The 51,153-nt window shown below is 56.7% G+C and carries 47 protein-coding genes, 2 tRNA genes and 1 other RNA gene (1 of these 50 cut by a window edge); 24 read left to right on the top strand and 26 right to left on the bottom strand.

The genetic code is table 11. The annotated features are described in order from the left end of the window. The first annotated feature begins 85 nt into the window (after nucleotides 1–85). The 5 genes from RTN40_RS18020 to RTN40_RS18000 all read left to right on the top strand — a co-directional run bounded on the left by RTN40_RS18020 (nucleotide 86) and on the right by RTN40_RS18000 (nucleotide 1,979). Nucleotides 86–161 (top strand) — tRNA-Val (locus RTN40_RS18020). Nucleotides 162–165: 4 nt separating this feature from the next. Continuing rightward, nucleotides 166–241 (top strand) — tRNA-Lys (locus RTN40_RS18015). Between the two features lie 36 nt (nucleotides 242–277). After that, a non-coding RNA gene (locus RTN40_RS18010) (RtT sRNA) lies at nucleotides 278–397 on the top strand. Nucleotides 398–531: 134 nt separating this feature from the next. Next, complete coding sequence (locus RTN40_RS18005; protein ID WP_312229664.1) at nucleotides 532–876, top strand: FlxA-like family protein; 345 nt, start codon at nucleotides 532–534, stop codon at nucleotides 874–876. A 110-nt stretch (nucleotides 877–986) separates the two neighbouring features. Beyond that, on the top strand, nucleotides 987–1,979 hold the full coding sequence (locus RTN40_RS18000) for a bile acid:sodium symporter family protein (protein ID WP_312229663.1): 993 nt from the start codon (nucleotides 987–989) through the stop codon (nucleotides 1,977–1,979). Here the strand turns inward: RTN40_RS18000 and RTN40_RS17995 are convergent. The 3 genes from RTN40_RS17995 to zipA all read right to left on the bottom strand — a co-directional run bounded on the left by RTN40_RS17995 (nucleotide 1,976) and on the right by zipA (nucleotide 5,309). Continuing rightward, a complete protein-coding gene (locus RTN40_RS17995; protein ID WP_042389434.1) occupies nucleotides 1,976–2,191 on the bottom strand; it encodes a DUF3820 family protein in 216 nt (71 codons plus the stop codon). The two genes, RTN40_RS18000 and RTN40_RS17995, sit on opposite strands and share 4 nt — an antisense overlap. A 1-nt stretch (nucleotide 2,192) precedes the next feature. Next, entirely contained in the window at nucleotides 2,193–4,211 is a 2,019-nt protein-coding gene (ligA, locus tag RTN40_RS17990; RefSeq protein ID WP_312229662.1) for an NAD-dependent DNA ligase LigA, read from the bottom strand. A 69-nt stretch (nucleotides 4,212–4,280) separates the two neighbouring features. Then, nucleotides 4,281–5,309: a cell division protein ZipA gene (zipA, locus tag RTN40_RS17985; RefSeq protein ID WP_312229661.1), complete on the bottom strand. Its 1,029-nt coding sequence runs from the start codon at nucleotides 5,307–5,309 to the stop codon at nucleotides 4,281–4,283. A gap of 230 nt (nucleotides 5,310–5,539) precedes the next feature. On the opposite strand from zipA, the gene cysZ reads away from it, so the two are divergent. The 5 genes from cysZ (at nucleotide 5,540) to crr (ending at nucleotide 10,371) form a co-directional block, all read left to right on the top strand. Continuing rightward, complete coding sequence (gene cysZ, locus RTN40_RS17980) at nucleotides 5,540–6,301, top strand: sulfate transporter CysZ (protein WP_312229660.1); 762 nt, start codon at nucleotides 5,540–5,542, stop codon at nucleotides 6,299–6,301. A 139-nt stretch (nucleotides 6,302–6,440) separates the two neighbouring features. Then, entirely contained in the window at nucleotides 6,441–7,412 is a 972-nt protein-coding gene (cysK, locus tag RTN40_RS17975) for a cysteine synthase A (protein WP_042389425.1), read from the top strand. A gap of 379 nt (nucleotides 7,413–7,791) precedes the next feature. Next, complete coding sequence (ptsH, locus tag RTN40_RS17970) at nucleotides 7,792–8,049, top strand: phosphocarrier protein Hpr (protein ID WP_002913505.1); 258 nt, start codon at nucleotides 7,792–7,794, stop codon at nucleotides 8,047–8,049. Nucleotides 8,050–8,093: 44 nt separating this feature from the next. Continuing rightward, the gene (gene ptsI / locus RTN40_RS17965; RefSeq protein WP_312229659.1) at nucleotides 8,094–9,821 is read left to right on the top strand and encodes a phosphoenolpyruvate-protein phosphotransferase PtsI; all 1,728 of its coding nucleotides are present in this window, start codon (nucleotides 8,094–8,096) and stop codon (nucleotides 9,819–9,821) included. 40 nt (nucleotides 9,822–9,861) lie between these two features. Next, nucleotides 9,862–10,371 (top strand): PTS glucose transporter subunit IIA, encoded by a 510-nt coding sequence (gene crr, locus RTN40_RS17960; RefSeq protein ID WP_042389417.1) that lies wholly within the window; start codon nucleotides 9,862–9,864, stop codon nucleotides 10,369–10,371. A 63-nt stretch (nucleotides 10,372–10,434) separates the two neighbouring features. Here the strand turns inward: crr and pdxK are convergent, their stop codons facing one another. The 11 genes from pdxK to RTN40_RS17905 all read right to left on the bottom strand — a co-directional run bounded on the left by pdxK (nucleotide 10,435) and on the right by RTN40_RS17905 (nucleotide 20,138). Then, nucleotides 10,435–11,271 (bottom strand): pyridoxine/pyridoxal/pyridoxamine kinase, encoded by an 837-nt coding sequence (gene pdxK / locus RTN40_RS17955; protein ID WP_312229658.1) that lies wholly within the window; start codon nucleotides 11,269–11,271, stop codon nucleotides 10,435–10,437. Between the two features lie 5 nt (nucleotides 11,272–11,276). Further along, entirely contained in the window at nucleotides 11,277–12,188 is a 912-nt protein-coding gene (gene cysM / locus RTN40_RS17950; protein WP_312229657.1) for a cysteine synthase CysM, read from the bottom strand. A 115-nt stretch (nucleotides 12,189–12,303) separates the two neighbouring features. Then, the gene (gene cysA, locus RTN40_RS17945; protein ID WP_312229656.1) at nucleotides 12,304–13,398 is read right to left on the bottom strand and encodes a sulfate/thiosulfate ABC transporter ATP-binding protein CysA; all 1,095 of its coding nucleotides are present in this window, start codon (nucleotides 13,396–13,398) and stop codon (nucleotides 12,304–12,306) included. Then, complete coding sequence (cysW, locus tag RTN40_RS17940) at nucleotides 13,388–14,260, bottom strand: sulfate/thiosulfate ABC transporter permease CysW (protein WP_312229655.1); 873 nt, start codon at nucleotides 14,258–14,260, stop codon at nucleotides 13,388–13,390. The genes cysA and cysW overlap by 11 nt, the downstream gene beginning before the upstream one ends. After that, nucleotides 14,260–15,093, bottom strand: coding sequence for a sulfate/thiosulfate ABC transporter permease CysT (gene cysT / locus RTN40_RS17935; RefSeq protein WP_312212636.1), 834 nt, complete (start codon nucleotides 15,091–15,093; stop codon nucleotides 14,260–14,262). The genes cysW and cysT overlap by 1 nt, the downstream gene beginning before the upstream one ends. After that, the gene (locus RTN40_RS17930; protein WP_312229654.1) at nucleotides 15,093–16,109 is read right to left on the bottom strand and encodes a sulfate ABC transporter substrate-binding protein; all 1,017 of its coding nucleotides are present in this window, start codon (nucleotides 16,107–16,109) and stop codon (nucleotides 15,093–15,095) included. Before RTN40_RS17930 ends, cysT begins: the two co-directional genes overlap by 1 nt. Nucleotides 16,110–16,274: 165 nt before the next feature. Then, complete coding sequence (locus RTN40_RS17925; protein WP_312229653.1) at nucleotides 16,275–16,511, bottom strand: hypothetical protein; 237 nt, start codon at nucleotides 16,509–16,511, stop codon at nucleotides 16,275–16,277. Nucleotides 16,512–16,556: 45 nt separating this feature from the next. Continuing rightward, the gene (locus RTN40_RS17920) at nucleotides 16,557–17,912 is read right to left on the bottom strand and encodes an OprD family outer membrane porin (protein ID WP_312229652.1); all 1,356 of its coding nucleotides are present in this window, start codon (nucleotides 17,910–17,912) and stop codon (nucleotides 16,557–16,559) included. 197 nt (nucleotides 17,913–18,109) lie between these two features. Next, nucleotides 18,110–19,009, bottom strand: a complete 900-nt coding sequence (locus RTN40_RS17915; RefSeq protein WP_312229651.1) for a Dyp-type peroxidase — start codon at nucleotides 19,007–19,009, stop codon at nucleotides 18,110–18,112. 91 nt (nucleotides 19,010–19,100) lie between these two features. Then, on the bottom strand, nucleotides 19,101–19,679 hold the full coding sequence (locus RTN40_RS17910) for an RpoE-regulated lipoprotein (protein WP_312229650.1): 579 nt from the start codon (nucleotides 19,677–19,679) through the stop codon (nucleotides 19,101–19,103). A gap of 33 nt (nucleotides 19,680–19,712) precedes the next feature. Further along, nucleotides 19,713–20,138 (bottom strand): GNAT family acetyltransferase, encoded by a 426-nt coding sequence (locus RTN40_RS17905; RefSeq protein ID WP_312229649.1) that lies wholly within the window; start codon nucleotides 20,136–20,138, stop codon nucleotides 19,713–19,715. 209 nt (nucleotides 20,139–20,347) lie between these two features. On the opposite strand from RTN40_RS17905, the gene amiA reads away from it, so the two are divergent. Then, nucleotides 20,348–21,220, top strand: a complete 873-nt coding sequence (amiA, locus tag RTN40_RS17900; protein WP_312229648.1) for an N-acetylmuramoyl-L-alanine amidase AmiA — start codon at nucleotides 20,348–20,350, stop codon at nucleotides 21,218–21,220. After that, nucleotides 21,220–22,122 (top strand): oxygen-dependent coproporphyrinogen oxidase, encoded by a 903-nt coding sequence (gene hemF, locus RTN40_RS17895; protein WP_312229647.1) that lies wholly within the window; start codon nucleotides 21,220–21,222, stop codon nucleotides 22,120–22,122. The genes amiA and hemF overlap by 1 nt, the downstream gene beginning before the upstream one ends. 5 nt (nucleotides 22,123–22,127) lie before the next feature. On the opposite strand, the gene maeB is transcribed toward hemF, so the two are convergent. Then, complete coding sequence (gene maeB, locus RTN40_RS17890) at nucleotides 22,128–24,407, bottom strand: NADP-dependent oxaloacetate-decarboxylating malate dehydrogenase (RefSeq protein WP_312229646.1); 2,280 nt, start codon at nucleotides 24,405–24,407, stop codon at nucleotides 22,128–22,130. Nucleotides 24,408–24,688: 281 nt separating this feature from the next. Here maeB and tal point away from each other — a divergent pair, with 281 nt between their 5' ends. Together tal and tkt are read left to right on the top strand one after the other, a co-directional pair. Then, nucleotides 24,689–25,639 (top strand): transaldolase, encoded by a 951-nt coding sequence (gene tal, locus RTN40_RS17885; RefSeq protein ID WP_312229645.1) that lies wholly within the window; start codon nucleotides 24,689–24,691, stop codon nucleotides 25,637–25,639. A gap of 20 nt (nucleotides 25,640–25,659) precedes the next feature. After that, a complete protein-coding gene (gene tkt / locus RTN40_RS17880) occupies nucleotides 25,660–27,654 on the top strand; it encodes a transketolase (protein ID WP_312229644.1) in 1,995 nt (664 codons plus the stop codon). Here tkt and RTN40_RS17875 read toward each other — a convergent pair. The 3 genes from RTN40_RS17875 to aegA form a co-directional block, all read right to left on the bottom strand. After that, nucleotides 27,644–28,681: a DUF1176 domain-containing protein gene (locus RTN40_RS17875; RefSeq protein ID WP_312229643.1), complete on the bottom strand. Its 1,038-nt coding sequence runs from the start codon at nucleotides 28,679–28,681 to the stop codon at nucleotides 27,644–27,646. The genes tkt and RTN40_RS17875 overlap by 11 nt on opposite strands. A gap of 129 nt (nucleotides 28,682–28,810) precedes the next feature. Next, nucleotides 28,811–29,386, bottom strand: a complete 576-nt coding sequence (nudK, locus tag RTN40_RS17870) for a GDP-mannose pyrophosphatase NudK (RefSeq protein ID WP_312229642.1) — start codon at nucleotides 29,384–29,386, stop codon at nucleotides 28,811–28,813. A gap of 33 nt (nucleotides 29,387–29,419) precedes the next feature. Next, nucleotides 29,420–31,402: a formate-dependent uric acid utilization protein AegA gene (gene aegA, locus RTN40_RS17865; protein ID WP_312229641.1), complete on the bottom strand. Its 1,983-nt coding sequence runs from the start codon at nucleotides 31,400–31,402 to the stop codon at nucleotides 29,420–29,422. Between the two features lie 261 nt (nucleotides 31,403–31,663). Between aegA and acrD the strand changes: the two genes are divergently transcribed. Then, on the top strand, nucleotides 31,664–34,780 hold the full coding sequence (acrD, locus tag RTN40_RS17860) for a multidrug efflux RND transporter permease AcrD (protein WP_312229640.1): 3,117 nt from the start codon (nucleotides 31,664–31,666) through the stop codon (nucleotides 34,778–34,780). A gap of 98 nt (nucleotides 34,781–34,878) precedes the next feature. On the opposite strand, the gene ypfM is transcribed toward acrD, so the two are convergent. Continuing rightward, a complete protein-coding gene (gene ypfM / locus RTN40_RS17855) occupies nucleotides 34,879–34,938 on the bottom strand; it encodes a protein YpfM (protein ID WP_100181659.1) in 60 nt (19 codons plus the stop codon). A 615-nt stretch (nucleotides 34,939–35,553) separates the two neighbouring features. Between ypfM and RTN40_RS17850 the strand changes: the two genes are divergently transcribed. The 7 genes from RTN40_RS17850 (at nucleotide 35,554) to RTN40_RS17820 (ending at nucleotide 43,265) form a co-directional block, all read left to right on the top strand. Further along, nucleotides 35,554–38,031: a type VI secretion system tip protein VgrG gene (locus RTN40_RS17850; RefSeq protein ID WP_312229639.1), complete on the top strand. Its 2,478-nt coding sequence runs from the start codon at nucleotides 35,554–35,556 to the stop codon at nucleotides 38,029–38,031. 2 nt (nucleotides 38,032–38,033) lie between these two features. After that, nucleotides 38,034–39,497 carry a hypothetical protein gene (locus tag RTN40_RS17845; RefSeq protein ID WP_312229638.1) on the top strand — a complete coding sequence of 488 codons (1,464 nt, stop codon included), beginning with the start codon at nucleotides 38,034–38,036 and terminating at the stop codon, nucleotides 39,495–39,497. Further along, nucleotides 39,497–40,558, top strand: coding sequence for a type VI secretion protein ImpA (locus RTN40_RS17840; RefSeq protein ID WP_312229637.1), 1,062 nt, complete (start codon nucleotides 39,497–39,499; stop codon nucleotides 40,556–40,558). The genes RTN40_RS17845 and RTN40_RS17840 overlap by 1 nt, the downstream gene beginning before the upstream one ends. Continuing rightward, complete coding sequence (locus RTN40_RS17835; protein ID WP_312229636.1) at nucleotides 40,558–41,403, top strand: type VI secretion protein ImpA; 846 nt, start codon at nucleotides 40,558–40,560, stop codon at nucleotides 41,401–41,403. Before RTN40_RS17840 ends, RTN40_RS17835 begins: the two co-directional genes overlap by 1 nt. 138 nt (nucleotides 41,404–41,541) lie before the next feature. Continuing rightward, complete coding sequence (locus RTN40_RS17830) at nucleotides 41,542–41,919, top strand: ArsC family reductase (protein WP_409418541.1); 378 nt, start codon at nucleotides 41,542–41,544, stop codon at nucleotides 41,917–41,919. A gap of 3 nt (nucleotides 41,920–41,922) precedes the next feature. Continuing rightward, complete coding sequence (gene dapE / locus RTN40_RS17825; RefSeq protein WP_312229635.1) at nucleotides 41,923–43,050, top strand: succinyl-diaminopimelate desuccinylase; 1,128 nt, start codon at nucleotides 41,923–41,925, stop codon at nucleotides 43,048–43,050. 26 nt (nucleotides 43,051–43,076) lie between these two features. After that, nucleotides 43,077–43,265, top strand: coding sequence for a YpfN family protein (locus RTN40_RS17820; protein WP_042389360.1), 189 nt, complete (start codon nucleotides 43,077–43,079; stop codon nucleotides 43,263–43,265). A gap of 48 nt (nucleotides 43,266–43,313) precedes the next feature. Here RTN40_RS17820 and ypfH read toward each other — a convergent pair whose 3' ends face one another. The 6 genes from ypfH to dapA form a co-directional block, all read right to left on the bottom strand. Continuing rightward, nucleotides 43,314–44,012: an esterase gene (gene ypfH / locus RTN40_RS17815; RefSeq protein WP_312229634.1), complete on the bottom strand. Its 699-nt coding sequence runs from the start codon at nucleotides 44,010–44,012 to the stop codon at nucleotides 43,314–43,316. 77 nt (nucleotides 44,013–44,089) lie between these two features. After that, nucleotides 44,090–46,111: a GNAT family N-acetyltransferase gene (locus tag RTN40_RS17810; protein ID WP_312229633.1), complete on the bottom strand. Its 2,022-nt coding sequence runs from the start codon at nucleotides 46,109–46,111 to the stop codon at nucleotides 44,090–44,092. A 24-nt stretch (nucleotides 46,112–46,135) separates the two neighbouring features. After that, a complete protein-coding gene (locus tag RTN40_RS17805) occupies nucleotides 46,136–46,996 on the bottom strand; it encodes a neutral zinc metallopeptidase (protein ID WP_312229632.1) in 861 nt (286 codons plus the stop codon). 128 nt (nucleotides 46,997–47,124) lie between these two features. Beyond that, entirely contained in the window at nucleotides 47,125–47,838 is a 714-nt protein-coding gene (gene purC / locus RTN40_RS17800) for a phosphoribosylaminoimidazolesuccinocarboxamide synthase (protein WP_312229631.1), read from the bottom strand. Between the two features lie 117 nt (nucleotides 47,839–47,955). Next, nucleotides 47,956–48,987 (bottom strand): outer membrane protein assembly factor BamC, encoded by a 1,032-nt coding sequence (gene bamC, locus RTN40_RS17795; RefSeq protein WP_312229630.1) that lies wholly within the window; start codon nucleotides 48,985–48,987, stop codon nucleotides 47,956–47,958. A gap of 16 nt (nucleotides 48,988–49,003) precedes the next feature. Further along, on the bottom strand, nucleotides 49,004–49,882 hold the full coding sequence (gene dapA / locus RTN40_RS17790) for a 4-hydroxy-tetrahydrodipicolinate synthase (protein ID WP_312229629.1): 879 nt from the start codon (nucleotides 49,880–49,882) through the stop codon (nucleotides 49,004–49,006). A 157-nt stretch (nucleotides 49,883–50,039) separates the two neighbouring features. On the opposite strand from dapA, the gene RTN40_RS17785 reads away from it, so the two are divergent. Both RTN40_RS17785 and bcp read left to right on the top strand, forming a co-directional pair. After that, entirely contained in the window at nucleotides 50,040–50,612 is a 573-nt protein-coding gene (locus RTN40_RS17785; RefSeq protein WP_312229628.1) for a glycine cleavage system transcriptional repressor, read from the top strand. Next, the gene (gene bcp / locus RTN40_RS17780) at nucleotides 50,612–51,082 is read left to right on the top strand and encodes a thioredoxin-dependent thiol peroxidase (RefSeq protein WP_312229627.1); all 471 of its coding nucleotides are present in this window, start codon (nucleotides 50,612–50,614) and stop codon (nucleotides 51,080–51,082) included. Before RTN40_RS17785 ends, bcp begins: the two co-directional genes overlap by 1 nt. A 42-nt stretch (nucleotides 51,083–51,124) precedes the next feature. Here bcp and RTN40_RS17775 read toward each other — a convergent pair whose 3' ends face one another. Next, nucleotides 51,125–51,153, bottom strand: partial view of an AI-2E family transporter gene (locus RTN40_RS17775; protein WP_312229626.1) — the 3' portion only. It continues 1,033 nt past the right edge of the window; 29 of the gene's 1,062 nt are visible here — the last part of the coding sequence; its start codon lies off the right edge, out of view; the stop codon is at nucleotides 51,125–51,127.

Here is a 51,153-nt window from a genome sequence, read left to right as displayed (position 1 = left end):
GAGCATCTCCTTTACACGGAGGGGGTCGGCGGTTCGAGCCCGTCATCGCCCACCAATCTCATCTTATCAATAGCAGTTCCGAAATGGGCGATTAGCTCAGTTGGTAGAGCATCTCCTTTACACGGAGGGGGTCGGCGGTTCGAGCCCGTCATCGCCCACCATTTCGGGTCGTTAGCTCAGTTGGTAGAGCAGTTGACTTTTAATCAATTGGTCGCAGGTTCGAATCCTGCACGACCCACCAATGTAAAAAAGCGCCCTAAAGGCGCTTTTTTGCTATCTGCTGTACTTAACGATTTGAACCTGCAGCAGGTTCGGGTCGAACGTAGTGAGACAACGGAGCCGTTAACGGCGACGGCCCGAAGGGCGAGCGAAGCGAGTCATCCTGCACGACCCACCAATGTAAAAAAGCGCCCTAAAGGCGCTTTTTTGCTTTCTGCGCTACCTCGCCTATGGTTCATCCTGCCTATAAATACTCTCAAGCTCGCTAAAAAAATGCCGATATAACAGGTTTATGGCAAGAGAGGTTTTATAATGACAACAATTTCAACATCGACACCGTCAGTTCAGTCCAGCAGCTCCGGTAGTTCCTCCGGCAGTGCCAACAGCAATATTGCATCCCAGATCCAAAGCCTCACCCAGCAGGTCACTAAACTTACCAAGCAGCTGAAAGAGGTGGCAAGCGGCACCGGCACAGCGGAAGAAAAGCAGAAACAGCAGGAGCAGATCCAGAACCAGATCAAGCTGCTGCAGGCGCAGATCGCTCAGCTCCAGCGCCGCCAGGCAGAAGAGGCGCAGAAAAATCAGGAGCAGAAACAGACTAAAGCAGAGGGCGTAAACTCCCCTTCCGCCGAGCATAAGATTGATATCTACATCTAACCGCTCAGAGAGGCGTTATGCCTCTCTAATTTCTCAACAAACGCGATAAATCACTTTTCATTAACATCCATAAAAACGCAAAATGGTGGCACTGTCTTTCAGGAGTCATTATGAAATTTTTACGCGTCCTCGATCCCTTCACCCTCACGCTCATTGCCGTGGTTTTACTGGCATCTTTTCTTCCGGCCCGCGGCGGCTTCGTGCCATTTTTTGAAGGACTCACCACCGCAGCTATCGCCCTGCTGTTCTTCATGCACGGGGCCAAGCTCTCCCGGGAAGCTATTATCGCCGGGGGCAGCCACTGGCGGTTGCATCTATGGGTAATGTGCAGCACCTTTATCCTCTTCCCGGTGCTGGGCGTGCTGTTTGCCTGGTGGGCGCCGGTCAACGTCAGCCCTGAGCTTTATACCGGTTTTCTCTACCTTTGCATCCTGCCTGCTACCGTGCAGTCCGCAATTGCCTTTACCTCGCTGGCGGGAGGTAACGTAGCCGCGGCGGTCTGCTCCGCCTCCGCCTCTAGCCTGCTGGGCATTTTCCTCTCACCGCTGCTGGTTGGACTGGTAATGAATATGCACGGTGCACAGGGCAGCCTGGAGCAGGTCGGCAAGATCATGCTGCAGCTACTGCTGCCGTTTGTACTGGGCCACCTCTCCCGTCCATGGACCGCCGCGTTTGTTGCGCGGAATAAAAAGTGGATCGCCAAAACCGACCAGACCTCTATCCTGCTGGTCGTCTACTCTGCCTTCAGCGAAGCGGTGGTGAATGGCATCTGGCATAAAGTGGGAATGGGATCGCTGCTGTTTATTGTGATTGTCAGTCTGGTACTGCTGGCGATCGTGATGGGGGTAAACATCCTGGTGGCGCGTAGCTGCGGCTTTAATAAAGCCGATGAAATTACCATCGTTTTCTGCGGTTCGAAAAAGAGTCTGGCCAACGGCATCCCGATGGCCAATATTCTCTTCCCTACTTCGGTGATTGGGATGATGGTGCTGCCCCTGATGATCTTCCACCAGATCCAGCTGATGGTCTGTGCCGTACTGGCGCGCCGTTATAAGCGTCAGGCCGATGCTCAGCAGGCGCGTCAGGCCGCTGATAACAGCTAAGGCCGCCGCAGGGGCTGCACCAGATGAGTCAGCCCCTCGGTCTTAATCAGCAACGTAAAGGCCATCAGTTGCCCCAGATGCCCGGGAGGAAATGTCTCCTTGCGGGCAAACCAGAGCAGGTACTCCTCCGGAAGATCGATCAGCCTGCGGCCTTTATATTTACCAAAGGGCATCTCGGTATTGGCAATCTCCACCAGCTGGGCTTTATCCATCTCAGGCTCCCATCAGGCGCAGCATCTCGTCTTCGTCAATTACTGCAATCCCCAGCTCCTGCGCTTTTGCCAGCTTAGAGCCAGCCGCTTCGCCAGCGATCACCAGATCGGTCTTTTTCGATACGCTGCCCGCTACTTTTGCCCCCAGCTCCACCAGCCGCGCCTTCGCGTCATCCCGGGACATCTGGCTCAGGCTGCCAGTCAGTACCACCGTTTTACCGGCGAACGGGCTGTCGATCTCCTCAGCATTAACTACCAGCGGTTTTGGCCAGTGGATGCCAACGCCTGCGACCAGATCGCGGATCACCTCACGGTTGCTCTCTTCCGCCAGGAAGTTAAATACGTGGGTAGCGACGACGATGCCGACGTCCGGCACCTTCTGCAGCTCCTCAATAGATGCTGCCTCCAGCGCCTCGAGGGTACCAAAGTGTGCCGCAAGGCCTGCCGCCGTGGCTTCGCCTACCTCACGAATGCCCAGTGCGTAGAGGAAGCGGGCAAAAGTGGTCTCTTTCGCCTTCTCCAGCGCGTTCACTACGTTCTGCGCCGACTTTGGTCCCATCCGATCCAGCCCCGTCAGCTTGCCCGCCGTCAGGCGGAACAGGTCGGCTGGGGTGTGCACATACTCTTTCTCTACCAGCTGATCGATAATTTTATCGCCCATGCCGTCCACATCCATCGCCCGGCGGGAGACAAAATGCTTCAATGACTCTTTACGCTGCGCCCCGCAGATTAGCCCGCCGGTGCAGCGCGCTACCGCTTCGCCCTCAACGCGCTCAACGTCGGAGCCGCAGACCGGACAGTGCGTCGGGAACTCAACGTCACGGGCATCCGCTGGACGCTCGGACTCGACCACGTTAACCACCTGCGGGATCACATCTCCCGCCCGGCGGATCACGACCCGATCGCCAATTTTCAGTCCCAGACGCGCGATCTCATCCGCATTGTGCAGAGTGGCGTTACTGACCAGCACGCCCGCTACCTGCACTGGCTCAAGGCGCGCCACGGGGGTAATTGCCCCAGTGCGTCCAACCTGGAACTCCACGTCACGCACAAAGGTCAACTGCTCCTGGGCTGGAAACTTAAACGCCACCGCCCAGCGTGGAGCGCGGGCAACGAATCCCAGCTGCTCCTGCAGGTCGAGAGAATCGACTTTGATCACCACGCCGTCGATATCGAACCCAAGCGTTGGACGATCTGCCTCCACCTGATGGTAGAAATCCAGTACGGCTTCCGGCGTGTCGCAGATGCGAATGCGATCGCTCACCGGCAGGCCCCAGGCCTTGAACTGCTGCAGACGGCCCAGATGGCTGCGGGGCAGATCGCCCCCCTGCAGGATACCTACGCCGTAACAGAAGAAGGTCAGCGGCCGCTTAGCGGTAACGCGCGGATCGAGCTGGCGCAGAGAGCCTGCCGCCGCGTTGCGGGGGTTAGCAAACACTTTGCCACCGGTGCGTCGGGCGTCATCGTTAATCTTCTCAAAGCCCGCCTGAGGCAGAAAGACTTCGCCGCGTACCTCCAGCCGGGTCGGAATGTTATCTCCGTGCAGCTTAAGGGGGATCGCCCGGATAGTGCGCACGTTAGTGGTGATGTCCTCCCCGGTGGTGCCATCCCCGCGGGTAGCGGCCTGGATCAGCACGCCGTTCTCATAAATAATAGTGACCGCCAGCCCGTCGAGCTTAAGCTCACAGCAGTAGCTCAGGGCATCGGTGCTCTTCAGGCGATCCTGTACACGTTTGTTAAACGCCAGAAAGCTCTCCTCATCGAAGACGTTATCCAGCGACAGCATCGGCACTTCGTGGCGCACCTGGGTAAAGGCCGTCAACGGTGCGGCCCCTACCCGCTGGGTAGGGGAGTCCGGCGTAATAAGATCCGGATGCTCGGCCTCAAGGGCGCGCAGCTCGCGCAGCAGACGGTCATATTCAGCATCCGGGATTTCAGGCGCATCCATCACGTGATAGAGATATTCATGATGGCGAAGCGTGGTTCGCAGTTCAGTCAGCTGTTGTTCGATTGATTCCATATCGCACCATCAATAGAAAAAACCCCCGACAGGCGGGGGCTTATTAGAGAGATAAAACTACCGCAGGATTTAAGCGTTCGCCTCTTTTACTTCACGAATGCGGTCCTGGTACTCACGCAGCTTCTGCGGCGTCATCATCCGGCGCTGATCGTCCAGCACGACGCCACCGACTTCATCGGCAATGTACTGTGCGGACTGGAGCATCAGCTTGAAGTTCTGCAACTCATCGCCATAGGACGGCACCTGCATAAACATGGTGACGCCAGGGGTAGTAAAGTTGCCGGTCATCTCCGGATCGAAGGTGCCCGGATTAACCATGTTCGCCAGGCTAAACAGGGCCGGACCGCTGCCGTCAGGACTAAGGTGGCGGTGGAAAATATTCATATCACCAAAGGCGAAACCGGCCTGTTGAATACTGGCCAGCAGGGCTTCACCGCTCAGTTCGCTGCCCGGATGTGCGGCAACGTTCATAATAATGACTGTCTCTTTGCGCTGCGGCTTCTCGACTGCTGCAGGTGCTTCCTGCGGTGCAGGCTGCGGAGCGGGTTCCGGTGCTGGCTGCTGAGCGACAGGCTGCTGAGGCTGAGCCACTGGCTGCTGAGAAAGAGGCTGATGCTGTGCGTGCTGCTGCACAGGTTGCTGCTGTACCGGTTGAGGCTGAGCAGGCTGCTGGACAGGCTGCGCTGGCGCACCTCTTACCGGCTGAGGCTCAACGCGCGGTGCAGCAGGCTGCTGAGGCGGTACCTGACGCAGCGGCTCATCAGGCTGCTGTACGGGAGCATGCTGGCGAGGCTGGGCAGACGCGTAAGGCGGCTGATACTGGTGCTGCGGCGTTCGCGGAGCTTCGTGCTCCTGACCCGCACTTGGGGCGTGGCCCGTTTTATGAACACGCACTTCACCCACGCCTTCATCGACGTTATCTTCGGTGTCGTCGTCATACGACTCATCATCGTCACGACGCGACTTCATGCGTTTCATTGGGCGATCGCGGAACATCGTCGAACGCTCTTTCCGGCTGGTCCAAAAACCGTGAACCAGTAAAGCGATTATGGCGATCGCGCCAACAATGATTAATATCAGACGCAAATCCTGCATCATTATATTCTCTGTTGTTCTAACACCTTGCCACCACGGCAAACATTTACTCACTAAGAGTATTTGCCGTTCAGCGCAAGTGCAAGTGCACACGCAGCTTTCACCGCATAAAGATGTGTAAAATCGTACTTTTTGCTGTTTTTTCGAACATTTCCGAGCTGTGCGGTCTGCGCGATACGGATATTATAGCCGCGTACCCCATTCGGTGGTCATTAAAGGAGTATAGCCCGACTATGGTTTCAACATCAGTTACCCCGCCCCGCAGCGGCGTTTATTACTTTTCCCAGGGCTGGAAGCTCATCACCCTGCCCGGCATACGACGCTTTGTGATTATGCCGCTTCTGGTCAACATCATCTTGATTGGCTGTGCTTTTGCCTGGCTGTTTACCCGGCTCGATAGCTGGATCCCGGCGCTGATGCGCCACGTACCGGACTGGCTGCAGTGGCTGAGCTACCTGCTATGGCCCATCGCCGTGCTCTCCGTGATACTGGTCTTTGGTTACTTCTTCTCAACCATTGCCAACTGGATTGCCGCCCCCTTTAACGGCCTGCTGGCCGAGCAGCTTGAAGCCAGGTTGACCGGGGCAACGCCGCCGGACACCGGCATTACCGGTATCGTTAAGGATCTGCCGCGCATTATGAAGCGCGAGTGGCAAAAGCTGGCGTGGTATCTGCCACGTGCTGCCGTTCTGCTGCTGCTCTACTTTATTCCCGGTATCGGGCAGACCGTGGCTCCGGTACTGTGGTTCCTGTTTAGCGCGTGGATGCTGGCGATCCAGTACTGCGACTACCCCTTCGATAACCATAAGGTGCCTTTTAAAGCCATGCGCGGCGCGCTGCGGGCGAGAAAGGTCACCAATATGCAGTTTGGCGCGCTGACCAGCCTGTTTACCCTGATACCGGTTCTTAATCTGGTGATCATGCCCGTTGCCGTCTGCGGCGCGACCGCTATGTGGGTAGATTGCTACCGATCAAAGCATGCCCTCTGGAATTGAGGGCAATATTCCGTTCTTATTCCATAGTTGTTGCTATTATTTCTCATCAGCATATAGATATGCGAAATCCTTACTTCCGCATATTCCTTAACCGCGTATGCTGATGTCGTTCCCAAATTCATACAGTTAAGGACGGGCTATGAGTAAGATTTTTGAAGACAACTCGTTGACTATCGGCCACACGCCGCTGGTCCGACTGAACCGCATCGGTAATGGACGCATCCTCGCTAAGGTCGAGTCCCGTAACCCAAGCTTCAGCGTGAAATGCCGTATTGGTGCCAATATGATTTGGGATGCCGAAAAACGGGGCGTGCTGAAAGCGGGCGTTGAGCTGGTAGAACCCACCAGCGGCAACACCGGGATTGCGCTGGCCTATGTCGCTGCCGCGCGCGGCTACAAGCTGACGCTGACCATGCCGGAAACCATGAGCATTGAGCGTCGTAAGCTGCTGAAAGCGCTGGGCGCGAACCTGGTGCTGACCGAAGGCGCGAAAGGCATGAAAGGCGCAATCCAGAAAGCTGAAGAGATTGTGGCCAGCGATCCCGCTAAGTACCTGCTGCTCCAGCAGTTCAGCAACCCTGCTAACCCGGAAATCCATGAGAAGACCACCGGCCCGGAAATCTGGGAAGATACCGACGGCCAGGTAGATGTCTTCATCTCCGGTGTGGGTACCGGCGGTACGCTGACCGGCGTGTCACGCTATATCAAAAATACCAAGGGTAAAACCGATCTGATCACCGTGGCGGTAGAGCCGACGGACTCCCCGGTTATCGCCCAGGCGCTGGCAGGCGAAGAGCTGAAGCCAGGCCCGCACAAGATCCAGGGTATCGGTGCTGGCTTTATTCCCGGCAACCTCGATCTGAAGCTGATCGACAAAGTCGTCGCCATCACCAACGATGAAGCAATTAGCGTTGCGCGCCGTCTGATGGAAGAGGAAGGCATTCTGGCAGGTATCTCCTCTGGTGCTGCCGTTGCCGCTGCGCTGAAGCTGCAGGAAGATGAGGCCTTTACCAACAAGAACATTGTCGTTATTCTGCCTTCATCAGGTGAGCGCTATTTAAGTACCGCCCTGTTTGCCGATCTCTTCACTGAGAAAGAGTTGCAGCAGTAGTCGCGGACTGTAAAAATCGCATAAAAAAGCACCTTTCGGGGTGCTTTTTTGTGGCCCACGTCAAACTTTCAACTCACCTGGCATTGATTCGCCCTGTTGGGTCTGGTATTTAACCAGCACATTTATTTTGAAGCGCGAAATTAATCGAATTGTGACTTTAAACTTGCTGAATCGATTTTAGGATTTGGTTGAAGTCTCGCTTTCGCGGCATAATGTTATAGACGAGTACTTGCGACGGTCAGAAGTGCCAGCAGCGGATTGCGCAGGCGAACTTTTGTCCCGTGTCCCGTTATGCCGGCGCTAACAATACAGGCTAAAGTTGTGCCGCCAGGCTAGACTTTAGATCCACAACACTAAACCTATAAGTTGGGGAAATACAATGTTCCAGCAAGAAGTTACCATTACCGCTCCGAACGGTCTGCATACCCGCCCTGCTGCTCAGTTTGTGAAAGAAGCGAAAGGCTTCACTTCAGAGATCACTGTGACCTCCAACGGCAAAAGCGCTAGCGCAAAAAGCCTGTTCAAACTCCAGACTCTGGGCCTGACCCAGGGTACCGTTGTAACGCTGTCCGCTGAAGGCGAAGACGAGCAGAAAGCCGTAGAGCATCTGGTAAAACTGATGGCTGAACTCGAGTAAGTTCCGGGTTCTTTTAAAAAATCAGTCACAAGTAAGGTAGGGTTATGATTTCAGGCATTTTAGCATCCCCGGGTATCGCTTTCGGCAAAGCACTGCTGCTGAAAGAAGACGAGATCGTCATCGACCGGAAAAAAATTTCTGCCGATAAGGTTGATCAGGAAGTTGAGCGTTTTTTGAGCGGTCGTGCTAAGGCATCTGCGCAGCTCGAAACGATCAAAACCAAAGCTGGTGAAACTTTTGGTGAAGAAAAAGAAGCCATCTTCGAAGGCCACATCATGTTGCTGGAAGATGAGGAGCTGGAGCAGGAAATCATAGCCCTGATTAAAGATAAGCACGTGACTGCCGATGCGGCAGCGCACGAAGTTATCGAAGGTCAGGCAACTGCCCTGGAAGAGCTGGACGACGAATACCTGAAAGAGCGTGCCGCCGACGTACGCGATATCGGTAAACGCCTGCTGCGCAACATCCTCGGCCTGGCTATCATCGACCTGAGTTCCATTCAGGAAGAAGTGATTCTGGTTGCGGCGGATCTTACCCCGTCGGAAACCGCCCAGCTAAACCTGAACAAGGTGCTGGGTTTTATCACCGATGCAGGTGGACGTACCTCCCACACCTCTATCATGGCGCGCTCCCTTGAGCTGCCTGCCATTGTGGGTACCGGTAGCGTTACCGCCCAGGTGAAAAATGACGACTATCTGATCCTCGACGCGGTGAATAACAAAGTTTACGTTAACCCGACCAACGAAGAGATCGAAACCCTGCGCAGCGTGCAGGAGCAGGTGGCTTCTGAGAAAGCCGAACTGGCGAAGCTGAAAGACCTGCCGGCGATCACCCTTGACGGCCATCAGGTCGAAGTGTGCGCCAACATCGGTACCGTACGTGACGTAGACGGTGCCGAGCGTAACGGTGCAGAAGGCGTAGGCCTCTACCGTACCGAGTTTCTGTTCATGGACCGTGACGCTCTGCCAACCGAAGAAGAGCAGTTTGCCGCCTATAAAGCGGTGGCAGAAGCCTGTGGCTCACAGGCCGTTATCGTCCGTACCATGGACATCGGCGGCGATAAAGAGCTGCCGTACATGAACTTCCCGAAAGAAGAGAACCCGTTCCTCGGCTGGCGCGCCGTGCGTATCGCCATGGATCGCAAAGAGATCCTGCGCGATCAGGTTCGCGCTATCCTGCGAGCTTCCGCGTTCGGCAAGCTGCGTATCATGTTCCCGATGATCATCTCTGTTGAAGAGGTTCGCGTGCTGAAGAAAGCGATCGAAACCTTCAAGCAGGAGCTGCGCGACGAAGGTAAAGCCTTTGACGAGACCATTGAAGTGGGCGTAATGGTAGAGACCCCTGCCGCGGCGACCATTGCTCGTCACCTGGCGAAAGAAGTGGATTTCTTCAGTATCGGGACTAACGATTTAACCCAGTACACCCTGGCAGTTGACCGCGGTAATGATATGATCTCCCATCTGTATCAGCCGATGTCGCCGTCTGTATTGACCTTAATTAAGCAAGTTATTGATGCTTCTCATGCTGAAGGCAAATGGACCGGCATGTGTGGAGAGCTTGCAGGCGACGAACGTGCTACACTTCTCTTGCTGGGGATGGGTCTGGATGAATTCAGTATGAGTGCCATTTCTATCCCGCGCATTAAGAAGATTATTCGTAACACGAACTTCGAAGATGCGAAGGTTTTAGCAGAGCAGGCTCTTGCTCAACCGACAACGGACGAGTTAATGACGCTGGTTAACAAGTTCATTGAAGAAAAAACAATCTGCTAATCCACGAGATGCGGCCCAAATTACTGCTTAGGAGAAGATCATGGGTTTGTTCGATAAACTGAAATCTCTGGTTTCTGACGATAAGAAAGATACCGGAACCATTGAGATTATTGCTCCGCTGTCTGGCGAAATCGTCAACATCGAAGATGTGCCGGATGTGGTGTTTGCTGAAAAAATTGTTGGTGATGGCATTGCTATCAAACCAACCGGCAACAAAATGGTTGCGCCTGTCGATGGCACCATTGGCAAGATTTTTGAAACCAACCATGCCTTCTCTATCGAATCTGATAGCGGCATTGAGCTGTTCGTTCACTTCGGTATCGACACCGTTGAACTGAAAGGCGAAGGTTTCAAACGCATCGCCGAAGAGGGCCAGCGCGTGAAGGTTGGCGATCCGGTGATTGAGTTCGATCTGCCGCTGCTGGAAGAGAAAGCCAAGTCTACCCTGACGCCGGTTGTGATCTCCAACATGGACGAGATCAAAGAGCTGAACAAGCTGTCCGGTAGCGTAACCGTGGGCGAGACCCCGGTGATCCGCATCAAGAAGTAATTCTGGCCGGAATGCAAAATGGCACCCATGCGGGTGCCATTTTTGTTTCTTATCCTGATTAAATCAGGCGGGTAAGATCAGCTCGTCGTAGCCCGCCTGCTGGGTGTATCTCATCACCTCGGTTACCCGGTCGCCTGCTCGGCCAATCGCTTCTGCCACGCTTGCCCCCTGCACTATCGCGCTCACCAGTTCGGAACAGAAGAGATCGCCGGTGCCTTTAAGATCGGTCGTCACTCGCGGGTGCGCGCTGACCGTTACCGCATCTTCAGTCACCAGCACGACGTGAATAGCGTCCGGCTCGCCGGCAACGGGAGCGCTGGTAATAGCGACCCACTTCAGCGTCTCCGACAGCAGCCCTTTCGCCGCCATAATGGCGCTCTCAGGGTCACGGCAGGACTTGCCGCTCAGTATCTCAAGCTCATAGACGTTGGGGGTGATACCCTGCGCCAGCGGCAGCAGGTGTTGCCGATAGGCTTCGGGTATATCGGGATGCACGTAGGTACCGCTGTCGATATCGCCGATCACCGGATCCACCAGAATCAGCAGTCCCGGATGCGTCTCTTTTACCGCACGAAGCCACTGCGCCAACAGCGCAATCTGGCTGGCGCTGCCCATGTAACCGGTGGTCACCGCCTTTAGCTCGCGCAGGATCTCCCGCTCATCCAGTGCCTTCAGATAGCCGCTGAACCACTCATCGGGGATCACGCCGCCGTAGAAGGTGTCATAGTGCGGCGTATTGCTGAACAGCACCGTAGGAACCGCCGTCACGGTTAGCGGGTACCGACGGATATTGGGCACCGCGATGCTATTGCCCACGCTGCCGTACACCACCTGAGACTGCACCGCCACGATATCCGTCTGCTGCGCCCGGGTTTTATCCCGAAATAAGATCATCTCCATAATGTTTAAATCCCCGCCCCCTGGGCGTAGCTCTCCTCACCAAACACGCCGGTCGAAAGGTAGCGATCGCCACGGTCGCAGATAATCGCTACCACAATCGCCCCCGGATTTTCATTGGCAACGCGGATTGCCCCGGCAACCGCGCCGCCGGAGCTAACGCCGCAAAAGATCCCTTCCCGCACCGCCAGCGCACGCATGGTGTTTTCGGCTTCACGCTGGTGAATATCCACAACCCGATCCACCAGCGAGGCGTTGAAAATGCCAGGCATGTACTCGGCTGGCCAGCGGCGGATGCCGGGAATGCTACTCCCCTCCTCCGGCTGCAGGCCAACGATGGTGACAGGCTTCTCCTGCTCGCGCAGAAAGCGCGATACCCCGGTAATGGTGCCGGTGGTCCCCATACTTGATACAAAATGGCTGATGCGCCCCCCGGTCTGCTGCCAGATCTCCGGGCCGGTGGTGGTGTAGTGGGCGTACGGGTTGTCGGGGTTATTGAACTGGTCGAGGAGCTTACCCTCACCGCGCTGGGCCATCGCCGCAGCCAGATCCCGCGCGCCTTCCATGCCCTGCTCGCGGCTCACCAGAATCAACTCCGCGCCGTAGGCGTACATCGCTGCACGCCGCTCCTGGCTCATATTGTCCGGCATCAGCAGCTTCATGCGGTAGCCTTTGAGTGCGGCGATCATCGCCAGGGCGATGCCGGTGTTGCCGCTGGTGGCCTCAATCAGCACGTCGCCGGGCTGTATCTCGCCCCGCTTCTCCGCCTGCACGATCATCGAGAGCGCGGCCCGGTCCTTTACCGAGCCGGCAGGATTATTCCCCTCCAGCTTGACCCAGATTTCACTGCCGTTGTCGGGGGTCATGCGCTGAAGTTTAACCAGAGGAGTATTGCCGATGGTCTGTTCAAGTGTGTTCACAATCGCTATCCAATAAAAAGCCCGGTGGCGCTATCGCTTACCGGGCCTACGGAGATCGCCTTGTAGGCCGGGTAAGCGATAGCGCCACCGGGCGATAAACATACGCGTTAAACTATCAGGCAGAGTGCGCCAGAGCAAGATCCCCGCGTTCAGCAAGACGCTCCGTGCCGTTGTAGAGACGGGCATTCTGCAGGCCGATAAACAGCCGATCGCCGCGCTGCGGGGCGTCTTCTCCACGCAGCACAACCGACAGCGGTTCGTCATACCAGCCCTGGGGCTGCACCACCAGCTGGGTATAGTGCCCTTTCGGGCTGGCCTCAACGACCACTACCGGCAGCGGCGCATCCAGGCTGGTACGGCGGCTGATATCCACTTCCCACGGACGCAGGAAGAGATCGACCTCGCCCTGGTGCGCCGGGGTGTAGCCCAGCGGCCAGCGGTGCGCGCCGACGTGGAACTGACTGCCCCGCACCACGCCGTGCAGGCGGTTCACCTCACCCATAAACTCCAGTACGAAGCGGGTGGCTGGCTCACGCCACACCTGCTCAGGGACGTCAACCTGCTCAATATTCCCCTGGCTCATTACTACCACGCGATCGGCCACCTCCATCGCCTCCTCCTGGTCGTGAGTCACGAAGACGCTGGTAAACTTCAGCTCTTCGTGCAGCTCACGCAGCCAGCGACGCAGCTCTTTACGTACCTGGGCATCCAGTGCGCCAAACGGTTCATCCAGCAGCAGGATCTGCGGATCCGGGGCCAGGGCGCGTGCCAGGGCAACGCGCTGCTTCTGCCCGCCAGAGAGCTGGGCCGGGTAGCGATCCGCCAGATGCGCCAGCTGTACCATCTCCAGCAGCCGGGTAACCTTGGCTTTGATCGCCGCCGCGTTTGGCCTCTCGCGTCGTGGAAGCACGGTCAGGCCAAAGGCGATGTTGTCGAACACCGTCATATGGCGGAACAGCGCATAGTGCTGAAACACAAAGCCGACCTTACGGTCGCGGGCATGTAGACGGCCCACATCGGTGCCGTGAAAACGAATATGCCCGCTGGTCTGGTGCTCAAGCCCGGCAATAATACGCAGCAGCGTGGTTTTGCCCGAGCCGGACGGTCCCAGCAGCGCAACCATCTGTCCGGAAGGGATATCTAGCGAGATATCATTCAGCACCTGGGTGCGACCAAAGGACTTCTTAATATTGGCAATCTCAATGCTCATGATTTCCCTCCTGTTGCGCGCGTTTCTCTTGATTATGTAAACGCCACTGCAACCCACTCTTTAAAAATAGGGTCAAAATAGCCATCAACGTCAGCAGGGCGGCGGCGGTAAACGAGCCAACCGTGTTGTAGTCCTGCTCAAGTAACTCAATCTGTAAAGGTAGCGATAGCGTCTCGCCGCGAATCGAACCCGAGACCACCGACACCGCACCAAACTCACCGATGGCGCGGGCGTTGGTCAGCACTACGCCGTAAAGCAGCGCCCAGCGGATGTTAGGCAGCGTCACGCGGCGGAACATCTGCCAGCCGGATGCGCCCAGCAGAATTGCCGCTTCGTCCTCGTGGCTACCCTGGCTGAGCATTACCGGCACCAGCTCACGCACCACAAACGGACAGGTGACAAAAACAGTTACCAGCACCATGCCGGGCCAGGCAAACATCACCTGTAAATTGTGCTCGTCAAGCCAGCCGCCGAGCGGGCCGTTGGAGCCGTAGAACAGCAGGTAGACGAGACCCGCGACGACCGGCGATACCGCAAACGGAATATCGAGCAGCGTTAGCAGCAGCTGACGGCCCGGGAAGTTAAAGCGGGTCACCAGCCACGCGAGCAGCGTCCCAAACACCAGGTTAACCGGGACGGTGATCAGCGCAATCAGCACCGTTAGCCAGATTGCGTGGAGCATATCCGGATCGGCCAGATTTTCCAGCACCGGCATCAGCCCCTTACTGAAGGCCTGCACGAAAATGTAGACCATCGGCACCACCAAAATGAATGCCGAAATCAGCATCCCGGTGCCGATCAGGAACCATTTACCCCAGTTAATAGGGGAGCGATCGTGTTTCAGTTGAGTAACTTCTGCCATTAGTGACCTACCACCCGTCGACCAAAGCGACTTTGCAGAGTATTAATTGAGAACAGCAGCAGCAGAGAGGCTGCGAGGATCACCGAGGCAATAGCGCTCGCTGCCGGGTAGTCAAACTCCTGCAGGCGCACAAAGATCATTAGTGAAGTCACTTCGGTTTTCCAGGCGATGTTGCCGGCAATAAAGATCACCGCACCAAACTCGCCAAGGCTGCGGGTAAACGACAGTGCCACACCTGCCAGCAGCGCCGGGGATAGCTCCGGCATGACCACTTTACGGAAGCTTTGCAGACGCGTTGCCCCCAGCGTCTGGGCTGCTTCTTCATATTCTGGTCCCAACTCCTCCAGCACCGGCTGGACCGTTCGCACCACAAAAGGGATGCTGGTAAAGGCCATCGCTACGGCGATACCGAGCCAGGTATAGGTCACTTTGATATCAAACTGCGCCAGCCACTGGCCGTAGAAGCCGTTGACTGAGAAGAGCGAGGCGAGGGTCAGGCCCGCTACCGCCGTTGGCAGGGCAAACGGCAGATCCATCAGCGCATCCAGCAGGGTGCGGCCAGGGAAACGGTAACGCGTGAGGATCCACGCCATCAGCAAGCCGAAAACGCCGTTAAAAATCGAGGCGACAAAGGCCGACAGCAGCGTGACCTTGTAGGCGGCAACAACCTGCGGGTTGGTCACCACCTCCCAGTACTGATCCCAGCTCATCTGTGAGAGCTGCATAACCAGCGCGCTGAGAGGCAGGAGCAGGATCAGACAGACGAACAGCAGGCTGGTCCCGAGGCTCAGGGTAAAGCCGGGCAGCACACGTTTTGAAGCAACTGCAAACATTAGCTACGCCCCGCCGCCAGCAGCTTGTCCAGCTCACCGCCGCTATTGAAGTGTGTTTTCATCACCTCTGGCCAGGAGCCAAAGCGATCTTCCACTTTAAACAACTCGGTCTGTGGGAACTTCTCTTTCAGCTTGTCCATCACTTGCGGATTATTCACGCGGTAGTAGTAGTCGGTGATGATAGTTTGCGCCTGCGGACTGTAGAGATAGTTCAGGTAATCTTTTGCAGCCTTCTCTGTACCGTTGGCCTTCACGTTTTTATCTACCCACGCCACCGGGAACTCCGCCAGGATATTCACTTTCGGCACCACGACTTCGAAGCCCTGGGCTTCATACTGCTTACGAATGGTATTTACTTCGGATTCGAAGGTGATCAGCACGTCGCCAAGGCCACGCTCAACAAAGGTGGTGGTTGCGCCACGACCGCCGGTATCAAATACCTCAACGTTTTTCAGGAACTGGGTCATAAACTGTTCGGTCTTCGCCTTATCGCCCCCGTCGGCTTTATCTGCCGCACCCCAGGCCGCCAGATAGGTGTAGCGCGCATTGCCGGAGGTTTTCGGGTTCGGGAAGATCAGCTTCACGTCAGAACGCACCAGGTCATTCCAGTCGTGGATATTTTTCGGGTTGCCCTTACGCACCAGGAACGCCATTGTGGAGTAGAACGGAGAGCTATTGTTCGGCAGACGGCTCTGCCAGTCCGCCGGGATCAGCTTGCCTTTGTCATGCAGGATCTGCACGTCTGTAATCTGGTTATAGGTCACCACGTCCGCCTTCAGCCCCTGCAGAATGGCCAGCGCCTGCTTGGAGGAGCCAGCGTGGGACTGCTTGATGGTCAGCTTGTCGCCGCCGTTCTCTTTCGCCCACTGCTGCTCGAAAGGCGGATTAAGGGCGGCAAACAGCTCGCGAGAGACGTCATAGGAGCTGTTGAGCAGCTCGGTCGCCTGCGCCTGCGCTACCAGCAACACTGAAGCGGCAAGCGTCAGATATCCTTTTTTCAGTAAGTTAACGGTCATTGCGCACCCTTATATCTGTGATGACTATCAAAAACACAGTTTATTTATAAGCAGTACGAAAGGAGTAACGGTTTTATATACCGTTTGGTGATTTGCAAGCAGAAAAGAGCATAAGCAGCGCCTGGGCTAGCCCGGCTGTTACACAGGCGCTGCTTACCGCGCGTATCATCTGGCGCGATAGAGATAGCGGTTACTTACGCCGCTCTGTTTGATCTCCCGGTAGACCATTCGCAGCCTGACCAGAATGGTTAAGATAAAGCCTACCTGCTTCCTGTTGAGATCGGAGAACTCGCAAACATCATTTATTGAAAAGAGAACTCGCGGGTTCTCATGAAACAGGAAATAGACTTTTTTAATCAGTTCCAGATGCACCGTTTTTGAAAAATAGCTTTTGATATCCATATGCAATATATTGAGCATCAATAAAGTTATAGATAATAATTATATTTAAAGTTTGAACCGGTACGTTGTTGCCATTTCACCGGAGAGCGAATTTGCACGTTGCGAGTGGCCATTATAAAGTTTTGGCGTGGTATAGTCGGACTCCTGCTCATGGTGCCAGCCATAACCACCGCTTAAATAGACTGTCCAGTTTTTTGCCGGATTCCAGTTGCTATAAAGCCCTAACTGCCCCTGGCGTAATTTCTCTCCTGCATATTCAAATTCACTGTAGTTTGTCCGCACGCCGACGGAGAGATCGGGCGTAAACTTATACTCGGTGGCTAACGCCAGCATCGTTTCACCGTCGCGTACGTAATCGATATCCGCATAGGCTGGTGAGTTAAAACGCCCGCGGGCATTACCAATAACGTTACGGGTAAATTGACCCACGCCGCCTGTTTTTTTGGCCTCGCTATAGGTTAAACCGCCCAATATTTTCCAGGGCGTTTGTGGGATACGCCACTCTATCGTGGTCGAGTAGTGCCAGGCTCGCTTATCGAAATCCTGTTTCCCTCTGGCCGTACTGGAGGTCGTTCTTTTCGCATCGCTGCCATACTCCTGCTCATAAATTTGCGTTCCCAGGGTAATATTGGGAAAAGCATCCCACCAGCCTTCGAAGCCCTGCCTGATAAGCAGATCGTCGGCAACGCCGTAGAAGTAGTAGGCTTTCAGGGGCTTAGTGTTATAGTTGATGCCGCCGGTGATAACGTGATCGATTTCGCGGCTGACACCGTTGCCATCGTAGATATACATCCTGTCGATGTTCGGGCTATCACGCCTCATCACCTTACCGTCGAGAAACAGCGCATCAACGCTCACGTTATCAATGGCGGTGTTGGCAAACCAGCCTGAGTGGGTGTTGAGGGACATACGCTGTGAGTTAGAGAAAATGCCCGTATTCTTAATGGTAAACCAGCCGCCTTTCACATTTACTTTGGCGCGAAGCAGATCCATTTTCAGCTTTGCATAGCGCTGACCAATTTTGGTATAGCCTTTCGCTTCACCATTATCGTTATAGAGAATAGCACGGGACGCAAAGTCATCACTGGCCCCTAATTTTGCGCCGCTATAATAGGAAGCATCAAAACCAATGAGATCCGCGAAATACCCCGAGGTGTAGTCAACGGTTAGCCCCTGCGCCCACGCCTGCTGTACCGAGGTAGCGTAACGTCCCTGCTCATTATCATAACGGTTCTCGGTTTTTAAATACTTCCACATGTTCCTGGCGGAAATATCAAACGAGGCGTCAGCAAAGAAGGGATCGTCGGCAATGGTTTTTTCCCAGTCGCTCGCATTGACGTCAGTTACAAAAAAGCAGCATGGTGAGCATGCTATTAATAATAGCTTTTTGATTGTCATCATAAATCCTTTTAAACTTATTCTTGTAATAAATAATTTTCCAGAGATCATCAGGAAATAAGCACTAATAATGCGGGCAGGGAAAATAATATAATTTGAAAAGTTAAAAAGGGAGAGCAGTCACATTTGAATGGTCGGGCGTCAGTTATCCGCCTGGAGGATCCTCTGCCCTGCTAAGAGGGGCAGAGGATAAGAGATTGTTACAGGTTCAGCAGGCGGTCTAACGACGGGGCAAAGTAATAGCCACCGGTGACCGGACGGGTGAAGCGCAGCATGGCGTCACGCTTGCCATCGGTATCGCCAAACATGCTTAACAACTGCTGTTCAATATTATACAGGCGGGCGCAGTAGGCGCAGAAGTAGAGCCCGTGCTTGCCGCTGGCAGTACCGTAAGGCAGGCTCTGGCGCACGATTTTCAGCCCCTTGCCGTTCTCTTTCAGATCGACGCGGCTCAGGTGCGACGTAATCGGACGAGCATCGCCATCGATCTCTTCGTTCGCCTCTTTGGTGCGGCCAATCATCATCTCCTGGTCCGGCACGCTCATGCGGTTGAGCTGCTTCAGGTTATGCTCCCAGCGCTGAACGAAGACGTAGCTGCCGCCCGCGTCGATACCCTCCTGGATCACCGCCACCTCGGTGCGCTTTTCGCTGCCCGCCGGGTTTTCCGTGCCATCAACAAAGCCGCTCAGGTCGCGATCTTCCACCCAGCGGAAGCCGTGGGTCTCCTCTTTCACCTCCAGCACATCGCCAAACGCCGCCAGCGCCGCCTGGGCGACGGAAAAGTTGACGTCGTGACGCAGAGAGAGAATGTGGATCATCACATCGTACTGGGTGGCCGGAGCCAGCCCTTTGCCGTAAGGGACAAACGCTTTTAGCTCTTCGGCTCCTTCGCCACCGCTCAGCGCGGGCCAGACGCGGTGACCAAAAGCTACCACCGCCCCGAGGTTTGCTTCGGCAAAGGCGAGCTGAAAGTTAGCCAGCTTATCGGCAAAAATCTTACTGCCTTCGCGCAGGGCATTAACGTCACCCTTTACGTTCGCTTCGATCCAAATCGCCGCCCGGCAGTGTTCTGGCAAAATGCCGCTTTGAACCTGAGACATCGCTACTCCTCTAAAAAATATGCCGCGCAACCGCGGCATCAATGGCGCTATTGTACCCGTTTTTTCAGAGGACCAGGATTGTTCCGATCAATTAACGACGCCAAATAATTTTACTCAGGGTCCATTTTTTCAGCTCGTCATCCGGCGGCATTAAGCCTTCCGGGCCGTTCCAGCTGCCGGTAAAGACATAGCTAACGTGCTGGCTGCCCTGAGCCTTACACTCCACGCCGCCGCTGTCGTCGCCGGTGGCTTTGGTGCAGTTGCCGTAGGCCTTGTCATACAGTTCACTGAAGGGCATGCCGACCTTCGCGCCGGTATCGCTCTCAATACTGTCATCGAGCACGTCAATACGGCTGATTTTGCCATTTTCGCCGTTAATAATTAATGCGCCCTTATCGCCGTCCAGCGCCTCATAGAAGCGGACCACGTTACCGCCCTGGTCGGAGCGCATCCCGCTGCGCAGGCGGTAATCACCGTCCAGCGCGTCGGCTATAGACTCCTCGTCCAGCGCGGTATCCGCCGTCAGCGCCCCGACGCCTTCATCGGTGACTTCCGATGAGGAGCCGAACCAGCTCCAGGGGTTAGCCGCCGACCAGTTTACCGATCCGAGGGTTGAGCAGCCGGTCAGGGCCAGCGGCAGGACGCAGAGAAGCATACGCAGCGATTTCATGGCTTAAATCCTTTCGTTTTGGTTCACTAAAACTTAATACTCTTCGTCTTCAATCAGTCGTTTGCCCAGATTAATGACGTCGGCGTGCTCATAGCCGAGGCGCTCGTACATTCCCAGCACAAGATCGTTCTCTTCCCGCACCTGAATGTTGATCTTTGGGCAGCCACGGGCGATCAGCCTCTTCTCCAGGCGGTTAAGCAGCGCGTTGGCAATTCCCCGTCCCCGGAACTCCGGGTGCACCCCAAGGTAGTAGGCCGATCCGCGATGGCCATCGTAGCCCCCCATCACCGTGCCGACTACTTCGCCGCCGACCTCGGCCACCAGAAACAGGCTAACGTCATGATTCAGTTTGCGTTCGATGTCCATCTCCGGATCGTTCCAGGGACGCAGCAGGTCGCAACGCTCCCACAGAGTGATCACCTCTTCGAAGTCGGCCTGGCGAAAAACGCGTATCTCCATGGTATTTACCTGTCTTCTGGATCAAAAGGTTGATTATGGCGTGAAGTGCCAGTGAAGCCAATATGCGGCGAAATGGCAACGAAAAAATGGCATAATAATGGACTGTCACGTATTGAAATGAAAAATAAAGCAATTCAAAGCGAGACGTGTCGTAAGCTTGTAAGCGATACGCTATAACACCAGGGACGCAGGAATACATTTCGGGTCGTATGAGCACATTTAAACCATTAAAAGTACTTACATCGCGTCGTCAGGTTCTGAAAGCAGGTCTGGCGGCATTGACACTGACAGGCACGTCGCAGGCTATCGCCAAAGATGACGCATCGCTGAAGACCAGCAACGGGCATACCAAGCCGAAGGCCAAAAAGGCGGGATCCAGGCGCGTGGTAATGCTCGATCCTGGCCACGGCGGGATCGACACCGGCGCGATAGGCCATAACGGCTCGAAAGAGAAGCATGTGGTGCTGGCGATTGCCAAAAACGTCCGCGCCATCCTGCGCAGCAAGGGCATTGACGCGCGATTGACGCGAACCGGAGATACCTTTATTCCGCTCTACGACCGCGTCGAGATTGCCCACCAGCACGGGGCGGATCTCTTTATGTCAATCCATGCCGACGGCTTTACCAATCCGGATGCGGCAGGCGCGTCGGTCTTCGCCCTCTCTAACCGGGGAGCCAGTAGCGCGATGGCAAAATACCTCTCCGATCGCGAGAACGCCGCCGACGACCTGGCAGGCAAAAAAGCACGCGATAAGGATCACTATCTACAACAGGTGCTTTTTGACCTGGTGCAGACCGACACCATCAAGAACAGCCTGACCCTTGGCTCGCATATTCTTAAGCAGATCAAGCCGGTGCACCGCCTGCACAGCAAGCACACCGAGCAGGCTGCGTTTGTGGTGCTGAAGTCTCCCTCCGTGCCGTCGGTGCTGGTAGAGACCTCATTCATTACTAATCCCGCTGAAGAGCAGCTATTGGGGACTAAAGCATTTCGCCAGAAGATTGCCTCGGCCATTGCCTCCGGCGTGCTGAGCTACTTTAGCTGGTTCGATAATCACAAAGCGCACTCGAAGAAACGATAATGAGTAAACCTGACGCACACCTGGTGAAAGCCTTTTTCCTTCAGCTGCAGGATAGCATCTGCCAGCAGCTCTCTGCCATCGACGGCACCGCCTTCTTTGAAGATAACTGGCAGCGCGAGGCCGGCGGCGGCGGGCGCACCCGCGTTCTGCGCGACGGTGGCATCTTCGAGCAGGCGGGTGTCAACTTCTCTCACGTGCACGGCGATGCCCTGCCCGCCTCGGCGACCGCGCACCGCCCGGAGCTGGCCGGACGCAGCTTTGAAGCGATGGGCGTTTCGCTGGTGGTGCACCCGCATAACCCCTACGTGCCCACCAGCCATGCCAACGTGCGCTTTTTCATTGCCGAGAAGCCGGGTGCGGATCCGGTCTGGTGGTTTGGCGGCGGCTTCGACCTGACACCCTACTATGGCTTTAGCGAAGATGCCGTGCACTGGCACCGCACCGCACGCGATCTCTGTCAGCCGTTCGGCGAAGATGTCTATCCCCGCTATAAAAAGTGGTGTGACGACTACTTCTATCTGAAGCACCGCCAGGAGCAGCGCGGTATCGGCGGCATCTTCTTTGACGATCTCAACGCGCCGGATTTTGATCGCTGCTTCGCCTTTACCCAGGCGGTGGGCAAAGGCTTTACCCAGGCCTACCTGCCGATTGTCCAGCGACGGAAAGCGATGGCCTACGGCGATCGCGAGCGCAATTTTCAGCTCTATCGCCGGGGCCGCTACGTCGAGTTTAATCTGGTATGGGATCGCGGGACGCTGTTTGGTTTACAGACCGGCGGGCGCACGGAGTCGATTCTGATGTCGATGCCGCCGAAGGTGGCGTGGGAGTATAACTACCAGCCGCAGGAGGGCAGCCCGGAAGCTGCCCTCAGCGAGTTTATCAAAGTTAAAGAGTGGATCTAACGCCGCTATAACGGCTGCGTCTGCGCCTCTACTACCGCCAGCGCCACCATGTTGACGATGCGGCGGACGGAGGCGATAGGCGTCAGCACGTGTACTGGTTTTGCCACGCCCATCAGCACCGGCCCGACGGTAACGCCCTCCGAGCTGGAGACGCGAAGTAAGTTGTAACTAATCCGCGCCGCCTCGACGTTAGGCATAATCAGAATATTGGCCGACCCTTTCAGCGGGCTGTCCGGCATCCGGTCCTGGCGAATGCTCTCTACCAGCGCGGCGTCGCCGTGCATCTCTCCGTCAATCATCAGATGTGGATCGCGTTCGCGCACTCTCGCCAGCGTCTCGCGCATCTTGCACGCCGCCGGTGAGTTCGACGAGCCGAAGTTCGAGTGCGACAGCAGGGCCACCCGCGGCTCGATGCCGAACCGGCGCACGGTCTGGGCTGCCATCAGGGTAATGTCCGCCAGCTGCTCCGGGGTTGGATCGTCGTTGACGTAGGTGTCGGCGATAAAGGTGTTGCCGCTTGGCAGCAGCAGGGCATTCATTGCCCCTGCCGTCTGCACACCGTCGCGGTAGCCAAACAGCTGTTGAACCACGCTAAAGTGCTCATGATAGTCGCCGATGGTGCCACAGATCATCGCATCTGCCTCGCCGCGCTGCACCATGATCGCCCCAATCACCGTCGTGTTGCTGATCACCGCCCGCTGGGCCTGCTCCTGAGTAATGCCGCTGCGCTTCATGATGCTGTAGTACTCGCTCCAGTACTCTTTAAAACGCGGATCGGATTCGTTGTTGACGATCTCAAAGTCAACGCCGGGTCGGATCTGCAAGCCCAGCTTCTGGATGCGCATCTCGATTACGCTCGGACGCCCAACCAGGATCGGCTTCGCCAGTCCGAGGGTGATCAGCTCCTGGGTTGCATGCAGGACACGTGCCTCCTCCCCTTCCGCCAGCACTACCCGCTTCGGATCGTTGCGCGCCTGGGAGAAGACCGGCTTCATAAACAGGTTGGTTTTGTAGACAAACTCGGTGAGCTTATCAATATAGGCGGTAAAGTCGGCGATGGGTCGCGTTGCCACACCGGAGTCCATCGCCGCTTTGGCTACCGCCGGGGCGATCTTGACGATCAGGCGCGGATCGAAGGGTTTGGGGATCAGATATTCCGGGCCGAAGCTCAGATCCTGATCGCCATAGGCCGAGGCCACCACTTCGCTCTGCTCGGCGTGGGCCAGCTCGGCAATGGCGTGCACCGCCGCCAGCTTCATCTCTTCATTAATGGCGGTAGCGCCCACGTCGAGCGCGCCACGGAAGATGAACGGGAAGCAGAGCACGTTGTTGACCTGGTTAGGGTAGTCAGAGCGCCCGGTGCAGATGATGGCATCTGCACGCACCGCTTTTGCTACCGGGGGCAGGATCTCCGGCTCCGGGTTCGCCAGGGCGAGGATCAGCGGCTGGCGCGCCATCTGCTTCACCATCTCCTGGGTCAGGACGTTCGGCCCCGAGCAACCGAGGAAGATATCCGCATCCTGCATCACCTCCGCCAGGGTACGTTTGCCATTATCCTCTATGGCGTAGGCGGCCTTGGTTTCGGCCATTGGCGTCTCGCGGCCCTGATAGATGACCCCCTTCGAGTCGCACACCACGATATTATGCTTCTGCATCCCCAACGCCACCAGCAGGTTCATACAGGCGATGGCCGCCGCTCCCGCGCCGGAGACGACCATCCGCACGTCGGAGAGGTTCTTCTCTACCACACGCAGGCCGTTGAGAATGGCGGCGGTGCTAATGATCGCCGTACCGTGCTGGTCATCGTGAAACACCGGAATGTTCATCCGCTCGCGTAGCTTTGCTTCAATATAGAAGCACTCCGGCGCTTTGATATCTTCAAGGTTGATGCCACCGAAGGTCGGCTCCAGCGCCGCGACCACGTCGATAAACTTATCCGGATCCAGCTCATCGACCTCGATGTCAAAGACGTCGATGCCAGCGAATTTCTTAAACAGGACGCCCTTGCCCTCCATCACCGGCTTGCCCGCCAGCGCGCCAATATTGCCCAGCCCCAGCACCGCCGTGCCGTTAGAGACGACCGCCACCAGGTTGCCGCGCGCAGTGTACTTAAAGGCTGCCAGCGGATCTTTTTCAATCTCCAGACAGGGGGCGGCAACACCCGGGGAGTAGGCCAGCGCCAGGTCGCGCTGAGTAGTAAGCGGTTTTGTCGGGGAGACCTGAATCTTTCCGGGGACGGGGAACTCGTGAAAATCGAGGGCACTCTGTTTTAACTGGTCGTCCATTATGATGTTCCTTTCACGTATCGTTTGTAGGGTTGAAGCGTGATAGCGCTCCTGACGCGCCGCCTAGTATCGCCGCTGCGCGCGGCATAAACTTTGAACGCTGCCAAACTCTGACGACCCCACCGCAAAATTTGTTATCAATTTATATCAACGGTGTTATGCGCTTACGCCAGCAAACCAGTGCCGGTCTGCTATGCTTTTTTGTTATGCATGTTTCATCTTTCACAAAAGTGTGAATCAACACACTCACGTAAGCTTTTGCTTTTCAAGGAGTATCGTGTATGAACTACTTAGACGGCATCAAACAGTTCACCACCGTCGTGGCCGACAGCGGTGATATCGAATCCATTCGTCACTACCAACCGGAAGACGCAACCACTAACCCCTCCCTGCTGCTTAAAGCCGCAGCGCTGGAGCACTTCTCTCACCTGGTCGACGATGCGCTGGAGTATGGTAAAGCGCGCGGACAGACTCAGGAGCAGCAGGTTGCCGAAGCCAGCGACAAGCTGGCGGTGAATATCGGTGCGGAAATTCTGAAAAGCATTCCGGGTCGCGTCTCTACCGAAGTGGATGCTCGCCTCTCCTTTGATAAAGAGAAGAGCATCGCCAAGGCCCGCCGTATCGTACAGCTCTATGAGGAGCTGGGCATCGATAAGTCGCGCATTCTGATCAAGCTGGCCTCAACCTGGGAGGGGATCCGCGCCGCTGAAGAGCTGGAGAAAGAGGGCATCAAGTGTAACCTGACCCTGCTCTTCTCCTTTGCCCAGGCGCGGGCCTGCGCCGAAGCAGGTGTCTACCTGATCTCCCCGTTCGTGGGCCGTATCTATGACTGGTATCAGCAGCGCAAGCCGCAGGATCCCTACGTGGTGGAAGAGGATCCAGGCGTGAAATCGGTACGTAATATCTACGACTACTACAAACGCAACCGCTACGAAACCATCGTGATGGGGGCAAGCTTCCGCCGTATCGAACAGATTGTGGCCCTCGCCGGCTGCGACCGTCTGACTATCTCTCCGGCGCTGCTGCAGGAGCTGCAGGATAAAGAGGGCACCATTGAACGCAAGCTGGTGCCGACGTCACAAAGCTTCCCACGTCAGGAGCCGCTGACCGAAGCTGAATTCCGCTGGGAACATAACCAGGATCCGATGGCGGTAGAAAAACTCTCTGACGGTATCCGCCAGTTCGCCGTTGACCAGCGCAAACTTGAAGATCTGCTTGCCGCTAAACTTTAATTTTTGTCATGGAGTGAAATATGTCCCGTAAAGAGCTTGCCAATGCCATTCGCGCCCTGAGCATGGACGCGGTACAGAAAGCCAACTCCGGCCACCCTGGCGCACCGATGGGGATGGCCGATATCGCCGAAGTGCTGTGGAATGATTTCCTTAAGCACAATCCGACCGATCCAACGTGGTATGACCGCGATCGCTTTATTCTCTCCAACGGTCACGCCTCGATGCTGCTCTACAGCCTGCTGCACCTCTCCGGCTACGATCTGCCGATTGAGGAGCTGAAAAACTTCCGTCAGCTGCACTCGAAAACGCCAGGCCACCCGGAGATCGGTTATACGCCGGGCGTTGAGACGACTACCGGCCCGCTCGGCCAGGGGCTGGCTAACGCAGTGGGTCTGGCGATTGCCGAGCGTACCCTTGCGGCACAGTTTAACCAGCCGGGACATGAGATTGTCGATCACTTTACCTACACCTTTATGGGCGACGGCTGCCTGATGGAGGGGATCTCCCACGAGGTCTGCTCTTTGGCAGGCACGCTGGGGCTGGGCAAGCTCATCGGCTTCTACGATCACAACGGTATCTCCATTGACGGTGAAACCGAAGGGTGGTTTACCGACGATACCGCCAAACGTTTTGAAGCCTACCACTGGCACGTAGTGCATGAGATCGACGGTCACGATCCGGAGGCAATCAAAGCGGCAATTCTTGAAGCGCAGAGCGTGAAGGATAAGCCGTCGCTGATTATCTGCCGCACGGTGATTGGCTTTGGCTCACCGAACAAAGCGGGCAAAGAGGAGTCTCACGGCGCGGCGCTGGGGGAAGAGGAAGTCGCCCTGACCCGTCAGAAGCTGGGCTGGAAGCACCCGGCCTTTGAGGTTCCGAAAGAGATCTACCAGGCGTGGGATGGTCGCGAGCGCGGCGAAAAAGCCCAACAGTCGTGGAATGAGAAATTTGCCGCCTATGAGAAAGCGCACCCCGAGCTGGCGGCTGAGTTCTCTCGCCGGATGGGCGGTGGCCTGCCGGAGAACTGGGAGCAGCTAACCCAGGAGTACATTACTAAACTGCAGGCGGAGCCGGCGAAGATCGCCACCCGTAAAGCGTCACAAAACGCGCTTAATCAGTACGGTCCGGCGCTGCCGGAGCTGCTGGGCGGTTCAGCTGACCTTGCCCCGAGTAACCTGACCATCTGGTCCGGGTCTACCTCGCTGAAAGAGGACGCGGCCGGGAACTATATTCATTACGGCGTGCGTGAGTTCGGCATGACCGCCATTGCCAACGGCATCGCCCATCACGGCGGCTTCGTGCCCTATACTGCCACCTTCCTGATGTTTGTTGAGTACGCACGTAACGCGGCGCGGATGGCGGCGCTGATGAAGGCCCGCCAGATCATGGTCTACACCCATGACTCCATCGGCCTTGGGGAAGACGGCCCGACGCACCAGGCGGTTGAGCAGCTCGCCAGCCTGCGCCTGACGCCAAACTTCAGCACCTGGCGTCCCTGTGACCAGGTCGAAGCTGCTGTCGGCTGGAAGCTGGCGATTGAGCGCCACAACGGCCCAACCGCGCTGATCCTCTCCCGTCAGAACCTCACCCAGATGGAGCGTACCCCGGAGCAGGTGAAAGCCATCTCCCGCGGCGGCTATATCCTGAAGGACAGCGACGGCTTGCCGGATCTGATCCTCATCGCCACCGGCTCTGAGGTGGAGATCACCGTGAAGGCGGCGGAGCAGTTGAGCACTGAAGGTCACAAGGTGCGGGTGGTCTCTCTGCCATCGACGGATATCTTTGATGCCCAGGATGATGAGTACCGCGAGTCGGTGCTGCCGTCAGACGTTAACGCCCGCGTGGCCGTTGAGGCTGGCATTGCCGACTACTGGTACAAATATGTCGGCCTGAAAGGGGCCATTGTCGGGATGACCGGCTACGGTGAATCCGCCCCGGCCGACAAGCTGTTCCCGTTCTTTGGCTTTACCGTTGAGAATGTGGTCGCCAAAGCGAAAAAGGTGCTTAACGCGTGATCCACAGCGTGGGCCAGGCGTCTGGCCCATGCCAGTTATCGCAGCTTGGCTCTTCTGCATAGCGCACCAGACGAAAACGCTGGCCGTCAAAACGCCAGCGGGTCTGGATACCGCAATCCACCAGCCCGCGACCCTTGGCAAGCGTTGTCAATTCGCGGGTTTTCTGATCGAATCCGGCATTCATCAGCTCCATCTCATCGTTGCCGCTGCTCGGGATAAAGGGCAAACGCAGGCGTACCGGCTTGGCCACGTAGGGTTTGCTGCGCGATACCAGCCAGGCGAGATCCACCGTATTGTAAGCCCCCGCCTCGCAGCTGACGATCAGCAGCGCTTTATTGTCGGTTAAGGCAGTAACGCGAACCTCCCGGCGCATGGGATCCAGCGAGCATTGGCTGTTATTCATCCGCATGCTGCCATAGTCCAGCAGCGCCTCCATCTCCTCCCGGCTAAGCGGGGTCGGGGTCGGATTCACCACCGCTACGCCTTTCAGAGCCGGTGCGGGCGGTACGCTCAACGACGGGTTGCCACCCTTTTTAATCCACGCGGTTTCGCTGCCGACGCGCTTCTGCTGAGCATCAATGAACAGTAGCGCTGCCTTCAGGCCCACCAGGGAGATAGTGCCCTGCCCGTCCTTCAGGGTTATCGCCTGCGCATTCTGAATGATCTGTAAAAAGGCCGTGATGGTAGGCGCATGCTCGGTGATTAATCGCCACGGTGACATCGCCCAGTGCTGAGCCTCCAGCCGCAGCGGCATGCCATCGATCAGCAGGCGTGGCGCAACGGGCGGCTCTTTTGCCGACGGCGTCTGGCTGCCACCCAGTTCGATACGCAGCTGTGCATCCGTGCGCGCCCCCGCGCTGCGCGTCAGGGTCATGACTAATCCATGGTGCTCGCCGGTATTGCGTGCTACGCAGAAATTTTGGTTATTACAGGTGACCTGCCAGTCGGAAAAATTCTGCTGGGCAGGGGCCGCCCACGCAGACGAGGCGACAAACAGACTAAGCAGCAGCAAAACGCGATAACGCATGAACGGTACAACCCCAGAAGTAGAAGCATAGCGAGTAAACAGCGGTATCTTCGTCGTCCAGGGGTAGCTGACTCAATCGGATTTATCGGATAGATTTATTCTAAATGCATGTTATTAACCCGATTAATATCAAGACATTAGTCCGGAAGCCTGTAAATATTGCAGCAATATCACCGCCTTAGCGTCGCGTATCTCGCCGCTGGCTACTGCTTCCAGCGCCTGGGTGAAAGGCATCTCAAGTACTTCAATATCCTCATCTTCTACGCCGCCGCCGCCATTTGCCTTCAGACTGTCGCTGTATTCAGCAATAAAGAAGTGGACGATTTCGGTGACGCCGCCAGGGGACATATACAGCTCAAAGACCTTACGTACCTCACCCACCTGATACCCCGTCTCCTCAATGGCCTCTTTGCGTGCGCAGACTTCCGGCTCGTCGTTGTCCAGCAGACCGGCGCACGGCTCAATCAGCCGACCATCTTCGTTGCCATTGACCCAGGTGGCAATGCGGAACTGGCGGACCAGCACCACGCTGCGCTTTTCTCTGTTGTAGAGGAGAATGGTCGCCCCGTTGCCGCGATCGTACACCTCGCGGCGGTGGCGGATCACCTCCCCGTTGCGACGGGTCAGATCGTAGGTGATATTGCGTAACACAAAGTAATTGTCAGAGAGGATCTTATCTTTGATAACGTCTATTTTCAGCGACATACAGGCCCCAAAAGATGAATGCAAATACCTATCTTACGCCCTGAGGCCTGCCTTGTCGTGCTCTACCCCCATCCAGGCCAGCATCCCCTGCGCCGCGTGCCGCCCCTCCGCCATCGCTGTAACCACCAGATCCGCCCCGCGTACCGCGTCGCCTCCGGCGAAGATTTTCACATTGCTGGTCTGGGAGCGGTAGCGGCTCTCAACGCCGGCGGCGATGCGGCCCCAGCTATCCATCACCACGCCATGCTGCTCCAGCCAGGGCATTGCGTGAGGATTAAAACCAAAGGCCATGATCACCGCATCCGCAGGCATGACGAACTCACTGCCAGCGATAGGCACCGGACGGCGGCGACCGTTACTATCCGGCTCGCCCAGCGCAGTACGCTGCATCCGTACACCGCAGACGCTGCCGCTGTCGTCCAGCTCCAGCGTGAGCGGCTGGACGTTAAACTCAAATTCGGCTCCCTCTTCGCGGGCATTTTTAACCTCTTTCTTCGAGCCGGGCATATTGGCCTCGTCGCGACGGTAGGCGCAGGTCACCCGGCTCGCCCCGTGGCGTAGAGCGGTACGCACGCAGTCCATCGCCGTATCGCCGCCGCCCAGCACCACTACGTTCAGCCCCTCGGTATTAATGTACGGCGCGTCAGCGGTTTGCGGCAAAGACATCAAATGCTTTGTATTGGCGATTAAAAATGGCAGCGCATCGTAAACCCCCGGCGCATCCTCATTGGGCAGATTGGCTTTCATGGAGCGGTAGGTGCCAACGCCAACAAACACCGCGTCGTAGTCGTTGAGCAGGCTCTCCAGCGCCACGTCTTTGCCTACCTCACAGTTAAGCTCGAAACGGATCCCCATCCCGGAGAAGATTTCCCGACGGCGGGCGAGTAGAGATTTATCCAGCTTAAAGGCCGGGATCCCGAAGGTCAGCAGGCCGCCAATCTCTGGATGGCGATCGAATACCGTGGCGCTCACCCCGTGGCGAGCCAGCACGTCGGCGCAGGCTAGCCCGGCCGGGCCAGCCCCGACAATCGCCACCCGCTTATCAACCGGTGCAACCTGATGCAGATCGGGCCGCCAGCCCTGCGCCAGCGCCTGGTCAGAGATATAGCGCTCAATATTGCCGATGGTCACCGCGCCATAGTCGTCGCGCACCGTGCAGGCTCCCTCGCAGAGCCGATCCTGCGGGCAGACGCGGCCCGTTATTTCCGGCAGGCAGTTGGTCTGGTGCGATAGCTCAACTGCCGCCGCAATGTTTCCCGCCTTTACCTGTGCGATCCACTGCGGAATGTGGTTATGCAGCGGGCAGGTCCACTCACAAATGCTGTGCTCCCCGCACGTCAGGCAGCGCTGGGCCTCACGCTGCGCCTGGGCAGTGCGAAAAGGCAGGTAGATTTCAGCGAAATGGTGTTTGCGCGCCTCGGCCGCAAGTTTATCCGGCTCGCCGCGGGCGGGCGTGGCCTGCATCTGCACGATCTTACGCCGGTCGGGCAGTATAGGGGCCTCGCTGCGCCACGGCATCGCCTGCTGGCAGGCCGTACGCAGGCGGCGCGCTTTGACCTGAGCCGCCAGCGTTTCACTGGTTACCAGCCGCAGCGCATCGGCCGGACAGTTTTCTACGCAGGCAGGGCCGTCGGGGCGCGTCAGGCAGAGATCGCACTTGTGCGCCGTGGCGTTGAGCTGGCTCTCTCCTGTTGAGGTAACCAATACCTGCATGGTGCCAAAGGGGCAGGCCACGACGCAGGATTTACAGCCGATACACTTCTGCTGATCGACCTGAACACTGTCGCTGACCCGGCTAATTGCGCCGTTGGGGCAGCTCCGGGCGCAGGGGGCGGCCTCGCAGTGGTGGCAGGTTACCGCCCCGCTCTGCCGCTGATGCTTCACAACGGTGATGCGCGGATGAAACTGCGCGCTGCTCAATACATGCTGTTCACCGTTATGCGCCATCACGCAGGCGACTTCACAGGCACGACATCCTATACATTGCTGGCTATTCGCCATAACAAAACGATTCATGGCACCTTCTTGTCTGATCCAGTAAATCTTATGTTTCTCTGTTTACCGACGTCGTTAAAGAGAGGCAATGTCCATATGCCCAGGATGGTTATCTATCTTCTCCGTTCCTGTGCCAGATCAATTTATTTCCCCTGGGTCATCATGCGGCGTGATAATTTACACTTTCTCCTTTTTTTCTCCACGTTTAGTCAGGCGATTGCCGTTAAAGTGGGATAAAGCAATGTTGAGTTAGAAAGCACAATAAAAGAGGTCTCACTTCTGATGGCGAATTTCTTTATTGATCGCCCAATTTTCGCCTGGGTGTTAGCTATCATTTTGTGCCTCACCGGCACGCTGGCCATTCTTTCGCTGCCTGTCGAGCAGTATCCCGATCTGGCCCCGCCCAACGTGCGGATCACGGCCAACTATCCCGGCGCCTCCGCACAAACGCTGGAGAATACCGTTACCCAGGTCATTGAGCAAAACATGACCGGGCTGGATAACCTGATGTACATGTCCTCGCAAAGCAGCGCCACTGGACAGGCGACGGTGACCCTCAGCTTTACCGCGGGAACCGATCCTGACGAGGCGGTGCAGCAGGTGCAGAACCAGCTCCAGTCGGCGATGCGCAAGCTGCCCCAGGCGGTGCAGAACCAGGGCGTAACGGTACGTAAAACCGGCGATACCAATATCCTGACCATCGCCTTCGTCTCTACGGACGGCTCGATGGATAAGCAGGATATCGCCGACTATGTCGCAAGTAACATTCAGGATCCCCTCAGCCGGGTTAACGGCGTGGGCGACATCGACGCCTACGGCTCGCAGTATTCAATGCGTATTTGGCTCGATCCGGCCCGCCTGAACAGCGTTCAGCTGACGGCAAAGGATGTAACCGATGCTATTGAGGCGCAGAACGCGCAGATCGCCGTCGGCCAACTGGGCGGCACCCCGTCGGTGGACAAGCAGGCGCTGAACGCCACCATCAACGCCCAGTCACTGTTAGAAACCCCAGAGCAGTTTCGCAACATCACCCTGCGGGTTAACCAGGACGGCTCTGAGGTGCGCCTCGGTGACGTCGCGCAGGTGGAGATGGGCGCAGAGAAGTATGACTACCTGAGCCGCTTTAACGGCAAGGCGGCCTCCGGTCTCGGCGTCAAGCTGGCCTCCGGGGCTAACGAGATGGAGACGGCGAACCTGGTGCTCAACCGGCTCGACGAGCTGTCGCACTTCTTTCCTCACGGCCTGGAGTACAAGGTAGCCTACGAGACCACCTCCTTCGTTAAAGCCTCGATTATCGACGTAGTGAAAACCCTGCTGGAGGCCATCGCGCTGGTCTTCCTGGTGATGTACCTTTTTCTGCAAAACTTCCGCGCGACCCTTATCCCGACCATTGCCGTGCCGGTGGTGCTGCTCGGTACCTTCGCCGTACTCTACGCCTTTGGCTACAGCATCAATACCCTGACCATGTTCGCTATGGTGCTGGCCATTGGCCTGCTGGTGGATGACGCCATCGTGGTGGTGGAGAACGTCGAGCGCATCATGAGCGAGGAGGGGCTGTCCCCGCGCCAGGCCACGCGTAAATCGATGGGCCAGATCCAGGGCGCGCTGGTGGGTATCGCGATGGTGCTGTCGGCGGTGTTCGTGCCAATGGCCTTCTTTGGCGGCACTACCGGGGCGATCTATCGCCAGTTTTCGATCACCATCGTGGCAGCAATGGTGCTGTCGGTGCTGGTGGCGATGATCCTCACCCCGGCGCTCTGCGCGACCCTGCTCAAGCCGATAAACAAAGGGGAGCAGCACGGACAGACGGGCTTTTTCGGCTGGTTTAACCGGATGTTTAACCGCAGCGCGGCGCGCTACGAGTCCGGCGTCGCCAAAATTCTCCACCGCAGCCTGCGCTGGATGCTGATCTACGCCCTGCTACTCGGCGGCATGGTGTTTCTCTTCCTGCGCCTGCCGACCTCGTTTCTGCCGCAGGAGGATCGCGGCATGTTCACCACCTCGGTGCAGCTCCCCAGCGGCGCGACCCAGCAGCAGACGCTGAAGGTGGTAGAGAAGGTAGAAGCATACTTCTCGACCCACGAGAAAGATAACGTCATGTCGGTCTTCGCCACCATCGGCTCCGGGCCGGGCGGCAACGGCCAGAACGTGGCGCGTATGTTTGTCCGCCTGAAGGATTGGGACGAGCGCGACCCCAAAACCGGTAGCTCGTTTGCCATTATCGATCGTGCTACGAAGGCGTTTCGCGATATCAACGAGGCGCGGGTTTTTGCCAGCAGCCCACCGGCTATCAGCGGCCTCGGCAGCTCCGCCGGGTTTGATATGGAGCTACAGGATCACGCCGGAGCCGGACATGACGCGCTGATGGCTGCTCGCGACAAGCTGCTGGAGCTGGCCGGGCGCGATCCGTCCCTCGCCCGCGTACGTCACAACGGCCTCGATGACAGCCCGCAGTTACAGATCGATATCGATCAGCATAAGGCCCAGGCGCTCGGCGTCTCTATCGATGATATCAACGACACGCTGCAAACCGCCTGGGGCTCCAGCTACGTGAATGACTTTATGGATCGCGGACGCGTGAAGAAGGTCTACGTCCAGGCGGCGGCGAAGTACCGCATGCTGCCGGATGACATTAACCTGTGGTACGTGCGTAACAGCGCTGGGAGCATGGTGCCCTTCTCTGCCTTTGCCACTTCCCGCTGGGAGACCGGCTCTCCGCGCCTGGAGCGCTACAACGGCTACTCCGCCGTAGAGATTGTCGGTGAGGCTGGGACCGGGGTCAGTACCGGTACCGCCATGGACATTATGGAGAAGCTGGTGAGCCAGCTGCCCGGTAGCTTTGGCCTTGAGTGGACCGCTATGTCCTACCAGGAGCGGCTCTCCGGCGCGCAGGCTCCGGCGCTGTATGCTATCTCGCTGCTGGTGGTCTTCCTCTGCCTGGCGGCACTCTATGAGAGCTGGTCGGTACCCTTCTCGGTGATGCTGGTGGTACCGCTCGGGGTGATCGGCGCCCTGCTGGCGACCTGGATGCGCGGCCTGGAGAATGACGTCTACTTCCAGGTGGGGCTGCTCACCGTCATTGGGCTATCGGCGAAAAACGCCATTCTTATCGTCGAGTTTGCCAACGAGATGAACGCTAAAGGCCAGGATCTGCTCTCGGCGACGCTACACGCTTGTCACCAGCGCCTGCGGCCGATCCTGATGACCTCGCTGGCGTTTATCTTTGGTGTCCTGCCGATGGCCACCAGCAGCGGCGCTGGCTCCGGTAGCCAACACGCGGTGGGAACCGGGGTAATGGGCGGGATGATCTCCGCTACCGTGCTGGCGATCTTCTTTGTGCCGCTTTTCTTCGTGCTGGTGCGTCAGCGCTTCCCGCTCAAAGAGCGTCAGGAAGATTGAACAACAAAAAAGGCGGCCCACAGTGGCCGCCTCGCTGTTGCGTGATATTGTTCACGCTTCTTTTATTATAGTGCTTCTTTCTTAGTGCGTATCTGGAATTATTTACGAAGCATACCTTCGATAAAATCTTTCCAGTTCCCCAGTTCATGCTCAATCATAACAACCTCGTTTAATTATTATTGGTATTCTACAAAAAACCGCCATTGCTGTGAAGAGACGCTGAATCAATTGCTATGATTGGCTACCTCCGCATTATTTGTTTGGCTTGAATATACTATGGCGCAGCGGCGGCTGTAATAATGTGACATATAGCAACATTCCTAAAAGCGACTAGCGAAACGTTTCGCGAGCGTGACGCGCCTCGCAACTTTGCGCTTTTCTTGCCCTGCCTGCCTCGGGTAACTTTTCGGACATTCCCTGGGCATATATTGCACAACAGTCGCGCCTATTAATGCACAATACTATTAATCATTGCCTGCTAATTATTTATTGGCGACGCGTTAACTTATGCAAAATAGATGAACAACAAACTAAAACTAAAACAAATTGCTTCACCATCGCAGCGGTTCAGGTAATACTTTGCCTCTCTGCATTACTATGGTGAAATTTTATGAACGACTTTTCGTCTGCAAACCTTAACAAAGCTCGGGACAGGTAAGCACACGACGGAGGTCAAATTCCTAATTTTGCATCAGGCCTCGCCATTCCTCTTGTTTTGTAAGGTTATAGAGCGGACTATTTTCAGCTCGCTGATTATACTCAGGATTGCGCTGATGGACCCCGTATCTCCCTACACCCTTACAGTCAACGACAGCCCGGTGTTACCCGACGTGCTGCGCTTTCGCGGCACCGACGCGCTGAGTACCCCCTTCTCCTGGCGGATTGAGTTCACTACCTCGCAGGAAGTCACGGGCAGCGACGTCCTGTTGAAATATGCCAGCCTGCTTATGCGTCATGGCAGGACCGTGCACGGTATTATCACCCGCTTTGAATGGCTGGGAACCAGCGCAGATCAGTCGCACTACGCGGTGACGCTCTCCTCCCGCCTGCACCTGCTGAGCCTGACCCGTCGCTGTGCCGTCTACCAGAACCTCTCCGTGCCGGAGCTGGTAGAGCACATCCTGCGGGTGCATGGTTTCGAAGGGACTGACCTGGATTTCCGTCTGGAACGTAACTATCCGCAGCGGGAGCTAATGACCCAGTGGAGGGAGAGTGACCTGGAGTTTATCCAGCGCCTGCTAGCAGAAACGGGCATCTGGTATCGCTGTGGTGCGAATGAGATTACCGGTCTGGATACCGTGATCTTTGCCGACAGCCAGCTCGGCTATGAATTTGACGTCATGCAGCCATATCAGGAGCCTGCCGGGCTGTACGACGGGGCGGAAGAGTCGGTCTGGGGGCTGCGGACCTGGCACAGTACGGTGACCGGGCTGGTAAGAACGCGGGACTATAACTACCGTACCGCTGGCATGCCAATGGATTCAGCGGTCACCGTGCGCAGTGATGCCGTCACCACCGGGGAGCATTACTGCTATGGTGGTCCGTTCCCGGAAGCGGGCGACGATACCACGTCAGAGCCGGAAACCGGCAGCGGCGCTTTTCTTGCCCGGCTTCATCATGAGCGTGAGCTGAATAAGTCCGCCCGCCTGCACCTGTTCAGCAACGCCTCCGGGCTAACCCCCGGCCAGGTACTGGAAACGCCAGGCAGCACGCTCAGTGACCTGAATGATGGAGTACTCATCACCTTCACCTCCTTTCGCGCCTCTCGCGATTCGCGTCTACACGTTTCGGTGTGGGGGATGCCCTACAGCGAACGGTTCTGCTTCCGTCCGCCTGACATCCCCCGTCCGGCCATTCACGGTTCGCTTCCGGCCCGGATTGAGAGCCGGGAGAAGCACGACATCTATGCCCACCTCGACGGCTCGGGCCGCTACCGGGTGAAGCTTGATTTCTCCCGTGAAGATGCAGAACCGGGTTTTAACTTCCTGTGGGTGCGTCAGGCGAAGCCGTATGCCGGAGATGAGTACGGCTGGCATATGCCGCTGACGGACGGCACGGAAGTGGGCATTGCGTATGACGGCGGTGATATTGACCGCCCCTACATGGCTCATGTGTTTCATGATTCAGAACATCAGGACGTTGTCACCCGGGACAATCGCAGCCAGAACATCCTGCGAACCGCTGGCGGAAATGAGCTGCGGATGGAAGACCAGCGCGGCGAAGAGCATATCGCCCTGACCACGCCGTACGCTGCCAGCCAGCTTAACCAGGGACATATCACCGACGATCACGATAAGCCGCGTGGCTCCGGGTTTGAACTGCGTACCGACGAGCACGGGGTGATCCGGGTGGCAAAGGGGCTGTTTATCACCGCCGACGGCCAGACGAAAGCCACAGGTGAAGTGCTGGATATGGCTACCGCGCTGCGGGAAATTGAAATCTGCCGGGAACAGATTAAACAACTGGCAGCAGCGGCAGAGCAGGCCCAGGCGCTGGAAGCCGATATCGCCAGCCAGATAGCGATGTTTGATAAGCGGCTGAAGCCGCTCAATAAACTGATCCACTTCCACGGCCCGGAAGGCGTCGCTTTCACCAGCGGGGAGCATATGCAGCTGGCTGCGGCTGATAACGTAGCGGTGAATGCCGGAGGGGATGTCAGCAGTGGCGCAACGGGTAACACGGCGATACTGGCGGGGGAAAGCGTCGGGCTGTTTGCGCAGGCAGGTAGCCTGACGCTGAACGCCAGCGAAGGCCCGGTACAGATTCAGGCCCAGAACGGGGAGATGCATATTTCGGCAGAGCAAAGGATGAGCCTGCTTTCCGCCAGTGACATGCTGTTTGCCGGGAAAAAGCGGGTGACGCTGATCGGCGGCGGCAGCTATCTCATCATCGACGCCGGGAAAATCGAGTACGGCACCGACACGACCTACACGCGGAAGATCAGGCGCACGCATCTGACCGCACCGGCGACCATAAAGGTGAAGATGCCCTACCTTCCCGGTGATGGAAAATACGATCTTGCCCTGAATTTCTTCGACGGGTGTGACCCGATACCGAAAGCGCCCTACACCATCCACTTTGAAGGTGGCAGCGAGCTGGCCGGTGTGCTGGATGAACAGGGGTATGCCCTGCACAAAAACGTACCGTTTGAGTCCGCGACGGTCACCTATCAGTTACCCCCACCAGAGCCGGAGAAACCCTGGGAGCCGTGGGATACGCTGCTGGCGAAAACCAGCCACAGGGAGGGTTAAGCATGATCGATCGGGAACTGCAAAACGCACTGGCCTTTTACCAGCCACCACCGCCAGCCTGGTATGACGAACTGGCGGATAAGGCAAAGGCCGCAGGCGAATGGCTGTGGGAAACCCTGCAGGGCGATTTCAACGAGCAGCAGACGACCGGACAGATAGTCACCGGCACGGTTATCTCAATGATCCCGCTGGTCGATCAGGTCTGTGACGTGCGTGACCTTATCGCCAACTGTAAAAAGATTAAAAAGAACGACACCGACGTCTGGCCGTGGGTCGGTCTCGGCCTGACGCTGGTGGGCTGCTTCCCCGAGCTAGGTTCACTGTTTAAGGGAAGCCTCAAGGTGATGTTCCTGTCGCTCCGCAAAGCCCATTTTAACGAGCTGGACAAGGCGGGGAGCTACAGCCGCCTGCTGGACGGGAGCATGAATCAGCTCAACCGTTTTCTGGATATGCCTGCGGTACAGGGGACGCTGCGGACGTTACGGATCTACAACCCGTACCACTATCTGGCGGGCAAAATCGATGAGCTGCTGTGGAGGCTGGACACCACGGCGCTGCTCAGCGTGATGGACAGGCTGATGAAGGTCACCCGCAGCCTGTTTGACACCGTGACGGAGTGGGGACCGGTATCGCTCCGTTATCCGGTCGCAGACTTGTGGAAAATGCTGGTCGCGGTTCGCAGCAGGGCAAACGCCATGCTGGGGAAGGCCATACAGCCGCTGAATGACCTTCTGACGCACCTGGCGAACCGGCTGCGGGTGGAAGGTGATAATGCCTTCCGTGCCCATGTGGGGGAGAACGCCCACTTCTATGGCATGGCCCGTGCCAGTGAGGAGCTTGAATTTCTCAGGCGGGAGAAACCGGGCTGGGTGGATGTGGGGGCGAGAGAAAAAGCCTATTCCGCCCTTAAAGAAATGAACCAAACGGATACAGCAAAGATTGTTAATGGCTGGCCGGATATCAGTAATAACAGTAGCAATCCGGCGCTGAAAGGTAAGTTTGATACGTTTGATGAATCTATGCACACCGCTGAAATTCCGCCAGGCACAGTGCTGTACCGGGTGGTTGACCCATCATCCAGCGATAACAACATCTGCTGGATGCGAAAGGCGGAGTTCAACAAATTAACCAGCAAAAGCGACTGGCGACGGCATTTTGCGGTATGGAAGAGCTGGAATGAAAACGGTGAGTATGTCACCTATACCGTGCCGCCAGGTCAGCCGCTGAAAGTCTGGGAGGGGCGAGCGGGTACGCAAGTTAATGAGATTGCCCCGGAGTATTCGCTGGAGGGAGGTTGGAACCAGATTGTGCTGAATCCCTCAGAGCTGAAAAAATCATACACCGGCCCGCGTCAGAAAACGGGCTGGGGCTACGGTGATGCCGCAAATGACCCGGTTTACCCGTATCTTGGCCTGCCGAAACTGGAAACCACCCATAACTGGTACGAACCAAAGGACAAAAAATAATGGCTGTCTTACATCCCCAGGAGTGCTATCTGCTGGAAAAATTTATCTCTCCTGAACACTACGCGGCAACCCGTGATGCAATTATTGCCTATATTGACGCGCATGAAGACGCCTTTGCCCGCTATCTGCGTGAAATGCCCCGCAACAATCGTAGGCTCCCGCTCTGGCAGCAGGCGGATATAGTCTGGGGTAACCGGGTGCTGCCTAATATACGTTCGGCGAGGGAGCGTTATACCAGAGCGTATATTCTGCGGACCCATAATGATATCGAGGCATTCAGGATTGGTCATACCATGAGTAACATCCGTAGGGGCATTACCGAATGCTGGGATGGCTGGATGACACAGGCAGAGATCAGCAAAATATCCGATCTTGAAAGTATTGCAACACGATTAGATCGACAATTAACAGAAACAATTTCTGGCGGCTGGGATGAAGGCGATTTAACCTACAGTAGTTATAGTATCTACACAGCTGATGATATCCCCTCTAGAATTGCACGCTATGCACTTGATCCATCAGTACGCATAGAGTTAGGTGAGGATCCTGTGCAAACGGGTATTTATCTACCTGATATAGATTTTGCACCAGCGCGATTTATTCCTGCTAATTATGGTCAGCCAGCGTCAGCGCGACAGGGAATAAAACGCAATGACTGGGTAAATCCTGAAACAGGAGAAAGGGATTACAGCTGGAAAGAAACCATTTGGGCCAAAACCGGCTGGACGCTGATACGCCATGTCGAAGATGAATACATTGACGTGCCTTATGGTGGCTTCTTCCCGGAGGGGAAACCTGAAGAGCTTTATAACTGGCCGAAGCGAGAGCAGCTACTTCTGCAGGAAAAAATGGTGCGCATCACCCGCTGGGATGGTGACCAGGCCCCCTTTGCCGGGCGCTGGGCGACCACTGTTAACGGTTCAACGCAATACCTCCAGACCAGAGAGGGCCAGTTGCTGCCCCTGTTTGAAGACCGGCACGGCAAAAAACATCGCGCCTGCTGGTCACTGCTGGAGCGTGACGATAAGGGCAGCGTGTTCGTCATGCCGGATGATAAATAATGGCTGTCTTACACCCCCAGGAGTGCTATCTGCTGGAGAAATTTATCTCTCCTGAACATTACGCGGCAACCCGTGATGCGATTATTGCCTATATTGACGCGCATGAAGCCGCCTTTGCCCGCTATCTGCGGGAGATGCCCCGCAACAATCGTAGGCTCCCGCTCTGGCAGCAGGCGGATATGGTGTGGGGTAACCGGGTGCTGCCTAATATACGTTCGGCAAGGGAGCGTTATACCAGAGCGTATATTCTGCGGACCCATAATGATATCGAGGCATTCAGGATCGGCCATACCATGAGCAATATCAACAAAGGCATTACCGAATGCTGGGATGGCTGGATGACACAGGCAGAAATCAGCAAAATATCCGATATTGAAAGTATTGCTTTCAAATTAGACAGTCAATTAACAGAAACAATTTCTGGCGGTTGGGAGGAAGGAAGGCTGACTTATCGGGCTGAAGATATTATCAAAGCCACCCCGCTACCGGCCAGGATCCCACGCTATGAGCTGGATCCCTCTGTTCGAATAGAAGCTAACGAAAAGCCTGTACAAACCGGTATCTATTTACCAGATATAGATTTTGCTCCGGCATGCTTTATACCATCCAGTTACAATCTTCCCCCAGAAGCGCGTCAGGGTATTGAACGAAACATTTATACCAATAGAGATGGAAAAACCATCTATAGCTGGCGCGATTCAGAATGGGCAAAAACAGGCTGGACGCTGATACGCCGCATCGAAGACGAATACATTGACGTTCCTTACGGTGGCTTCTTTCCGGAAGGTAAGCCAGAAGAGCTTTATAACTGGCCGCAGCGTAAACCGGCTGAAAATCAAAGGTAGTGATGCTTGCTTTTGGTTTTTTCACTTGGGGAAAATCACGCTAATAGCATGATTATCAGTGAGTATCTCCGTGGTTTTCATCGCTGGTGATCGTCTGTATGCTACAAGCCTTATCAAAATAGATACGGCAAATTTAGTATGACAAACCATCCCGCACCGACACTCATTATGTACGGCATCAAGAACTGCGACACCGTTAAGAAGGCGCGCCGCTGGCTCGATGAGCAGCAGATAGCCTACCGCTTCCATGACTACCGTGCCGACGGACTGGATGCTGCCCTGCTCGATACCTTTATTGCTGAGCTGGGATGGGAAGCGCTGCTGAATACCCGGGGCACCACCTGGCGCAAACTGGACGAAACGCGGCGGGAAAGTATTCAAAATGCTGCCTCAGCGGCAGAGTTGATGCTTGAAATGCCTGCAATTATCAAACGCCCATTGCTCTGCGCGCCCGGTAAGCCTATGCTGCTGGGTTTCAAAGAAACCAGCTACGAGCGCTATTTTAACGAGGTGTAGTCTATGTCATGCCCGGTTATTGAGCTGACCCAACAGCTTATTCGCCGCCCTTCTCTCAGTCCCGACGATGCAGGATGCCAGGCGCTAATGATTGAACGCCTGCGCGCTATCGGCTTTACCGTTGAACGGATGGATTTTGGCGACACGCAAAACTTCTGGGCATGGCGCGGCCAGGGCGAGACGCTGGCATTTGCCGGTCATACCGACGTGGTTCCCGCTGGCGACGCCGACCGCTGGATCAATCCGCCGTTTGAACCCACTATTCGCGACGGTATGCTGTTTGGTCGCGGCGCGGCCGACATGAAAGGTTCTCTGGCGGCAATGGTGGTGGCCGCCGAGCGTTTCGTGGCCCAGCATCCGCATCATAAGGGTCGCCTGGCCTTTCTGATCACCTCCGACGAAGAAGCCAGCGCCACGCACGGCACGGTGAAGGTTGTGGAGGCGCTGATGGCGCGTAACGAGCGCCTCGACTACTGCCTGGTGGGCGAACCCTCCAGTACCGAAGTGGTGGGCGACGTAGTGAAGAACGGGCGTCGCGGATCGATGACCTGCAACCTCACCATTCACGGCGTGCAGGGCCACGTGGCCTACCCGCACCTTGCGGACAATCCGGTGCACCGTGCTGCCCCAATGCTTAACGAACTGGTGGGCATTGAGTGGGATCGGGGTAACGAATTTTTCCCGCCGACCAGCATGCAGATCGCCAATATTCAGGCCGGGACCGGCAGCAATAACGTCATTCCAGGCGACCTGCGAGTGCAGTTTAACTTCCGCTTCAGCACCGAGCTTACCGACGAGGCGATCAAAGCCCGCGTGGCTGAGCTGCTGGATAAGCATCAGCTGCGCTACACCGTTGACTGGTGGATCTCCGGCCAGCCGTTCCTCACCTCGCGCGGCAAGCTGGTGGATGCGGTAGTGAAGTCGATTGCGCACTATAATGAAATTGAACCGCAGCTGTTAACCACGGGTGGTACCTCGGACGGGCGCTTCATCGCACGGATGGGTGCGCAGGTGGTCGAGCTTGGGCCGGTGAATGCGACCATTCATAAAATCAACGAATGTGTAAATGCCGCCGATCTGCAGCTGCTGGCCCGTATGTATCAACGCATTATGGAACAGCTGGTTGCATAATCGCGTTTCTGAATGAGGATATAAGCATGGAATGGCTGGCTAAATACTGGTGGATTCTGTTACTGGTTTTCCTGGTGGGCGTGCTGCTGAACGTCATTAAAGACCTTAAGCGCGTCGATCATAAGAAATTTCTCGCCAACAAGCCCGATCTGCCCCCGCATCGCGACTTCAACGATAAGTGGGACGACGAAGACGACTGGCCGAAGAAGAAGTAGTTGGTTGGGGTAACGCCGGGCGGCGCTTCGCTTGCCCGGCTTACAGATTTACATAAATTCAACGATATCGTCGTCGTTGAACTTGCCGCCGCTCAGCGCCTCATCAAAATAGTGCTTCGGCACGGTATAGCTCAGACGATCAAGCGCCAACTGCATACTCTCCTGGCTAATGCCATGTCCCAGATCGTCAACGATATCCAGCGTCACATCACCTCCGGCCAGTAACAGCGCTTCCTGAGCAGCTACGGCGTGCGTCAGCTCAATCACCCGGTCCTCCCCACCGTGGATCAGGTGGATAGTCACCGCCGCGCCGATGGTCGTCGGCAGGCTGGCGAAGCGGCCATTAAAGGCAATCACCCGCGACGCCAGATCCGGCTGGGCTTTGACCCCTTCCAGCGACATGATAGCTCCCTGTGAGAAGCCAATCAGCGCCGTGGCCTGCGGCCCCAGCCCGCTTTCGCGTTGCCAGTAGCGTACCGTCTCGATAAAGGTGGGCATGATGGCGTCCACCCGCTGCTGGCGGTTCTCCTCCGTTACGCCTTGCACGGAGAACCACTGCCGCGCCGGAGCCGGACCGCAGGGTTCAGCTCCGCCAACGCTGACGATCAGCGCGTCCGGAAACCGGGCGGCAAAGCCGGTGCCGACCTGCCCCATCGCTACTGGATTGTCGCCGACGCCATGAAATAGCAGCAGCAGCTGGCTGGCAGGTTTGTCCGGACGTTGTACTACATGATAGTCATGTTCCATGGCGGTCTCCTTATAGCGTTGAGGTAAGTTTACGCCGTACATTGGCGATGACCATGCCATTTAACTGAATGAGATTGTTAAAAAAATTGCAGATTAGCAATCTGTCCCTGGCTCTGCGCTGCCCGCTCTCCGTCGAGAGAAGCCAGCGCCTCTGCCGTCTCGTTTCGCTGGGCGGCCAGCAGTGCCTTACGCCCGGCCAATCGTAGTTGGTCACACGCCTGCGCCTCGCTGAGACCTTGCTCCAGCTGACTACGCAGCGCGGCCAGCGGCAGATCGCTATGGCTCAGCAGACGGCTGAGCGCGCCGGTGGCCGCCGAGAGCGGACGATGGGCAAAAGCAAAACCGGCCAGCTCGTGCCAGTCATCACTATTAAGGGTAGTCGGCTCTCCCGACGGCAGGGGTAACTTTTCGTCCCGCCAGGGGGTCAGCCAGGGCAGATCCCTCGCCAGCCTGCGCTGCTCCGTTGCCACCAGCGCCTCTGCCGCAGAGGTAAGCGGCAGGATAGCCATTGCCGTATAACAGCCGCTGCTGGCCTCGCGATAGCTGCCGAGCCGCACCAGCTGAAAGCCGCAGCGCTGCCAGAACCGCCACAGCTCGCGGGTGTAGCCAAAGCTCACCGAGAGGTAGTCGCAGCCTGCACTGTGGGCGTGCGCCTCGGCGATCAGCCGCTGACCGATGCCCTCCCGCTGACGCGAGGGGTGAACGGCAATACGGCTGATACGACACCCTGACAGCGTGGCCGCCAGCGGGCTGGAGCCGTGCGCCGCCAGCGACTGAGCCACCAGATTGCCCCGCGGCCGCCGAAAGCCCGCCCACACCGCCTGGCTAAGCCCGGGCGAGAGTCCTCCCTCATCCACCAGCCACAGCGCGGCGATAGGCTGTTCACCGTCCAGCGCCTGCCAGAAATGCTGCCCTGGCGCATCCATCATCCGCCGCAGATCGAGGGGAGAAGTCCGATAGTGGGCGCTGGTTAGCAGGCGGTAGAGAGCAGCGGGCTGCCCGGGCGACGTCAGCCAGGCATCCTGCGGCAGGGAAGCTATACGGTATTCAGCCCCCACAGGCGAGCCGGGGACGGCATCATCAAACAACAGCAGGTCGCTGATGAATGTTTCAAGCGGGCAGCCTCTGGCCCAGCGCAGCGGCGTGTTAAGTTCCTTATGTTGCAGGCGATCCAGCCCGGCGCAGAGCTTCAGCAAAAAGCCCTGCCCTGTCCCCTCGTAGCCCTGCACAGTGGTGGTGAGCAGGACATAGCTAAATCCGGCGATTAATTGTCGAAGCAACGGGCCAGGTATCGCCGCGGCCTCATCCACAATCAGCCACTCAGGATGATGTCCCTCTCCGTTGGCCAGTTGCTGGAGCAGCGCATCCGGTGGAATAAAGTTCACTTCGACGCTGGCAAACTGTGCCAGCACGTCCGTAGCGGCTCGCCCAGGCGCGGTCACGATGGCCTTGCCCTGCAAATGACGCAGATGCATTCCCGCCAGCGCCGATTTACCGCGTCCGCGCGGGGCGGTCACCACCATCACGCCAGGCGACATTGAGCTTAATTCTGTAAGGATCGCAGCCTGCTCACGCTCCGGCGCGCCGCTGGCCGGGTGCCACGCCGGACGGGGCGCAAAGTCAGGCAGCGTGAGTGGTTGCTCCTGCTGCCAGAGGATCGCTTCGCCGTGCGCATGCAGCGTGCGGCAAAAGTGAGTAATAAAACGCGGGGTGGCGATAGGCTGAGCGGTATCGCTCCAGCGGCAGGCATCGGTATCGGGAGTCTGCGCCCAGTGGGAGAGCGCAGGAGTGAGCAAGATCAGCCAGCCGCCGGCCCGCAGCGTACCGCCGAGAGCCGCAAAGGCGGCAACGTCAAAGCCATGGCGGGCATCAAAAACGGCATGGCTGAACTCACGTCCTAGCAGAGTCGTTAACGCCCGGGGGTGGCAGTAGTATGCCGCCTGGGAGGCATCCTGCTCTTCGCCCACCCACAGCGCCGCCTGGTTAACAATCAGGACGGCGGCCTGCTGCTGGCACCATGTCTCTTCCCCGCTGATCACCATCAGGCGGCGGATGCCCTCCCGTGCCATCTGCGCACTGAGAGCAATCAAACGCTCCATGTCACTTTTCCCGAAGTTGAAGCCTTACAGACTCTTGCCAAAGGTGTTGCACTGGGCAACATCGCCCGTATCAAAGCCGCGTTTAAACCAGGTGTAACGCTGCTCAGAGGTGCCGTGAGTAAAGCTGTCCGGCACGACCCGGCCCTGGCTCTGCTGCTGGAGACGATCGTCGCCAATCGCTTCGGCGGCGTTAAGCCCCTCCTGCAGATCGCCCTCTTCCATGACGCCCTGCTGTTGCATGCTGCGGCCCCAGACGCCAGCGAAGCAGTCCGCCTGCAGCTCCATCATGACCGACAGGCGGTTGACTTCAACCTGGGAAGCGTTTTGCTGCAGCTGGCGCACTTTCGGTTCGATGCCCAGCAGCTTCTGCACGTGGTGGCCGACCTCATGAGCAATCACATAGCCCTGAGCGAAGTCGCCTGCCGCACCGAGCTTGCTCTTCATCTCATCATAGAAAGAGAGATCGATATAAACTTTGCTGTCCGCCGGGCAGTAGAACGGTCCCATCACTGACTGGCCGGTACCGCAGCCGGTCTGGGTATAGTTACGGTACATTACCAGAGTAGGCTGCTGGTAGGTGCGGCCCATCTTCTCAAACAGCTGGGTCCACGTCTCTTCGGTAGTAGCGAAAATGACGCGGGTAAACTTCGCCGATTCATTCTCCTGCGGGGTAGCAACCTGCTGGGTACCCGGCTGGGAGATAGGCTGGCCGGTAAGCAGCCCGGTTAAATCCACACCGTAGTAGCCGCCGATTACCACAATTATCAGCAGAATAATCCCGCCCTTGCCCCGGGGTAGACGCAGCCCACGACCGCCCAACGGGCTGCCTGATTCGCTACGCCTGTCCTCAACGTTATTACTTTCGCGACGCCCTTGCCAACGCATAATCACCTCAGAGATATTTTAATAATATGATTGATCGTAGGCGGTTAAGGGCAGGATTACCATAAGAAAGGTGCTGTAACAGGCCGGAGGAGTGGGGAACGCCTCCGGCTAATACTTTCGCGTTGAAACTAGTCCAGTTTCACACCGAGACGGTGAGCTACGGCTTCATAGGCTTCGATCACGCCGCCAAGGCTCTGGCGGAAACGGTCTTTATCCATTTTATCCATGGTCTCTTTGTCCCACAGGCGGCTGCCGTCCGGGGAGAACTCATCGCCCAGCACCACTTCGCCGTTGAACAGGCCAAACTCCAGCTTGAAGTCCACGAGGATCAGACCGGCGTCGTCAAACAGTTTGCTCAGCACGTCGTTGGCTTTATAAGTCAGCTCTTTCATGCGCGCCAGGTTCTTCTGGTTCACCCAGCCGAAGGTTTCGCAATAAGAGTCGTTGACCATCGGATCGTGCATTTCATCGTTTTTCAGGAACAGATCGAACAGAGGCGGATTCAGGATCATCCCCTCTTCAATACCCAGACGCTTCACCAGAGAACCTGCTGCACGATTACGAATAACGCACTCTACCGGCACCATCTCCAGCTTCTTCACCAGGCATTCGGTATCAGAGAGAAGTTGCTCCATCTGTGTTGGGATACCCGCCTCTTCCAGCTTGCTCATAATGAAGTGGTTGAACTTGTTGTTCACCATGCCCTTACGATCGAACTGTTCAATGCGTGCGCCATCCCCTGCTGACGTATCATTGCGGAATTCGAGCACCAACAGGTCCGGGTTTTCCGTACTGTATACGGTCTTCGCTTTGCCACGATACAACTCAGCTTGCTTTTGCATCTTTGTTACTCCAGGTTCCAGGTGTGATGATTTAAAGGCTAACTGCGGCCATTATCCGCTACGCACACGTTTGCGTCTACCCTGATAAAAAAGGCCGGAGCAATCCGGCCTGATAATTTACTTAAATGCAGCTTCGAAAACGGCCACCAGCGCGTCGTTTTGCGCCTGGGTAAGGGTGTGCCCTTTCGGATCGATAAACTGCAGGCTGCTGCGGTTATCGAGATCGCCTACCTGCAGCTTGTAGTCACCGGAGGCGAGGCCCGGATCGCGCGCGCCAAGCGCCAGCCAGTCGCTATCAGAGAGCGGCTTGTAGGTTACCGCCATGCTGCCGGTTGAGCGCGTGGAGTCGGTCACCTTCATGCCCACCTTCTCAAGCGTGGCGGGCAGCCGCTGCCAGACCACGTTGAACGGCCCACGGACCACCAGCATCGGCAGACCGGTATCGTCGGCACCGCTCTGTACGTCGAGGGTAGCAGCGGAGCGGTTCTGCGCAGCGTTCTGTGCCGCAGAGGCGGTTTTATCCAGCCCGGCGGAGATGGCGTTCAGCATTTCGGTGCTGTAGCGCTGCAGCGAGGCGGTATCGGCCACCGGCTTGCCAGCCTGCTCCAGATTCACCAGCTTCACGACAACCGCCTGCTGATAGCCCTGCGGTTTTACCGAGATTTGATAACGGCCACGGTACTGCTGATCTTCATCGAGGCGATTCCAGTCAACCCAACCGGTGGTCAGGGTCTGCGCGGCGTCGTCGCGTTTATCGATCGCGTAGTTGTTGCCCTGAACGATGCTTACCACCTGTGGCCACAGCGTGCCGCGGTTGCCGTTCTCCACCAGCAGCGTTGCGGTATCACCGGTAAACTGGGTGCGGGCACCCGTCACCAGCGCCAGCGGCTGGGCCGGTGGGCGGATATCCAGCGCTTTACCGACGGCACCGCTGCCGTTGGTTACCGGAATGTTGTAGTCACCGTTCTGCACCGGCAGGATCATGCCAGCAGGCGCATGAAGTTCACCAAGCGGCGCGGCATCCAGATAGGATTCATCACCGCTAACCTGGCGCTTATAGCGCGAGTCCGAACTACAGGCAGCGAGCAGCATAACAAGCGAAACACTCGCTACCTTCACCAGGCGCGACTTCTGTACTGAGTAAGCCATCAAATCTCCCTAAACTTTACAGCAAACCGGCGTGCTTAAGCGCAGCGGTAACAGCCTCACGACCGCGATCGGTAATGGGCGTCATCGGCAGACGCAGCGTGTCGGTCGCCACAAGCCCCAACTCCTTACATGCCCATTTCACCGGGATAGGATTGGGTTCGACAAATAGTTTGTTGTGTAACGGCATCAGACGCTGGTTAATCACCCGCGCTTCGCTAAAGTGCCCTTCAGCGGCCAGACGGCACATTTCGGCCATGTCGCGTGCGGCCACGTTGGAGGTCACGGAGATCACGCCGTGACCGCCAAGCTGCATGAAGTCCAACCCGGTGGCGTCGTCGCCGCTCAGGAGACCAAAGTCATCTGAAACCAGCTCTTTGATCTGGTGAACGCGACTTAAGTTCCCGGTAGCCTCTTTAATTGCGACAATATTGTTCACTTTCGCCAGGCGACCCACGGTTTCAGGCAGCATATCGCAACCGGTACGCGAAGGTACATTATACAGAATTTGCGGCAGATCAGTGTGTTCCGCGATGGCTTTAAAGTGCTGGAACAGCCCTTCCTGGGTTGGACGGTTGTAGTAAGGGGTGACCGTCAGGCAGCCTACTACGCCGCTGTCGTTGAAGCGCTGGGTGAGGCTTATTGCCTCAGCGGTGGCGTTTGCGCCCGTGCCTGCAATAATCGGGATGCGTCCGTCGGCCAGCTCCAGAGTCATCATCACGACGTCACCATGTTCTTCATGGCTCAGCGTGGCGGACTCACCGGTAGTCCCTACCGATACAATCGCCGAGGTTCCGCTGGCGACATGATAATCAATCAGTTTCTTCAGGCTTGACCGGCAGACATTACCTTTCTCATCCATCGGTGTAACAAGCGCGACAATACTTCCCGTGAACATGGGCCATCCTCTGTGCAAACAAGATTCTCAATGGTACGTTTGGTGCTGTAATAAAAGCAAGCGACGCGAGGCGTTCCAGCGGTTGTATGCCGGTTTTTTTTATGCTTTCCTTAGGATTACCGAAACAGTTAGCGAAGCCTCTACAGGAAGAACAGGTTTGACCCCTTCATCACAACATTATCTGGTTATCACTGCCCTGGGTGTCGATAGACCGGGTATCGTCAACACGATCACCCGTCACGTAAGTAGCTGCGGCTGTAATATTGAAGATAGCCGGCTGGCGATGCTCGGGGAAGAGTTCACCTTCATCATGCTGCTTTCCGGCTCGTGGAACGCCATTAACCTGATTGAATCCACGCTGCCGCTTAAGGGCGCAGAGCTGGATCTGCTGATCGTCATGAAACGCACCACCGCCCGGCCCGGCGCAGCTCTGCCCGCCACGGTGTGGGTGCAGGTTGAAGTCGCGGACTCCCCGCACCTGATTGAGCGCTTCACCGCCCTGTTCGATGCCCATCAGATGAATATTGCCGAACTGGTCTCTCGTACCCAGCCTGCACAGGCTGGTGCGGCCGCCCAGCTATTTATTCAGATCACGGCCCATAGCCCGGCGCTGGAAGATGCGGCAAAAATTGAACAAGCTTTTAAAGTACTATGTACAGAATTAAACGCGCAGGGCAGTATAAATGTCGTCAACTATTCCCAGAACGATGAACAGGATGGAGTGAAGTGATGAATCCACTGAAAGCCGGTGATACCGCACCGAAATTTAGCTTGCCGGATCAAGACGGAGAACAAGTTAATTTGGCCGACTTCCAGGGACAGCGTGTTTTGGTCTATTTCTACCCGAAAGCCATGACCCCAGGCTGTACCGTCCAGGCCTGCGGCCTACGCGATAACATGGATGATCTGAAGAAAATCGGTGTGGAAGTGCTGGGCATCAGCACCGACAAGCCGGAAAAGCTCTCCCGCTTTGCTGAAAAAGAGCTGCTGAACTTTACGCTACTCTCTGATGAAGACCATCAGGTCTGCGAGCAGTTTGGCATCTGGGGTGAGAAGTCGTTTATGGGTAAAACCTACGACGGCATTCACCGCATCAGCTTTTTGATTGGCCCTGATGGGATCGTTGAGCATGTGTTCAACGATTTCAAAACCAGCAACCACCACGATATCGTGCTGAACTGGCTGCAACAAAACGCGTAATTTGTTAATGCCCGGCGGCGTTATGCCTGCCGGGCTTACACGCTACTCTTCAATAACCGGATTATCCGGCC

Source organism: Pseudescherichia sp., from assembly GCF_031987975.1.
Lineage (GTDB): Bacteria > Pseudomonadota > Gammaproteobacteria > Enterobacterales > Enterobacteriaceae > Pseudescherichia.
The sequence above is the reverse complement of the archived record's forward strand: the minus strand, read 5'-3'. Positions and strand labels throughout refer to the sequence as shown.

Coding starts and splice junctions, on each gene's coding strand:
- RTN40_RS18005 (WP_312229664.1), top strand. CDS start 532: ATGACAACAATTTCAACATCGACACCGTCAGTTCAGTCCAGCAGCTCC.
- RTN40_RS18000 (WP_312229663.1), top strand. CDS start 987: ATGAAATTTTTACGCGTCCTCGATCCCTTCACCCTCACGCTCATTGCC.
- RTN40_RS17995 (WP_042389434.1), bottom strand. CDS start 2,191: ATGGATAAAGCCCAGCTGGTGGAGATTGCCAATACCGAGATGCCCTTT.
- ligA (WP_312229662.1), bottom strand. CDS start 4,211: ATGGAATCAATCGAACAACAGCTGACTGAACTGCGAACCACGCTTCGC.
- zipA (WP_312229661.1), bottom strand. CDS start 5,309: ATGATGCAGGATTTGCGTCTGATATTAATCATTGTTGGCGCGATCGCC.
- cysZ (WP_312229660.1), top strand. CDS start 5,540: ATGGTTTCAACATCAGTTACCCCGCCCCGCAGCGGCGTTTATTACTTT.
- cysK (WP_042389425.1), top strand. CDS start 6,441: ATGAGTAAGATTTTTGAAGACAACTCGTTGACTATCGGCCACACGCCG.
- ptsH (WP_002913505.1), top strand. CDS start 7,792: ATGTTCCAGCAAGAAGTTACCATTACCGCTCCGAACGGTCTGCATACC.
- ptsI (WP_312229659.1), top strand. CDS start 8,094: ATGATTTCAGGCATTTTAGCATCCCCGGGTATCGCTTTCGGCAAAGCA.
- crr (WP_042389417.1), top strand. CDS start 9,862: ATGGGTTTGTTCGATAAACTGAAATCTCTGGTTTCTGACGATAAGAAA.
- pdxK (WP_312229658.1), bottom strand. CDS start 11,271: ATGGAGATGATCTTATTTCGGGATAAAACCCGGGCGCAGCAGACGGAT.
- cysA (WP_312229656.1), bottom strand. CDS start 13,398: ATGAGCATTGAGATTGCCAATATTAAGAAGTCCTTTGGTCGCACCCAG.
- cysW (WP_312229655.1), bottom strand. CDS start 14,260: ATGGCAGAAGTTACTCAACTGAAACACGATCGCTCCCCTATTAACTGG.
- cysT (WP_312212636.1), bottom strand. CDS start 15,093: ATGTTTGCAGTTGCTTCAAAACGTGTGCTGCCCGGCTTTACCCTGAGC.
- RTN40_RS17930 (WP_312229654.1), bottom strand. CDS start 16,109: ATGACCGTTAACTTACTGAAAAAAGGATATCTGACGCTTGCCGCTTCA.
- RTN40_RS17925 (WP_312229653.1), bottom strand. CDS start 16,511: ATGGATATCAAAAGCTATTTTTCAAAAACGGTGCATCTGGAACTGATT.
- RTN40_RS17920 (WP_312229652.1), bottom strand. CDS start 17,912: ATGATGACAATCAAAAAGCTATTATTAATAGCATGCTCACCATGCTGC.
- RTN40_RS17915 (WP_312229651.1), bottom strand. CDS start 19,009: ATGTCTCAGGTTCAAAGCGGCATTTTGCCAGAACACTGCCGGGCGGCG.
- RTN40_RS17910 (WP_312229650.1), bottom strand. CDS start 19,679: ATGAAATCGCTGCGTATGCTTCTCTGCGTCCTGCCGCTGGCCCTGACC.
- RTN40_RS17905 (WP_312229649.1), bottom strand. CDS start 20,138: ATGGAGATACGCGTTTTTCGCCAGGCCGACTTCGAAGAGGTGATCACT.
- amiA (WP_312229648.1), top strand. CDS start 20,348: ATGAGCACATTTAAACCATTAAAAGTACTTACATCGCGTCGTCAGGTT.
- hemF (WP_312229647.1), top strand. CDS start 21,220: ATGAGTAAACCTGACGCACACCTGGTGAAAGCCTTTTTCCTTCAGCTG.
- maeB (WP_312229646.1), bottom strand. CDS start 24,407: ATGGACGACCAGTTAAAACAGAGTGCCCTCGATTTTCACGAGTTCCCC.
- tal (WP_312229645.1), top strand. CDS start 24,689: ATGAACTACTTAGACGGCATCAAACAGTTCACCACCGTCGTGGCCGAC.
- tkt (WP_312229644.1), top strand. CDS start 25,660: ATGTCCCGTAAAGAGCTTGCCAATGCCATTCGCGCCCTGAGCATGGAC.
- RTN40_RS17875 (WP_312229643.1), bottom strand. CDS start 28,681: ATGCGTTATCGCGTTTTGCTGCTGCTTAGTCTGTTTGTCGCCTCGTCT.
- nudK (WP_312229642.1), bottom strand. CDS start 29,386: ATGTCGCTGAAAATAGACGTTATCAAAGATAAGATCCTCTCTGACAAT.
- aegA (WP_312229641.1), bottom strand. CDS start 31,402: ATGAATCGTTTTGTTATGGCGAATAGCCAGCAATGTATAGGATGTCGT.
- acrD (WP_312229640.1), top strand. CDS start 31,664: ATGGCGAATTTCTTTATTGATCGCCCAATTTTCGCCTGGGTGTTAGCT.
- RTN40_RS17850 (WP_312229639.1), top strand. CDS start 35,554: ATGGACCCCGTATCTCCCTACACCCTTACAGTCAACGACAGCCCGGTG.
- RTN40_RS17845 (WP_312229638.1), top strand. CDS start 38,034: ATGATCGATCGGGAACTGCAAAACGCACTGGCCTTTTACCAGCCACCA.
- RTN40_RS17840 (WP_312229637.1), top strand. CDS start 39,497: ATGGCTGTCTTACATCCCCAGGAGTGCTATCTGCTGGAAAAATTTATC.
- RTN40_RS17835 (WP_312229636.1), top strand. CDS start 40,558: ATGGCTGTCTTACACCCCCAGGAGTGCTATCTGCTGGAGAAATTTATC.
- RTN40_RS17830 (WP_409418541.1), top strand. CDS start 41,542: ATGACAAACCATCCCGCACCGACACTCATTATGTACGGCATCAAGAAC.
- dapE (WP_312229635.1), top strand. CDS start 41,923: ATGTCATGCCCGGTTATTGAGCTGACCCAACAGCTTATTCGCCGCCCT.
- RTN40_RS17820 (WP_042389360.1), top strand. CDS start 43,077: ATGGAATGGCTGGCTAAATACTGGTGGATTCTGTTACTGGTTTTCCTG.
- ypfH (WP_312229634.1), bottom strand. CDS start 44,012: ATGGAACATGACTATCATGTAGTACAACGTCCGGACAAACCTGCCAGC.
- RTN40_RS17810 (WP_312229633.1), bottom strand. CDS start 46,111: ATGGAGCGTTTGATTGCTCTCAGTGCGCAGATGGCACGGGAGGGCATC.
- RTN40_RS17805 (WP_312229632.1), bottom strand. CDS start 46,996: ATGCGTTGGCAAGGGCGTCGCGAAAGTAATAACGTTGAGGACAGGCGT.
- purC (WP_312229631.1), bottom strand. CDS start 47,838: ATGCAAAAGCAAGCTGAGTTGTATCGTGGCAAAGCGAAGACCGTATAC.
- bamC (WP_312229630.1), bottom strand. CDS start 48,987: ATGGCTTACTCAGTACAGAAGTCGCGCCTGGTGAAGGTAGCGAGTGTT.
- dapA (WP_312229629.1), bottom strand. CDS start 49,882: ATGTTCACGGGAAGTATTGTCGCGCTTGTTACACCGATGGATGAGAAA.
- bcp (WP_312229627.1), top strand. CDS start 50,612: ATGAATCCACTGAAAGCCGGTGATACCGCACCGAAATTTAGCTTGCCG.